At 66.4% G+C, this 55,936-nt stretch carries 53 protein-coding genes and 2 tRNA genes (2 of these 55 only partly in view); 25 read left to right on the forward strand and 30 right to left on the reverse strand.

What is annotated here, in order from left to right; all coding sequences use genetic code 11:
- A protein-coding gene (locus QX010_RS23295; RefSeq protein ID WP_315804883.1) for a protein-L-isoaspartate O-methyltransferase family protein crosses the window boundary here: on the reverse strand, positions 1-390 show its start. The gene continues 519 nt to the left of window position 1, outside the view; only the first 390 of its 909 coding nucleotides appear in the window; it begins with the start codon at positions 388-390; the stop codon falls past the left edge of the window.
- A 26-nt stretch (positions 391-416) separates the two neighbouring features.
- Here QX010_RS23295 and QX010_RS23300 point away from each other — a divergent pair, with 26 nt between their 5' ends.
- The 4 genes from QX010_RS23300 (at position 417) to QX010_RS23315 (ending at position 3,204) form a co-directional block, all read left to right on the forward strand.
- Positions 417-1,097 (forward strand): sigma-70 family RNA polymerase sigma factor, encoded by a 681-nt coding sequence (locus QX010_RS23300; RefSeq protein WP_315804884.1) that lies wholly within the window; start codon positions 417-419, stop codon positions 1,095-1,097.
- A complete protein-coding gene (locus QX010_RS23305; RefSeq protein ID WP_315804885.1) occupies positions 1,094-1,339 on the forward strand; it encodes a hypothetical protein in 246 nt (81 codons plus the stop codon). The genes QX010_RS23300 and QX010_RS23305 overlap by 4 nt, the downstream gene beginning before the upstream one ends.
- Before the next feature lie 406 nt (positions 1,340-1,745).
- The gene (locus QX010_RS23310) at positions 1,746-2,459 is read left to right on the forward strand and encodes a hypothetical protein (protein WP_315804886.1); all 714 of its coding nucleotides are present in this window, start codon (positions 1,746-1,748) and stop codon (positions 2,457-2,459) included.
- Between the two features lie 520 nt (positions 2,460-2,979).
- On the forward strand, positions 2,980-3,204 hold the full coding sequence (locus tag QX010_RS23315) for a helix-turn-helix domain-containing protein (protein ID WP_315804887.1): 225 nt from the start codon (positions 2,980-2,982) through the stop codon (positions 3,202-3,204).
- A gap of 33 nt (positions 3,205-3,237) precedes the next feature.
- Here the strand turns inward: QX010_RS23315 and QX010_RS23320 are convergent, their stop codons facing one another.
- The 3 genes from QX010_RS23320 to QX010_RS23330 form a co-directional block, all read right to left on the reverse strand.
- On the reverse strand, positions 3,238-4,464 hold the full coding sequence (locus QX010_RS23320) for a tyrosine-type recombinase/integrase (protein ID WP_315804888.1): 1,227 nt from the start codon (positions 4,462-4,464) through the stop codon (positions 3,238-3,240).
- Positions 4,465-4,691: 227 nt separating this feature from the next.
- Positions 4,692-4,768, reverse strand: a tRNA-Arg gene (locus QX010_RS23325).
- Positions 4,769-4,884: 116 nt separating this feature from the next.
- Positions 4,885-5,145: a hypothetical protein gene (locus tag QX010_RS23330; protein WP_316182112.1), complete on the reverse strand. Its 261-nt coding sequence runs from the start codon at positions 5,143-5,145 to the stop codon at positions 4,885-4,887.
- Positions 5,146-5,368: 223 nt separating this feature from the next.
- Between QX010_RS23330 and QX010_RS23335 the strand changes: the two genes are divergently transcribed.
- Positions 5,369-5,812 (forward strand): hypothetical protein, encoded by a 444-nt coding sequence (locus tag QX010_RS23335; RefSeq protein WP_315804890.1) that lies wholly within the window; start codon positions 5,369-5,371, stop codon positions 5,810-5,812.
- A 249-nt stretch (positions 5,813-6,061) separates the two neighbouring features.
- Here the strand turns inward: QX010_RS23335 and QX010_RS23340 are convergent, their stop codons facing one another.
- Positions 6,062-6,337: a histone gene (locus QX010_RS23340; protein WP_410051980.1), complete on the reverse strand. Its 276-nt coding sequence runs from the start codon at positions 6,335-6,337 to the stop codon at positions 6,062-6,064.
- 102 nt (positions 6,338-6,439) lie between these two features.
- The gene (locus tag QX010_RS23345) at positions 6,440-7,885 is read right to left on the reverse strand and encodes a deoxyribodipyrimidine photo-lyase (protein WP_316182116.1); all 1,446 of its coding nucleotides are present in this window, start codon (positions 7,883-7,885) and stop codon (positions 6,440-6,442) included.
- A 126-nt stretch (positions 7,886-8,011) separates the two neighbouring features.
- Between QX010_RS23345 and QX010_RS23350 the strand changes: the two genes are divergently transcribed.
- Positions 8,012-9,715, forward strand: a complete 1,704-nt coding sequence (locus QX010_RS23350; protein ID WP_315804893.1) for a methyl-accepting chemotaxis protein — start codon at positions 8,012-8,014, stop codon at positions 9,713-9,715.
- A 9-nt stretch (positions 9,716-9,724) separates the two neighbouring features.
- On the opposite strand, the gene QX010_RS23355 is transcribed toward QX010_RS23350, so the two are convergent.
- The 6 genes from QX010_RS23355 to QX010_RS23380 form a co-directional block, all read right to left on the reverse strand.
- Positions 9,725-11,029 carry a TRAP transporter large permease subunit gene (locus QX010_RS23355; protein ID WP_316182118.1) on the reverse strand — a complete coding sequence of 435 codons (1,305 nt, stop codon included), beginning with the start codon at positions 11,027-11,029 and terminating at the stop codon, positions 9,725-9,727.
- Positions 11,030-11,399: 370 nt separating this feature from the next.
- Complete coding sequence (locus tag QX010_RS23360) at positions 11,400-12,005, reverse strand: TRAP transporter small permease (protein ID WP_315804895.1); 606 nt, start codon at positions 12,003-12,005, stop codon at positions 11,400-11,402.
- Entirely contained in the window at positions 11,998-12,999 is a 1,002-nt protein-coding gene (locus QX010_RS23365) for a TRAP transporter substrate-binding protein (RefSeq protein WP_315804896.1), read from the reverse strand. Before QX010_RS23365 ends, QX010_RS23360 begins: the two co-directional genes overlap by 8 nt.
- A gap of 269 nt (positions 13,000-13,268) precedes the next feature.
- Positions 13,269-14,924 carry a hydantoinase B/oxoprolinase family protein gene (locus tag QX010_RS23370; RefSeq protein WP_315804897.1) on the reverse strand — a complete coding sequence of 552 codons (1,656 nt, stop codon included), beginning with the start codon at positions 14,922-14,924 and terminating at the stop codon, positions 13,269-13,271.
- Positions 14,925-14,926: 2 nt separating this feature from the next.
- Positions 14,927-17,011, reverse strand: coding sequence for a hydantoinase/oxoprolinase family protein (locus QX010_RS23375; RefSeq protein WP_316182121.1), 2,085 nt, complete (start codon positions 17,009-17,011; stop codon positions 14,927-14,929).
- A gap of 788 nt (positions 17,012-17,799) precedes the next feature.
- On the reverse strand, positions 17,800-18,309 hold the full coding sequence (locus tag QX010_RS23380) for a DUF6789 family protein (protein ID WP_316182123.1): 510 nt from the start codon (positions 18,307-18,309) through the stop codon (positions 17,800-17,802).
- Positions 18,310-18,421: 112 nt separating this feature from the next.
- Here QX010_RS23380 and QX010_RS23385 point away from each other — a divergent pair, with 112 nt between their 5' ends.
- The 3 genes from QX010_RS23385 to QX010_RS23395 all read left to right on the forward strand — a co-directional run bounded on the left by QX010_RS23385 (position 18,422) and on the right by QX010_RS23395 (position 21,486).
- A complete protein-coding gene (locus QX010_RS23385; protein WP_315804900.1) occupies positions 18,422-18,928 on the forward strand; it encodes a Spy/CpxP family protein refolding chaperone in 507 nt (168 codons plus the stop codon).
- A 109-nt stretch (positions 18,929-19,037) separates the two neighbouring features.
- Positions 19,038-21,026: a DEAD/DEAH box helicase gene (locus QX010_RS23390; RefSeq protein ID WP_316182125.1), complete on the forward strand. Its 1,989-nt coding sequence runs from the start codon at positions 19,038-19,040 to the stop codon at positions 21,024-21,026.
- A 58-nt stretch (positions 21,027-21,084) separates the two neighbouring features.
- Positions 21,085-21,486 (forward strand): DUF2177 family protein, encoded by a 402-nt coding sequence (locus QX010_RS23395; protein WP_316182126.1) that lies wholly within the window; start codon positions 21,085-21,087, stop codon positions 21,484-21,486.
- Between the two features lie 108 nt (positions 21,487-21,594).
- Here the strand turns inward: QX010_RS23395 and QX010_RS23400 are convergent, their stop codons facing one another.
- Positions 21,595-22,254: a peroxiredoxin gene (locus QX010_RS23400; protein ID WP_315804903.1), complete on the reverse strand. Its 660-nt coding sequence runs from the start codon at positions 22,252-22,254 to the stop codon at positions 21,595-21,597.
- A 365-nt stretch (positions 22,255-22,619) separates the two neighbouring features.
- Between QX010_RS23400 and QX010_RS23405 the strand changes: the two genes are divergently transcribed.
- Positions 22,620-23,189: a hypothetical protein gene (locus tag QX010_RS23405; protein ID WP_315804904.1), complete on the forward strand. Its 570-nt coding sequence runs from the start codon at positions 22,620-22,622 to the stop codon at positions 23,187-23,189.
- A gap of 172 nt (positions 23,190-23,361) precedes the next feature.
- Entirely contained in the window at positions 23,362-24,486 is a 1,125-nt protein-coding gene (locus tag QX010_RS23410) for a S1C family serine protease (protein ID WP_316182128.1), read from the forward strand.
- Positions 24,487-24,674: 188 nt separating this feature from the next.
- Here QX010_RS23410 and QX010_RS23415 read toward each other — a convergent pair whose 3' ends face one another.
- Positions 24,675-26,531, reverse strand: coding sequence for an alkaline phosphatase family protein (locus QX010_RS23415; protein ID WP_316182130.1), 1,857 nt, complete (start codon positions 26,529-26,531; stop codon positions 24,675-24,677).
- Positions 26,532-26,735: 204 nt separating this feature from the next.
- On the opposite strand from QX010_RS23415, the gene QX010_RS23420 reads away from it, so the two are divergent.
- Complete coding sequence (locus QX010_RS23420) at positions 26,736-27,230, forward strand: ferritin-like domain-containing protein (RefSeq protein WP_316182132.1); 495 nt, start codon at positions 26,736-26,738, stop codon at positions 27,228-27,230.
- A gap of 235 nt (positions 27,231-27,465) precedes the next feature.
- Here QX010_RS23420 and QX010_RS23425 read toward each other — a convergent pair whose 3' ends face one another.
- The gene (locus QX010_RS23425; protein WP_316182196.1) at positions 27,466-28,014 is read right to left on the reverse strand and encodes a cupin domain-containing protein; all 549 of its coding nucleotides are present in this window, start codon (positions 28,012-28,014) and stop codon (positions 27,466-27,468) included.
- A gap of 196 nt (positions 28,015-28,210) precedes the next feature.
- On the opposite strand from QX010_RS23425, the gene QX010_RS23430 reads away from it, so the two are divergent.
- Positions 28,211-29,494, forward strand: a complete 1,284-nt coding sequence (locus QX010_RS23430) for an aspartate aminotransferase family protein (RefSeq protein ID WP_316182198.1) — start codon at positions 28,211-28,213, stop codon at positions 29,492-29,494.
- A gap of 52 nt (positions 29,495-29,546) precedes the next feature.
- On the opposite strand, the gene QX010_RS23435 is transcribed toward QX010_RS23430, so the two are convergent.
- Entirely contained in the window at positions 29,547-30,218 is a 672-nt protein-coding gene (locus QX010_RS23435; RefSeq protein WP_316182134.1) for a TetR/AcrR family transcriptional regulator, read from the reverse strand.
- Positions 30,219-30,305: 87 nt separating this feature from the next.
- On the opposite strand from QX010_RS23435, the gene QX010_RS23440 reads away from it, so the two are divergent.
- Positions 30,306-31,445 (forward strand): NAD(P)/FAD-dependent oxidoreductase, encoded by a 1,140-nt coding sequence (locus QX010_RS23440; protein ID WP_316182200.1) that lies wholly within the window; start codon positions 30,306-30,308, stop codon positions 31,443-31,445.
- Here QX010_RS23440 and QX010_RS23445 read toward each other — a convergent pair whose 3' ends face one another.
- The 7 genes from QX010_RS23445 to QX010_RS23475 all read right to left on the reverse strand — a co-directional run bounded on the left by QX010_RS23445 (position 31,446) and on the right by QX010_RS23475 (position 40,919).
- A complete protein-coding gene (locus tag QX010_RS23445) occupies positions 31,446-32,699 on the reverse strand; it encodes an arsenic transporter (RefSeq protein ID WP_316182136.1) in 1,254 nt (417 codons plus the stop codon).
- A gap of 22 nt (positions 32,700-32,721) precedes the next feature.
- Positions 32,722-33,996 (reverse strand): MFS transporter, encoded by a 1,275-nt coding sequence (locus QX010_RS23450; RefSeq protein ID WP_316182138.1) that lies wholly within the window; start codon positions 33,994-33,996, stop codon positions 32,722-32,724.
- Positions 33,997-34,036: 40 nt separating this feature from the next.
- Positions 34,037-34,690: a hypothetical protein gene (locus QX010_RS23455; RefSeq protein ID WP_316182140.1), complete on the reverse strand. Its 654-nt coding sequence runs from the start codon at positions 34,688-34,690 to the stop codon at positions 34,037-34,039.
- Positions 34,691-34,735: 45 nt separating this feature from the next.
- A complete protein-coding gene (locus QX010_RS23460; protein WP_316182202.1) occupies positions 34,736-35,437 on the reverse strand; it encodes a hypothetical protein in 702 nt (233 codons plus the stop codon).
- Positions 35,438-35,548: 111 nt separating this feature from the next.
- A complete protein-coding gene (locus QX010_RS23465) occupies positions 35,549-36,907 on the reverse strand; it encodes a sigma-54 dependent transcriptional regulator (RefSeq protein WP_316182142.1) in 1,359 nt (452 codons plus the stop codon).
- Positions 36,892-38,337, reverse strand: coding sequence for a HAMP domain-containing sensor histidine kinase (locus QX010_RS23470; RefSeq protein ID WP_316182143.1), 1,446 nt, complete (start codon positions 38,335-38,337; stop codon positions 36,892-36,894). Before QX010_RS23470 ends, QX010_RS23465 begins: the two co-directional genes overlap by 16 nt.
- 116 nt (positions 38,338-38,453) lie before the next feature.
- Positions 38,454-40,919, reverse strand: coding sequence for a PAS domain-containing protein (locus tag QX010_RS23475; RefSeq protein ID WP_316182145.1), 2,466 nt, complete (start codon positions 40,917-40,919; stop codon positions 38,454-38,456).
- 226 nt (positions 40,920-41,145) lie between these two features.
- Between QX010_RS23475 and QX010_RS23480 the strand changes: the two genes are divergently transcribed.
- The 5 genes from QX010_RS23480 (at position 41,146) to QX010_RS23500 (ending at position 46,020) form a co-directional block, all read left to right on the forward strand.
- Positions 41,146-42,273: a putative zinc-binding peptidase gene (locus QX010_RS23480; protein WP_316182146.1), complete on the forward strand. Its 1,128-nt coding sequence runs from the start codon at positions 41,146-41,148 to the stop codon at positions 42,271-42,273.
- A gap of 68 nt (positions 42,274-42,341) precedes the next feature.
- Positions 42,342-42,569: a hypothetical protein gene (locus QX010_RS23485; protein WP_316182147.1), complete on the forward strand. Its 228-nt coding sequence runs from the start codon at positions 42,342-42,344 to the stop codon at positions 42,567-42,569.
- Positions 42,570-42,726: 157 nt separating this feature from the next.
- Positions 42,727-44,742 carry an acetyl/propionyl/methylcrotonyl-CoA carboxylase subunit alpha gene (locus tag QX010_RS23490; RefSeq protein WP_316182148.1) on the forward strand — a complete coding sequence of 672 codons (2,016 nt, stop codon included), beginning with the start codon at positions 42,727-42,729 and terminating at the stop codon, positions 44,740-44,742.
- Between the two features lie 112 nt (positions 44,743-44,854).
- Positions 44,855-45,721, forward strand: coding sequence for an isocitrate lyase/PEP mutase family protein (locus tag QX010_RS23495; RefSeq protein WP_316182149.1), 867 nt, complete (start codon positions 44,855-44,857; stop codon positions 45,719-45,721).
- Complete coding sequence (locus QX010_RS23500) at positions 45,718-46,020, forward strand: acylphosphatase (protein WP_315804918.1); 303 nt, start codon at positions 45,718-45,720, stop codon at positions 46,018-46,020. The genes QX010_RS23495 and QX010_RS23500 overlap by 4 nt, the downstream gene beginning before the upstream one ends.
- Positions 46,021-46,044: 24 nt before the next feature.
- On the opposite strand, the gene QX010_RS23505 is transcribed toward QX010_RS23500, so the two are convergent.
- Complete coding sequence (locus QX010_RS23505) at positions 46,045-46,854, reverse strand: class I SAM-dependent methyltransferase (RefSeq protein WP_316182152.1); 810 nt, start codon at positions 46,852-46,854, stop codon at positions 46,045-46,047.
- Positions 46,855-47,003: 149 nt separating this feature from the next.
- Between QX010_RS23505 and QX010_RS23510 the strand changes: the two genes are divergently transcribed.
- Genes QX010_RS23510 through QX010_RS23520 form a run of 3 tightly spaced genes read left to right on the forward strand, consistent with a single transcriptional unit; the run spans position 47,004 to position 49,683 of the window.
- Positions 47,004-47,573, forward strand: a complete 570-nt coding sequence (locus QX010_RS23510; RefSeq protein ID WP_316182153.1) for a GbsR/MarR family transcriptional regulator — start codon at positions 47,004-47,006, stop codon at positions 47,571-47,573.
- Positions 47,574-47,590: 17 nt separating this feature from the next.
- On the forward strand, positions 47,591-48,250 hold the full coding sequence (locus QX010_RS23515; RefSeq protein ID WP_316182156.1) for a DUF4166 domain-containing protein: 660 nt from the start codon (positions 47,591-47,593) through the stop codon (positions 48,248-48,250).
- Positions 48,247-49,683: a TIGR01777 family oxidoreductase gene (locus QX010_RS23520; RefSeq protein ID WP_315804922.1), complete on the forward strand. Its 1,437-nt coding sequence runs from the start codon at positions 48,247-48,249 to the stop codon at positions 49,681-49,683. Before QX010_RS23515 ends, QX010_RS23520 begins: the two co-directional genes overlap by 4 nt.
- Before the next feature lie 13 nt (positions 49,684-49,696).
- On the opposite strand, the gene QX010_RS23525 is transcribed toward QX010_RS23520, so the two are convergent.
- Together QX010_RS23525 and QX010_RS23530 are read right to left on the reverse strand one after the other, a co-directional pair.
- Positions 49,697-50,743, reverse strand: coding sequence for an AraC family transcriptional regulator (locus QX010_RS23525; protein ID WP_316182158.1), 1,047 nt, complete (start codon positions 50,741-50,743; stop codon positions 49,697-49,699).
- 59 nt (positions 50,744-50,802) lie between these two features.
- The gene (locus QX010_RS23530) at positions 50,803-51,660 is read right to left on the reverse strand and encodes a LysR family transcriptional regulator (protein ID WP_316182159.1); all 858 of its coding nucleotides are present in this window, start codon (positions 51,658-51,660) and stop codon (positions 50,803-50,805) included.
- Positions 51,661-51,768: 108 nt separating this feature from the next.
- On the opposite strand from QX010_RS23530, the gene QX010_RS23535 reads away from it, so the two are divergent.
- On the forward strand, positions 51,769-52,197 hold the full coding sequence (locus QX010_RS23535) for a 4-oxalocrotonate tautomerase family protein (protein WP_316182161.1): 429 nt from the start codon (positions 51,769-51,771) through the stop codon (positions 52,195-52,197).
- A gap of 2 nt (positions 52,198-52,199) precedes the next feature.
- On the opposite strand, the gene lipB is transcribed toward QX010_RS23535, so the two are convergent.
- Positions 52,200-52,922: a lipoyl(octanoyl) transferase LipB gene (gene lipB / locus QX010_RS23540; protein WP_316182162.1), complete on the reverse strand. Its 723-nt coding sequence runs from the start codon at positions 52,920-52,922 to the stop codon at positions 52,200-52,202.
- Positions 52,923-52,942: 20 nt separating this feature from the next.
- Between lipB and QX010_RS23545 the strand changes: the two genes are divergently transcribed.
- Entirely contained in the window at positions 52,943-53,236 is a 294-nt protein-coding gene (locus tag QX010_RS23545; protein ID WP_409997983.1) for a FliM/FliN family flagellar motor switch protein, read from the forward strand.
- A 136-nt stretch (positions 53,237-53,372) separates the two neighbouring features.
- Positions 53,373-53,457, forward strand: a tRNA-Leu gene (locus QX010_RS23550).
- Between the two features lie 793 nt (positions 53,458-54,250).
- Here QX010_RS23550 and QX010_RS23555 read toward each other — a convergent pair.
- The 3 genes in view from QX010_RS23555 to QX010_RS23565 are tightly spaced (each overlapping or abutting the next) and all read right to left on the reverse strand, a layout consistent with a single transcriptional unit that may run on beyond the window.
- A complete protein-coding gene (locus tag QX010_RS23555) occupies positions 54,251-54,748 on the reverse strand; it encodes a nuclear transport factor 2 family protein (RefSeq protein WP_316182164.1) in 498 nt (165 codons plus the stop codon).
- Complete coding sequence (locus QX010_RS23560) at positions 54,745-55,599, reverse strand: SDR family NAD(P)-dependent oxidoreductase (RefSeq protein WP_316182166.1); 855 nt, start codon at positions 55,597-55,599, stop codon at positions 54,745-54,747. The genes QX010_RS23555 and QX010_RS23560 overlap by 4 nt, the downstream gene beginning before the upstream one ends.
- A protein-coding gene (locus QX010_RS23565) for an SDR family NAD(P)-dependent oxidoreductase (RefSeq protein WP_315804938.1) crosses the window boundary here: on the reverse strand, positions 55,596-55,936 show its final stretch. Its footprint extends 448 nt past the window's final position; 341 of the gene's 789 nt are visible here — the last part of the coding sequence; its start codon lies off the right edge, out of view; its stop codon occupies positions 55,596-55,598. Before QX010_RS23565 ends, QX010_RS23560 begins: the two co-directional genes overlap by 4 nt.

Genomic DNA, 55,936 nt, shown 5'->3' on the forward strand with positions numbered 1-55,936 from the left:
GATCGCCGTCACCCGCCCGAAGGGCCCGACGATTTCGGCGAGCACGGCTGAATAATAGCCGCTGCCGGCTCCGATCTGCAGCACCCGTTCACCTCTGGCGATATCGAGGTGCTCGAAATTGCGCGCCCAGAAGCTCGGCATCCCATTGTTGAGCTTCCGGGTCGGGTCGATCGAGACCAGGACGTCGTGATAGAGCCAAGTCGGATCGTCGTCCGGGGTGATGAACGGCTCCCGGTAGGGGTAGGGTATGATCTGCCAAGGACCTGGGCCGACGAACGCCTCTCGCGGGACGGCGCCGAAGGCCTCGACGATGTGTGGGTTGCGCAGAATGGGCGTCTTGCAGCGTAGGTCTTCGGCATACCAGCGGCGTGCATTTGCGATCTGATCCACGGTTCTCTCCTCTCAGCATGGAGAGGATGCGGATCTCGGATCGGTCGCGCGGACACGGCGGAAAAGTTTTCCCGAGGCTGTCCGCAACGGATCTGCTCGGCCGCATAATAGGGGTGATGGAACGATCGATTGGCACCCCTGGAGTTGGCTCGAAGGCCGGTCGCACGGTCGCCGATGCGGGGGCGGCCATCGAGGCCTTGTCTGAGACCGATCTGGTGCGGCTGAAAGCTCTGGCGCAATTGTGGAGCCGCGGGCTGCCCGGAGGGATCGGCTGGACCGACGTGCTGCATGAGGCCATCCTCCGCGTTCTCGACGGATCGCGGGTCTGGCCGCTGGGTGTGCCGATCCTGGCTTTCCTGTCCGGCGTCATGCGCAGCCTCTGCGACGATTATTGGCGGCGCGTTAGGAGCGAGCAACGGCTACTGGTCAGCCGCGATGATCGCGGCCAGCACGGCGTCCTGAGCGATCCCGTTGACGAATTGGCCGATCCCGAACGCGTGGCCGTGGCGGTCGCAGGGCTCGCCGAGGTGTTCCGGCTGTTTGCAGGAGATCGGGTCGTGTTGCAGATCATTGATGGGCTGGCCAACGGCCTCACGGCCAGGGAGATCTGCCGCGCCTACCGCATCCCTGATATCGAATACGATACTGCGCGGCGGCGAATGCGGCGCGCGCTGCTCCGCCACCAACGGAATTGGAGCTCGCCATGACACGCTGGCACCCCCGTCTCGAACTCGCGCGCCTGCTCCAGGCGCTCAGCGATGACGTCATTGCGGCGACTGACGAGGAGCTCCGGGAGATCCAGGGACGTGCCCTGGCCGGCACGGCACGTCAGGTCAGGCGTATCGTCAAGGCGGCGCAAGCCGCCGAGGGCGGCGAGCCCCGCATTGTGAGCTCTAGTGATACAGAACGCGGCCTCGAGTCAGTCCTGTCACATCACAATCGGCACTGATCGAGTGGGAGAAGGCCTGGAAGAGTAGGGAGCCGGCCTCTTTGAGGGGCGGTCGGTTGAGGGGACTGCATGCGGTGCACGGCGAGCCTCGCACTGGGGACGCTCATCGTGGTTGACACATCTCGCGCTACCTAGACCTCCGCGACCTGTCGATCGCATGGCGGCGTAGCACAGCGAAGACTCGGCGATATGCGAGTCCGGAGTTGCTGTGGCACAATCGACCTATGTCGCCGTGCGACCATTGCCCGAGTGAGTTGCGCGCTCCGACCAATGCGAGGTCCTGCAAGCTCCTGAGCGGGGCATATACTCTCGTGAGCTTCGCACGCCGTTCCATAGGGGCAGGGTGCCGTCAGGCGGCTCGAGTTCGCGCCGATCTGCATGGGCTCACCTGGACGGTCACCCGCCGGTGACCATTGTCCGTCGCGAGCACAAGGCGCAGTTCACCATCGTTCCGAACGCGGTCTTCGCGGATCCCCGCCTCTCTGTCGAGGCCAAGGGCGTCCTCGGCTATCTCTTGTCGCGTCCCCACAAATGGCACGTCCGCCTCGATCATATCGGGCGAACCCTCCTGGTCGGCCGCAAGAAGCTCCAGCGTATTTTCCGAGAGTTGATAGCCGCCGGCTACGTCATACGCGAACCGCAACGAATTGTCGACGGACATCGGTTCGGCGAGATCGATTACGTCGTCCGTGACGTGCCGGTGCCTGTGGACAAGTCGGCGCGTCCGCGGGGTCGAAAGGGACCTGCGGCTCCGCGGGTCCAAAGGGGACCTGCGTATAAAGACTCACCGCGGGGCCCTGAGGGACCTGCCTATAAAGAACTATATAAAAACAGACCTGATCTGCTGGGAGCACGCGCTTTCGATGGTTGGCCTGACGTCGTCGGCTCGGTGCACGATGAGGTGGCCGAGCTCCAGGATGACGCCTGCCTCGATCCGAGGATTGTCGGCCTTTTCGACGACGCCACTGAAGGTTGGGAATTGATTGTCGCGCTTCCGGACCCAGCAAGGGACGAGTTGCGTCAACGCTACCGGCGGGGTGAGCTCGATCGGTTTGCGATCATGGAGCTCCGGACCCGATACCGACATTTGCCAGCTGGCGGTCGGCCGAAAGTGAGGTAAGCGATCGAGTTGTCGCGGGGCGCCCAGATTGTGCTGGGTGCAGTGACGTGACGAAGCTCCAAACCGGTGGGGAGAGCCGGCAGGGGCGGTTCAGGGGCCGAACCGGAGGCCATGCCGTGTATCGTCCTGATCTCTGCCTCCTCGTGAACATGCGCTGCAAGGCCCAGAGCGGGCGCAGGAGACTGAAGTGAATGGATCGGCTCTTTGTCCGCGCCGATCTCCTTTGAGGCACTCCAAGGACGTCCGGAAGGATTTGGAGAGCTGTGGAACCGAGGCGCAGTAATGGGGGCAACAGTCGCCACACGATGTTGACACTGCGGCTGCCTCTTAGCTGGTCTCGGCATCCGCGCTTCGCTGCAGTTCAGTCAGAATTCTCAACCATCCCAATTGTACGAAATCGCGTCCGAAACTCCGCCTAGGGGACTTCGAATGTTGCCAAGCATTCGCTTAGCCTTCATCGGTCGGATCTGCGTGCCTTCGATGTCGTCGCGGCAATCAAATAAAGCGAGAATACCCCTGGATGCCAAAGCGCGAACCGATGCTTCGAAACGCCGCGGAAAAGCTCTGCCTCACCGTTCCTGAGGCTGCGGTCCTGTCTTCGCTCGGCCAGACGTCCCTTTACAAGGCCATCAAAGAAGGGCGGCTGCGAATCCGAAAGTATGGCACGCGGACGATCATCACGCGCGCAGATCTGGCCTCCTTCCTGGAAAGCCTGCCCGATGCGGCTAAGCAGCCCGAGCGCTGACATCCTCGGCGGGGCAGGGGATAGCTTGAACTTTCAGGCGACCTTCATCGGGGTCACATTGCTCCTTGGTGGTTGCGTTGCGAAGTCTGCGAATGTCTGCATCACATGCAGTCGCTTCTTCAGGGCCTCGCCGCGCTTATAGGCCTTTTCGGCATCATCGCCCGTGATGTGGTGCAGGCAATGCTCGACGATTTCCTCCTCGAAGTGGGTCTGCTCCTGCGCCCAGGTTCGAAACGTCGTGCGGAAGCCGTGCACAGTCAGGGAGTCGTCTCCGGTGAGCTCCTTGAGATACTTGAGCATCGTCATGTTGCTCATCGGTCTCTTCAGACTGCGACCGGGAAACACGAATTCGTCATTGACGCGGCTCTCGTAAGCCTCGCGCAAATAGGTCAACGTCTGCCGGGGCAACGGCGTGCGCTTCAACCGCTCGTTCTTGGTGCTGAGAAAGCCAAGATCCCAGATTCCGTTATCGAGATCGAGTTGCGCCCAGCGCATGTTCTGAACTTCGGCGGTTCGTCCCAGCGTCAGGATGATGACCTCGAGCGCCCGCGCGCTTTGTGTCGAGATGGCGCTGAGCTTGTGCATGAACGCCGGCAGGTCCTGGTAGTCCATCGCCTTGTGGCCGCCCCGTATCGTGCCACGCCGCCGTTGCCTCGGCATGATCGGTTGCAGTCGGCTGGCCCAATCAGCCGGGTTGTCTTTCGGTCGCAGGTTGTGGGCGATCGCTGCGTCGAGAATCTTCTTGATGATCTGGCGAGCGGAGCGCGAGGTCTCAGGCTGCTGCCATATCGGCATGAGCACGTTGACGACATGGGCGGTTTCGATCTCGTGGACCCAGTGCTTGTGGAGCGGGCGGCAGACGACTTGCACGATGCGCTTCAGCTTTGCTTTGGCGGCCTTGTGCCTCATGCCGGTCTCGTAGGTTCGCCGCCATTCCTCGGCGAATTCGCCGAACTGGCGCGATCCCTGCGTGCGGCGTTTCTCGACGTCACGGTGCTCTCGCGGATCGGTCCCCTTGGCCAGCAGTCGCAGAGCGTCGATCGCCTTGTCCCTGGCCTCGGACAGCTTCAGGCCGGTTTCCTTGGCCGAACCAAAACCCATCTTCTTGACGATGCCGTTGCGCTGGTAGCGGAACGCCCAGCGGCGGCCGCCACTTGGGGTAACGATCAGATAGAGGTTGTTGCCGCACGGGTATTCACCGGGCCCGACGGAGAGATAGTTCTTGGCGGTGATCTCGGGCTTCTGAGTTAGAAGCTGCATGGGAGATTCGAACTCCTGTCCCTCGCTGAAAAATGCAGCGTTTCAGGTGAGGGGGATTCTAACTCAGATCGAGGGATGGCCAAATGGACGGTCCGGCGGAGCTCGCCGTCGGTCGCCGATGGTACGCCGCAGCCACCTAAGCTACGAAAAACAACGATCCAACAAGGTGTTATCGTGGGCTTCGGTGATGATCGGCGATGGCGGGTGAAGGGGGGCGAAGACGACCCTGGCGCGCTCGGAGAGATTCGAACTCCCGACCCTCGGAATCGAAATCCGATGCTCTATCCAGCTGAGCTACGAGCGCGCGATGCGGGCCAAATCTCCCGCGTGACCGGGATACCAGACTTGGATGGGCAAGGCCAGCCTCCGTCGGATATCAACGGTCGTTTGCCGAAGCTGGCCGGGCGTCCTTGGATGGCGTCAGAAGCAGGGATGCCGGCGTCGGTCCTGGCCGATATAGGCGGCCGAGCTCTGGTAGCAGTGGTTGGTGGAAGGACCGTCATAGAACGCAAAGGTGCCGGGCAGCGGGCCGGGGCCATAATTGTGCAGGAAGCTGACGGTGTAGGGCAGCCCGTAGTGGTGGCGGTGATGCCGATGATGGCTGCGCGCCTCGGACGTGGTGGGCACCAGGGCGGCAATCGACACGATCAAGGCGGCGGCGAGGGATGCGAGCTTGCTCATGACTTTTCTCTTCTCCGGAAAACGACGTCAAGGCCGGCCGTCCGGCTGATAGCCTAACGCGGAAGTGGCGGAAAGGGTGCGCAAAAGGTGACAATCCGTCAAATTTTTGGCCTTTTCCGCGTGCTTAAGAAGACCATGACAAGGTCCGGCAAGTGCCGTCGCGCATTGGGCCCGAGGCGTTGTCGCGACAGCGCCAGAAAAGACCGGGTTTGCCGTCCTGTCCATGAATCGCCTGATCCCAAGCGTCTTGCTCCTGCTGGTCGCCGCTAGCCCGGCGCGTGCGGATTTGCACATTACGCGCGATCACGGTGGCTACATCGAAGAGTACAAGGCCAAGTACAAGCGCGTCAGGGAAACGCGTCAGCGCGTCATCATCGACGGCATCTGCAATTCCGCCTGCACGCTCGTCTTCGGCTTTGTGCCGCTCAACAGGATCTGCGTCACGCCCAGGGCCAGCCTCGGCTTCCACCAGGCCTATTACGACAAGGCGTTCACGTTCGGCATCAAGGTCACCAGCGTGGAGGGGACGTCCGAGCTGATGTCCTATTACCCCGATTCGGTGAAGGACTGGATCCGGCGCAACGGCGGGCTCACCACCGAGATGAAGCGGATCAAGAACGGCATCGAACTCTGGAAGATCGTCGACCCCTGTCCTGACGTCTGGTGAGGGCACCGCCCGCACGGAAGCTCCGTCCAAGCAGACCTCTGCCGGCAATCCGACCGCGAGCCGGTCCGGCATCCGCGCGGCATCACCGTTGGCCGTATTGCGCCGCGGATGCGAGGTCCCGGCCCCCAACCGCACGGCGACAAACGAAACAATCCAGCGCCAGATCGTCCCCACTACCGGGCACTGGATTGTTTCGCCAGAACCATCAGCGAAGGTGACGAGTCGCCTTCGGTCCCGAGCCAGGCAGAATCAGCGCTTGGCCTTCTTCGTCTTCTTGGCCGCTTTCTTGGTGGCCTTCTTGGCCGTCTTCTTCGCAGCTTTCTTGGCCGCCTTCTTCACGGTCTTTTTCGCAGTCTTCTTGGCGGACTTCTTGGTCGCGACCTTCTTGGCCTTGGCGGCGGCCCGCTTGGGTGCAGCCGTCTTGGAGGTCTTCTTTGCGGTCTTCTTGGCCGCTCGCCGGGCCTTCGGTGCCGTCGTGATCACCGGATCCTTCGGCGGCTCGGCGGGCATGCTGGTCTCAGTCACGGTCGGATCAGAAAGTGGAGTGTCGTCCATATCGGGTCCCCCGATTTGTTGGAAACCCTGCGACGATAGCTGGATTCTCCGTGCTGTCAAAGCGCGCCCCAACTAATCACTTGTGCGCAAGCTCGCGTAGGCTGCCAGCGCGCGCTCCCGCCCGGGCTTGTGATCGACGATCGGCGCCGGGTAGGTGCGGCCGAGTGCAACCGCGGCCTCGGCGAGCTCGAGCGGCTTCGCCGCCCAGGGCTGGTGGATCAGCGTGGCCGGCAGGCGCGCCAGTTCCGGCACCCAGCGGCGGACATAGGCCCCGCGAGAGTCGAATTTTTCGCCCTGCAACACGGGATTGAAGACGCGGAAGTAGGGCGCGGCATCGGCGCCCGATCCCGCAACCCATTGCCAGCTTGCCGGATTGCTGCCCGGGTCGGCGTCGACCAGCGTGTCCCAGAACCATTGTTCGCCGCGCCGCCAGTCGATCAGCAGGTGCTTCACGAGCAGCGAGGCGACCACCATGCGGACGCGGTTGTGCATGCTCCCGGTATGCCAGAGCTCGCGCATCCCGGCATCGACGATCGGATAACCGGTTCGCCCGCGCTGCCAGGCCTGCAGCGCCGCATCATCCTGGGCCCAGGGAAAGGCATCGAAGGCCGGCTGCAGATTGCGGATTGCGAGGTCGGGATTGTTGGAGAGCAGGTGCCGGCTGAACTCGCGCCAGCCGAGCTCACTCAGGAACTTGTCGATGCCGGCGGCGGAACCCGGGCGCTCGGCGGCGGCAAATCGCGCCGCGTGCCAGACCTGGCGCGGGCTGATCTCGCCGAAGCGCAGATGCGGCGACAGCCGGGAGGTCGCCTCGATGTCGGGCCGGTCGCGATTGGCGGCATAGGTCTGCACGGCCGTTTCGAGAAAGCCGGCGAGGCGCGCCTGCGCCGCGCGCTCGCCGGCTTGCCACGTCGCACGCAGTCCGCCCGCCCAGTCGGGCTTGCTCGGCTCGAGCGCGAGCTCGTCGATCGTCAGGCTCGTGACGCCCGAGGCGTGCGACAGCCGGGCCGGCCGCGGCAGCGGCTTCGGCGGATCGCCCAGAGCCAGCACACGCTTCCAGAACGGCGTGAACACGCGCGGGCCGCGTCCATCCTTGCCGCGCAGCTCGGCTGGGTCGACCAGGAGGTCGTCGGGAAACACGCGCGAGGAGACGCCGATCTCGGCGAGTGCTGCTTCGACATCGGCAGCGACGACGCGCGGTGCGGCCTGCGCGACATCGTTCCAGTACACCGCGCTCGCGCCGGTCTGGCGCGCCAGCTCGCCGAGCGCGGTGGCCGCGGGTCCGCGCCGGATCACGAGCTCGGCGCCGAGCGCATGTAGTTCGGCCTGGAGTGCACGCAACGATTGCGCGAGCCACCAGCGCGACGCGCCGCCGAGCGGACGCAACCCGGGGCTTTCCTGATCGTGGACGTAACTACAAACGATCCGAGCGCCCGACTTCGCGGCTTCATGCAACGCGGGGTGGTCAGACAGCCGCAGGCTCTCGCGAAACCATACGATGATGGGGGAGGAGGACATGATCAGGTATCTTATTGCCGTTTTTTATAGTGAGTTCCGGTATTCTACGTTCCGGAAAATAACTGCTTTGAAACCAACTACGGGCAGTTTGAGATTCAGTTGCAGTTCCCCTGGAAGGTTTATGACGTGTCCGTCCAATTGAAGCTCGGCACCAAGGCGCTGATCGGCGCCGTTGTCGTGATCGCCCTGAATACCGCCCTGGTCGTCGGCGCAGCGTACTGGTCGCTGTCCTCCGATTTCACCGACCGCGCCAAGCGCGACATCGAAGGCAATCTGCGCACCTTTGCGCTGACGTTCACCGAGACGTTCAAGGATGCGAAAGTCAGCGTGCAGAACGGCGTCGTTACGCGCATCGAGATTCCGGCGATTCCCGAGATCAAGGATCACGCGATCGTGGATCGCGCGGTGTCCTATGTCGGCGGCAGCGCCACGCTGTTCGTGGTCGATGACAGCGGACAGTTCGTCCGCCGTTCGACCAACGTGAAGAAGGAGAATGGCGACCGCGCTGTGGGCACCCAGCTTGCCGCGGATCATCCGGCGCAGGCGCTGCTGCGCCGCGGCGAGGCTTACAAGGGCCCCGCGACGCTGTTCGGCAAGTCGTTCATGACCGCTTATTTTCCCGTCACCAATCCGGCGGACAAGGTGATCGGCATTCTCTATGTCGGCGTGCCCATGGCCGAGCTCGACGCCATGCTGTCGCAGGCGATGCGGACCATGGTCGTCGCCGCGGCGATCGCTGCGCTGCTGGTGCTCGGCCTGACCATGCTGGCGGTGCGACGTGTCACCAAGCCTCTCGCCGCCGTGACCGACGCGCTCACCGCAATCGCCGAGGGGCGCGAGGACGTTGCGATCAAGTCCGATGACCGCAGCGACGAGATCGGCGAGATCGCCCGCAGCCTGGTCGTCTTCCGCAGTGCCGCGAGCGAGCGGCGCCGGATGCGCGAGGAGCAGGCGGCCGCGGCCACTGCGGCCGTCGAGCAGCGCAAGGCCGAGCTGCAGCGTTTCGTCGATTCCTTCCAGGCCAGCATCGGCGGCATCATCGAGAACGTCTTGACGTCGTCGGGCGAGTTCGAGCGCGAGGCGCGCCAGCTCACCCAGACCGCGCGGACCACCGCCGACCTGTCCGGCCATTCGGCCGGCGCTTCGGAAAGCGCTTCCGAGCACGTCCGCACCGCGGCCGTTGCCTCGGACGAGCTGTCCGGCTCGATCGCCGAGATCATCCGTCGCGTGCAGGAGTCCAACGCCATCGCCGCCGAGGCGGTCAACCAGGCGACCGCGACCGACCAGCGCATCAAGGAGCTGTCCGACGCCGGCAACCGCATCGGCGACGTCGTCAAGCTGATCACCTCGATCGCCGAGCAGACCAACCTGCTGGCGCTCAACGCCACCATCGAGGCCGCCCGCGCGGGCGATGCCGGCCGCGGCTTCGCGGTGGTCGCCCAGGAGGTCAAGACTTTGGCCGGCCAGACCGCCAAGGCGACGGAGGAGATCTCCAGCCAGATCGCCAACATGCAGACCGTGACCCAGGAATCCGTCGACGCCATCAAGGCGATCGGCTCGACCATTGAGCGCATCAACGGGATCGCTGCCTCGATCTCGGCCGCCGTCGAACAGCAGCGCGCCGCCACGCAGAACATCACCCAGAGCGTCCGCTCGGCCGCGACCGGCACCGCCGAGGTGGTCGAGAACATCCGCAGCGCGGCGCGTGGGGCGGGCGAGACCGGCGAAAGCTCCAACCGGATGTTCGCCTCGGCCCAGGCGCTGTCCAGCGAAAGCCTGCGGCTGAAGGCCGAGGTGCAGAAGTTCCTCGACGGAATGCGCGCCGCCTGACATCGCGGCTCATCCGTAGAGCAGCCTTGGCAGGATCGTCACGATGCCCGGGAAGAGGGTGAGCAGCAGCACGAAGGCGACCATGATGGCAAGATAGGGGGCGGTCACACGGGCGATATAGCCGAGACCGTCCTCCGTCAGGCCCTGGATCACGAACAGGTTGAAACCGACCGGCGGCGTGATCTGGGCCATCTCGACCGCGAGCACCAGGAAGACCCCGAACCAGACCTCGTCGAAGCCGGCGCCCTTCACGATCGGCAGCACGATCGGCAGGGTCATCACGATCATCGAAAAGCCGTCGAGGAAGCAGCCGAGGATCAGGTAGAACACGATCAGCACGGCGATCAGCATGAACGGCGACAGGCCGAGCCCCTTCACGAAGGCGGCCACCGCCTGCGGGATGCCGAGAAAGGCCGCGGCATTGCCGAGGATCGAGGCGCCGAGCACGATCAGCGCGATCATCGAGCAGGTGATGACTGAGCCGATCATCACGTCGCGCACCACCTGCTGCGACATCGCACCTTGGAAATAGGCCACCAGCGCCGCGCCGAGCACGCCGACGGCGGCGGCCTCCGACGGCGTCGCCAGGCCGCCATACATCGAGCCGAGGACGCAGGCGATCAGGAACAGGGCAGGGGCGAGATCCTTCAGCGCGGCGAAACGCTCCGCCCAGGGCACCTGTGACAGTTGCGCCTCCGCCTCTGGCACCATCGAAGGCGTCAGCGTCGTGTGCAGCATCACCCAGCCCATGAAGGTGCCGGCCAGCAACAACCCCGGCAATACGCCGGCGGTGAACAGCTTCAGGATCGAGACGTCGCCGAGCACGCCATAGATGATCATGATGTTCGAGGGAGGGATCAGGAAGCCGAGCGTCCCCGCGCCGGCGAGCGAGCCGATCGCGATGTCGCGCGAATAGCCGCGGCGCAGCAGTTCGTTCAGCGACATGCGGCCGATCACCTGCGTGGTCGCCGCCGACGAGCCGGAGATCGCGGCGAAGATGGTGCAGCCGATGACGTTGACATGGAGCAGGCGTCCCGGCAGCAGCCCGGCCCATGGCGCCAGGCCTTGGAACAGCGAGCGCGACAGCCGGGTGCGGAACAGCAGCTCACCCATCAGGATGAACAGCGGCAGCGCCAGCAGCTCCTGGGTGGTGAGAATGTTCCAGGCATATTGCGGAAGCAGCTTGTCGAGCGGGATCGAGCGGAACATCGCCAGCAGCAGGGTCGCGGTGAAGGCGAGCGTGAGCCCGATCCACAGGCCGCCGGCCAGCAGCGCGAACAGGATGGCGAACAGGGCGACGACTTCGATGGTCATGGGGAGGGGGAGTCCGCGGTGAGGGAGGCGGGCGGGATGGGGCCTGCGAATCCCAGACTGGTGGGATCGTCGCGAATGGCATCGCCGTGATGCGCGATGGTCGTGCCGCAGGCGCGGTTCGACCTCGCCCCGCTTGCGGGGAGAGGTCGGATTGCATCGCAAGATGCAATCCGGGTGAGGGGGTACAGGTCTCTCCGCACGCACTTCCCGCGCGGCTGCCCCTCACCCCGACCCTCTCCCCGTAAGGACGGGGAGAGGGGGCGCACCGCGTGCGGGGTGAGAGTTCGCCTATCAGTTGATGGACAAGAACTGCGTAGTTCGGCGGCCGCTGCTCGCGGCGAACCGATCGTCGCGACGTGGGCACGCTCTCTCATTCGACCGGCGACGCCTTCATGCGGTGATCCTCCAGCGGCAGTCCCAGCGCGGCCTGGATGGCGCGGGCGAGGAATTGCAGGGTCAGGAGCAGCATGCCGAAGGTGACGACGGCCTGCGGAAACCACAGCGGGGTGTCGCTGGAGGTCGAGACCTGGCCGCGGACGAAGGAGCTCCAGGCGAACTTGGTCATCGCCGACGTCAGGAACGCCATGAAGGCGAAGCCGGCGGCGGCGGCCAGCACCTCCAGCGCGCGCTGCAGCGGCGCCGGCACGTTCTTGAGCAGCAGCACCACGCGGATATGGCCGCCGACGCGCAAGGTCATGGCCGCGCCGAAGGTGAACGAGGCCGCCATCAGATAGGACGAGTATTCCCAGGCGATCGAGATGGTCGGCGGGAAGAACGGCAGCACGTTCGACAGCGCCCGCGTCGTCACCTCGGCCAGCATCAGCGCCGTCAAGGTCAGCAGACAGCCGCCGCCGATCCATCCGTCGAGCCGGCCCAGCCGGTCGATGACATCGAGCAGGATGCGCAGCGGCGCGGGCGCCGCTGCATTGAGGCTCGCCCGTTCGCCCGGCGACGGCTCCACGATCGCGTCAGCCACGCTTCATCTCGGCAAGATAGGACTTCACCGGTTGATCGGCAGCGGGCACGCGCTTGAGGAAGGCCTCCATCTGTGGCGCGGTCTTGGCCCGGATCTCGGTCATCATCGCATCCGAAACCGGCACCACTTCCATGCCGCCTTCCTTGAGCCGGTTGAGGCTGTCGACATCGGCCTTGAGCGAATTCGCCCAGAAGGTCGGCTCCATCTTGGCGGCGATGTCGCTGACGGTCTTCTGCTGCTCGGGCGTCAGCGCCTTCCAGGAATCCAGGTTCACGTTGAGCATCTGCGACGACCACACATGATTGGTCGGGTAGACGTATTTGAGGAATTCCCAGAACTTGCCGTCGACCCCTGAGACCGAGGAGGTCGAGACGCCCGCCACGGCGCCGGAGGCCAGTGCCGGGATCGTCTCGCCCCAGGGGATCATGACCGCGGCCATGCCGATGGCGTTGAGCATGTCGACCGCGTTCTTGTCGGGCACGCGGATCTTGATGTTTTTCAGGCCGGCGACGTCTGATGTCTTGACCTTCAGGTGCAGATACTGCGTCGGCCACGGCACGATGTAGAGGATCTTCTGGTTATTGCGCGCGGCGATCTTCTCATATTCAGGCCGCACGTATTTGTGCAGCACCTTGAGCTCGTCCATCGAGCCGGCGAGGAACGGGATGCTCTCAACGCCCATGAAGGGCTCGTCGCCGACCTGCTGGATGTTGAGCACGTCCGCGAGCGGGACGAGACCGTCGCGCACCGCGCGCAGATGCTCCGGGCCCTTGAAGCCGAGCTGACCGCCTGCCTTCACGGTGATGTTGACGGCGCCGTTGGTCTGCTTCTTCACCTCCTCGGCGAAGGCCATCGCGTTCTGGGTGTGAAAGTTGCCCTCGGGCCAGACCGTCGACATGTCCCAGTTGGTCGTCGCCGCGCGTGCCCTTGTCGAGACCTGGCTCGCCGTGAGCAGCGCCGCTGCACCTGCCGTGAACGTCCGTCGCGTGATCATCAGTGTCTCCGCTTCGTTGCTGAGCTAAGGGAAATGGAAGAGGTTTGGCGAGCCGTGTGGTCGTGGCCATCCTTCGAGACGCCCGCCTGCGGCGGGCTCCTCAGGATGAGGGCTCGTTGCGCGGCCAGATGCTGATCCTCTCCATGAGGACGCCCCTCATGGTCAATGTGCAGCACCGATAGCGGTGCTAAACCCTCATGGTGAGGAGCGTCGCTCTTGCGACGCGTCTCGAACCATGAGGCCACCAATGTTTCGACTGGCATGAGATCTCACCGCGCCTGCCCGTAGACCTTTGCCGCGTTGTCCGCCGACACCAGCCCGCTCTCGACATCGCTCTGCACGAGCTCCGCCGCGCGTTCGCGGGGATCGCCGATGCCTGCACCGCCCGGCGTCAGCACCACCAGCCGGTCGTCCGGCGGCACGGTCTGAAAACCCTTGCCACGCAGCTTCTTGCCCGACGCGAGCCCGACATAGCCGGCTTCGCCATGGTGGCCGCCGTCGCGGCCGCGCGGCGGGTGGTCGATGCGGTCGAAGGCGGCGAGGATGTCGAACGGCGCGTCGACGCCGCTGCCGACCTCGATGATCTGGCCGAGGCCGCCGCGGGTGCGGCCGGCGCCGCCGGAATCCGGCCGCAGCTCCTTGCGCCAGAAGATCAGCGGCGTCTGCGTCTCCGCGATCTCGACCGGCGTGCCGCGCACGCCGGAGGGATAGGCGGTAGCCGACAGCCCGTCCTTGTCGAAACGGGCGCCAGTGCCGCCGTTCGACGTCACCGCCATCGAGAACCCGTAATTGCCGCCGGCGCCGGAGCGGGTCTGGCCGCGGACGTTGAGATTCCACAGACACGACGTGCCTTCGGCGGGCACGCGCTCGGGGATGATCTGGCGCAGGCAGCCGAACACCACGTCGGGCAGCATCTGGCCGATGACATGACGCGAGGCGACCGGCGCCGGCTTCGGCGCATTGAGGATCGCGCCCGATGGCGCCGACACGGTCAGCGGCGATAGCGAGCCGGCATTGTTGGGGATCGCGGAGGCCACGACGCAACCGAGCCCGAACACCGTGTAGGCCGTGGTGTAGGACAATGGCACGTTGATACCGAATTTCGAGGCGGGCGAGGTGCCGTCGAAGTCGACGTGGATGCCGTTCTCCGAGATCGTCAGCGCCGCCTTCAGGGTGACAGGCGCATCATAGCCGTCGACCACCATCTCGTTGCGCCAGGTGCCCTTGGGCAGCTTGGCGATCTCGGCCAGGACGGCGTCGCGCGAGCGGTCGCAGATGTAGTCGCCGAGCGTATCGAGCGAGGCGATGCCGAACTCGGTCATCATCTCGACCAGGCGCTGGCAGCCGACATCGTTGCAGGCGGCGAGCGAATAGGTGTCGCCTTCGGTGTCCACCGGCAGCCGGGTGTTGGCGCGGATCATGGCCATCAGTGTCTCGTTGACGACGCCCTGGTCGATCAGCTTCAGCATCGGGATGTACAGCCCCTCCATGAATACGTCGGTGCCGTCGGGGCCGAAGCCGATGCCGCCGATATCCATCAGATGGCTGGTGCAGGAGAACAAGGCGACCGGCTGGCCGTCCTTGAAGCAGGGGGTGGTGACGACGAAATCGTTGAGATGCCCGGTGCCCATCCAGGGATCGTTGGTGATGTAGGCATCGCCGGGCTTCATCGTGTGGATCGGAAAATGCGCGATGAAGTGCTTCACCGACTCCGCCATCGAGTTGACGTGGCCCGGCGTGCCGGTGACGGCCTGCGCCAGCATGCGGCCGTTCAGGTCGAACACGCCGGCGGAGAGGTCGCCACATTCGCGCACGATCGGGCTGAAGGCGGTGCGCAGCAGCACCTGGGCCTGTTCCTCGACCACGGCGATCAGCCGGTGCCACATGATCTGCAAGTCGATCAGGCTGCTCTGTGATGGACTCATTGTCAGGCCGCCTTCCGTTCCATGACGATGCTGCCGGCACCATCGATATGCGCGTCAAAACTGTTGGAGATGAAAGTCGAGGTCTCGTCCTCGGCGATCACGGCGGGGCCGGCGATGACCGCGCCCGGCGCCATCTGCTCGCGGCGATACAGCGGGATCTCGACGAAGCGTCCGGCGCGGCCGTCGAAGAACTTGCGGTGCCCCGCAGCCTTGCCCGCAGGCTTGCGTTGCACCTCGGTGACGGCGGGCGGTTGGTGCGCATCCGTCGTCGCGAGCACCGACCAGCTCAGGACCTCGATCGCCGCACCGGGGATCGGGCGCTCGAACAGCGCGGCGTAGCCGGCCTCGAAGGTCGTACGCAGGGTGGGCAGGTCGTCCGCCGTCAGCGGGCGGTTCGGCAGCTCGACATTGATCTCGTGGCCCTGGCCGACATAGCGCATGAAAGCCGAGCGGCGCTCGCGCAACGGTGCGCCGGCCGCACCAGGCTCCACCAGCGCGCGGGCCTCATCGGCCATCTCCTGCAGCAGAGTGGAGACGAGCGCCGTGTCGAAATCGTCGAGCCTCGCATGGCGGCTGCGCACCAGCTCATAGGCGATCGGTGCGGCGAGGAAGCCGACCGCCGAGCCGACACCGGCATTGGACGGCACGATCACCCTGGCGACGCCGATCTTCTCGGCGACGCGCGCGGCATGCAGTGGCGCTGCGCCGCCGAAGGCGATCAGCGTGTGCTGGCCGATGACGGCGCCGCGCTCGACGGCATGGACGCGCGCCGCGCTCGCCATGTTCTCGCAGACGACCTCGTGCACCGCGTAGGCAGCGGTCTCGGCGTCCAAGCCGAGCGGGGCGCCGACGTCGCGGAGCAGGGCCTGTTTCGACAGTTCGGGATCGAGCCTGATGGTGCCGCCGGCAAATGCGTCGGGATCGATCATGCCGAGCGCGACATCGGAATCGGTGACCGCCGGGCGCTGGCCGCCGCGGCCGTAGCAGGCCGGACCCGGCTCGGAAGAGGCGCTCTCCGGGCCCACGGTGACGCGCTTCATCGCATCGATGCGCGCGATCGAGCCGCCGCCGGCGCCGATCTCGACCATCTCGAGCACGGGGATGCGCACCGGCAGGCCCGAGCCTTTGAGGAACCGCGCGGCACGGTCGACCTCGAACACACGCGAGCTCTCCGGCTCGAAATTCTCGATCAGGCAGATCTTGGCGGTGGTGCCGCCCATGTCGAACGACAGCACCTTGCGCTCGCCGAGCGTAGCTGCGATCTGGCCGGCGAAGATCGCGCCGCCAGCGGGACCGGATTCGACGAGCCGCACCGGGAAGCGGCGCGCCGTGGCGATCGAGGTGACGCCGCCGCCCGAGGTGACGAGATAGATCGCGCCGCGGAACTGCTCGATTTGCAGCGCCCGCTCCATGCGCGCGAGATAGCTGTCCATCAACGGCTGCACATAGGCGTTGGCGACCGCGGTCGAGGTGCGTTCGTATTCCCGGATTTCGGGACAGACCGCCGAGGACAAAGTGACCGAGACATCAGGCATCGCCTCGGTCAGGATCTCGGCAGCGCGGCGCTCATGCGCGGGATTGGCGTAGGCGTGCAGGAAGGCGACGGCGATGCTGGCGACATCGAGGGCGCGCAACTGCGGCACCAGCGCGCGCACCGCCGCTTCGTCGAGCGGCAGTCTGACGTCTCCGTGGGCATCAACGCGCTCGGGCACGGTGAAGCGCAGGGAGCGCGGCACCAGCGGCTTCGGTTTGTCGATCGAGAGATCGTACTGGTCGTAGCGGCTCTCGGTTCCAATATCCAGAACATCGCGGAAGCCGGACGTTGCGATCAGTGCGGTCCTGGCGCCGCGGCGCTCGATGATGGCATTGGTCGCGAGCGTGGTGCCGTGAATGAAGACATCGATGTCGCAGATGCGCGCCTTCGCGTCGGCGAGAATGAGACGGGTGCCGTCCAGCACGGCTTGCTCCGGCTGCGTCGGCGTGGTCAGCAGCTTGCGCGTCCGGCGCTGCGTACCGATGTCGAGAACGATATCGGTGAACGTGCCCCCGATATCGACGGCCAGCCGGACTTCGGCTCCTTCAAGCATTCCATGTCTCCGCAAGCGACGAACTGATGTGCGATTTGAGCAAGTCCCATGCCATTGCGCCAGCGGGGATGCAGTTTGCTGCTCTGCGTTTGCTGCGGTGCGGACTTGAAGTCGCGGTGCGATGGGCGATCAACTTGGCCGATCGGCTTGCTGTTGTTTGCGACACCGTCATGTCGCCACGCGCGACGATTGGCGTGAGACCGACGACCATCTCCACAACGTCATTCCGGGGCTCGCCGTGCGGGCGTCCCGGAATGACACCGTGTGTTGATCGAACGCGCCAAACATGACTTCGCATTCCCGCGGCACGATGGGCCCGAGTTTCTGCTGCTTGCTCACCCTCCGCAAACGAGAGGGTGCAGGGAATGCCGGGTGAAGGCCTCACCCATGGCCCGCCTGCGAAAAAAATGCAGGCGGCAGGTACCACAGGCAAAGCCGAACACTCCGGCATTCCCTGCGCGGTGGTCTTCACGCTTATACGCAGTCTCCCTGGTGCGCCGGCTTGTTGGCCACCATTGTCCGCGCGATGCGCAAGCATCGTCACGAGCGTGATACCAGCTTCGGGGTATCGGGACGCTGCGACTTCACGCCCGCAATCATGCCGGTCGTCTGCGCGAAATGCGCGTCCGGCATGAATCGCGGCCACCGCATCCCGCACCGACGTTCGTGACGACGCGTACGTCCCTCTGCATGGGCAGGACGACGCGGATCATACATGAGTTACGAGAAAACGAAAGAGAAAAATTCGGTCTTTTCGAAATGACGCCAGGGGTCCCTCCCGGCGGCGCTCAGACGTGACCGCCGTCTCCGCGGCCGACCTCGATCTTCTGATCCGGTCCCTGCAGAGCCGCATACACGGCGCCCAGCACGACGCTATACGCCTCGACCATCGCCAGCGAGAACAGCGCCGGGCCGGCGCCCAGCCCGAGCGAGGTTGCGAACGGTCCGAGGCCGATAGCCGGAAACAATCCGATGCCGAGCAGCAGCCAGCCGGCGAGCCCGAGCAGGAAGCCTTTGGCGACACCGCTGCCGCCGGGCAGGCGGTGGAAGAAGCGCCCGAACAGCAGGCCGATCAGGAAGGCTCCGTTGAGCTGCGAGAGCAGCCACAGCGGCGCCCCGTCCTGCATCGCTCGGGTGAACAGGGGCTTGAGCGTATCGAGCAGCGCCGAGGCGGGATCGAACTGCGGCAACAGGTGAAGCCCGCTCTTGAGCTCCATCAGGCCTATATGAGCCAACGTCCCGCAGCCCGATGCGACCGCCGACGTCCATATCCAGCGATAGCTGCGTATCGTTGTCATCTCCTCAATTTGGCCGTCGTCCATCATTGGTCCGTTGATCTTGCTCAAAAGGCAAGTTCGCCGTGCGCTTAGTTTGCGCGAACTCATTGGTGCCACGTCGAGGAGTTCTGCCATGCGATTAGATCCACGCGCGCTGGTGTTCGCAGCCGCAATCGTGACAGTCACCGCCGCCCCGGGCCTTGCCCAGCCGGGCGCAGGCGGACCGGGTTGGGGGCCGGGCATGATGATGGGGCCGGGGATGATGGGCGGCCGGGGGTTCGGCTTCCTCTGCAATCCCCGCATGGCCGGATTTGCCGAATGGCGGATGTCGCAGATCGAGGCGGCCATCAAGCCGAACGACACGCAGCGGGCGCGGCTCGATGATCTCAAGGCGGCATCGGCCAAAGCTGCGGAGCTGATCACGAAGGACTGCCCGGCGACGCCGCCGGCCAAGGCGACCGACCGCCTCGCGCTGGCGGAGCAGCGCCTCGACACGATGCAGCAGGCGATCAAGATCGTCCGGCCAGCGTTCCAGGCGCTCTACGACTCGCTCGACGACAAGCAGAAGGCGGCGATGGACAGCAGCGGGCCCCGCAACTGGGGCTGGCGTCACTGGCACTGGCCGTGGAGCGACGAGTAGCGGCGTAGCGGGGGGCCGGGGAGCGCCGCGTTGATTGGGTGCGGGCGGGCATGGCGATTTCGCTCCGCATGGCGTAAAGCCATCGGAATCAAACGAGGTTTTCCGTCAATTGCCCTTTCCCGCGACCCATCCGCCGCTCGCCCGCGCCCTGGCCGAGCGCAACTATGAGACTCCCACGCCCGTCCAGCTCGCGGTGCTCGCGGACGACGCCGTCGATCGCGACCTCCTGGTGTCGGCCCAAACGGGGTCTGGCAAGACCGTCGCCTATGGGCTGGCGATGGCGGCGAATCTGTTGGGTGACGCCGAACGGTTCGCGCCGGCGGCGGCGCCGCTGGCGCTGATCGTGGCGCCGACGCGCGAGCTGGCGCTGCAGGTCCAGCGCGAGCTCGGCTGGCTCTATCAGCACGCCGGTGCGCGCGTCGTCTCCTGCGTCGGCGGCATGGATCCACGCCGCGAGCAGCGCGAGCTCGAGGCGGGCGCCCATATCGTGGTCGGCACGCCCGGGCGGCTGTGCGACCATCTGCGGCGCGGGCGTCTCGACATCTCGGAATTGAAGGCCGTGGTGCTCGACGAGGCCGACGAGATGCTCAATCTCGGCTTTCGCGAGGACATGGAGTTCATTCTCGAGACCACGCCGGAGACGCGCCGGACCTTGCTGTTCTCGGCGACCTTTCCGCGCGGCATCGTGGCGCTGGCGAAGCAGTATCAGGACGACGCGTTCCGGATCGAGGTCGAGGGCGATGAAGGCGGGCATGCCGACATCGAGTACCGCGCCATCCGCATCGCCGCCGACGATGTCGAGCATGCGGTCGTCAACGTGCTGCGCTTCTACGAGTCGCCGAGCGCAATCGTGTTCTGCAACACGCGCGAGGCGGTGCGGCATCTGCAGGCGGCGCTGCTGGAGCGCGGCTTTTCCGTCGTCGCGCTGTCGGGTGAGCTGACGCAGAACGAGCGCACGATGGCGCTGCAGTCGCTTCGCGACGGCCGCTCGCGGGTGTGCGTGGCGACCGACGTCGCGGCGCGCGGCATCGATCTCGCCAATCTCGATCTCGTCATCCATGCCGAGCTGCCGAACGATCCCGAGGTGATGCAGCATCGCTCGGGTCGCACCGGCCGCGCCGGCCGCAAGGGCGTCAGCGTGCTGCTGGTGCCGCCGGCGCGGCGGCGGCGGGCGGAAACGCTGCTGAACCTCGCCGGCATCGAGGCCGCGTGGGGCGCAGCGCCGCAAGCTGATGAGATCCGCAAGCTCGATCAGGAGCGCATGCTGCACGACCAGGTGTTCACCGAGGAGACGACGGCGGAGGATCTGGCGCTCGCGCAAGCGCTGCTGGCGGAGCGGTCGGCCGAGGACATCGCCGCCGCATTGGCGCGGCTCTATCGCGCGCGGCTGCCGTCGCCGGAGGACATTCTGGATCCGGGCCAGGACCGCGGCCGCCCGCGCCAGGATCGTGGTCGCGACACCGCCCGGCCGGCGCGCGGCGAGGAGCGGCCACCGTCGCCCCGAACGAAGACCGGGAAGCCGTCGGCGCGCCACGGCATGGGCGAGCCGAGCGTCTGGTTCCGGGCGGCGATCGGGCGCAGGAAGAATGCGGAAGCGCGCTGGCTGCTGCCGATGATCTGCCGTCGCGGCGGCATCGACAAGAACGACATCGGCACCATCAAGATCTCCGACACCACGACGGAGTTCGAGATCGCCGCGCGCGTGGCCGACGCCTTCGCCGCCAACATCCGCCGTCCCGACAAGGAGGATACGATACGCATCGAGCCGCTGGCGGCTGCTCCGTCGCGGCAGGGGGCCGTCGACAAACCGCGTCCGGAGAAGCGGGCGGCGCGGCGCGAGGCCGAGCCACGGCGCCAGGCAGAGGAAAGCGCCTACCATCCGCTGCATCGCGATCAGCCTCGCCGGGACAAGGAAACTCCGCCGCGGAGCAGGGCGCATCACGACGCTCCGCCGTCGAAGTCCGGCCATGCCCAGGCGTTCACGAAGAAAAAGAAGCACGGCGACAAGTCCAGCCGTGGCGGACCGGCGTTTCCGTCTCATAGCCCACGGTCGAAGGCGCCTGGTGGAAAGAAGCCCAAGACCAAGCGTCGCGGCTGACGGCACCGGCCGATCCCGCGCCGACGGCAGTGCGTGAAACGTGAAGGAGGAGCCGTCCTTGAGCCGCTACGCCGTCCTGTATTTTGCAACCCTGGCCGTGCTGCTCGGCTTCGACATCCCGTTCCTGAGCATCGTCGCCAAGGGCTTCTTCCAGTCGCAGGTCGGCGAGATGCTCGGCGAGATTCGTCCCGTGCCGGCGGTGCTGTTCTATCTGCTCTATGTCGTGGGCGTTCTGATCTTCGTCAGCGGCACGCTTGATGCGACCTGGCGCTCGACCTTGCTCTATGGCGCGCTGTTCGGGCTGTTCTGCTACGCGACCTTCGAGCTGACCTCGCTCGCGATGCTCAAGCAGTGGACCTGGACGGTGGTGGCGGTCGACATCAGCTGGGGCGCGTTCGTCACGGCGGTATCGGCGACGGTGGGGTTGCTGATCGCCGACTGGGCGACGCCGCGGGGCTGAAAGGGCATCGGCCCGAAGCGCTCCGAGTCGAGGCCGGGTCAATCGAAATCCCGGGTCCGCCTCTGCGAGGCGTCCCGGGATGACGTCGTCAAACGTCGGTTGCCGGCCTCACTTCGGCTGCGGCACCACGCGCAGATAGGGCTTCGGCGCCTTCCAGCCGTTCGGATAGATCGTCTTGGCCTCGTCGTCGGACACCGAGCCGGCGATGATGACGTCCTCGCCCTGCTTCCAGTCGGCGGGGGTGGCGACGCGGTGCTTCGACGTGAGCTGCAGCGAATCGATGACGCGGAGAATTTCCTGGAAGTTGCGCCCGGTGGTCATCGGGTAGACCAGGATCAGCTTGATCTTCTTGTCCGGGCCGATGATGAAGACGTTGCGGACGGTCTGGTTGTCGGCCGCGCTGCGCTTGGACGGGTCCCCGGAGATCGCCGCCGGCAGCATGTCGTAGAGCTTCGAGACGTTGTAGTCGGTGTCGCCGATCATCGGATAGTTCGGCGCCGCGCCCTGCGTCTCGCGGATGTCCTCCGACCATTTGGCGTGGTTGTCGACCGGGTCGACCGACAGGCCCATCAGCTTGACGCCGCGCTTGTCGAACTCCGGCTTCAGCCGGGCGAGCGCGCCGAGCTCGGTGGTGCACACCGGGGTGAAATCCTTCGGATGCGAGAACAGGAGCGCCCAGCTGTCGCCGATCCAGTCGTGGAATTTGATCTTGCCTTCGGTGGTGTCTGCCTCGAAGTCGGGGGCAGTGGAGCCGATCTGGAGAGCCATGGCAGTCCTCAATTCATTGCACGTGGTGGGAATAAATCTTCCAAATAGTATAGGAAATACCGCCGCGAAAGGGAACCGGCTGACGGAAAAGAGAAGATAATTGCCCCATAGCTCACGAGGCCAACAACTTCTTTTGAGTTCCCGGGCTGCGGCGAAACATCCGTCAGACGACCGCTTGCCCAGATTTCGCCATCTGCTGGTCGCAACACGCCGCCCCCTGACGCCCCACGGCTTTGAACCGTGATCGAGGTCACTGCGGCAAATCGGCAACCGATACAAAAACCCACAGCACCGTTTCGAACCGTTAACCACTCGTTCAGACGGGCGCCGACAAGGTGGGTCAACACAGCAACTGAGAAGAGAACATGGCTACCTCTGCACCAAAAACCATCGGCATCGATGGTCTCGAACCGTCCTCCTGTGAGACCGCTGCTCTCGCGCTCGGCATCGTGCGCGACGGCGTGATCACCGGCGAGGGGCCGACCACCGCGGGACGCGTGCATTTCTCCCGCGTGCTCGATGCCGATGACGCGGCCTGGTGCGCGCGCATTCTGAGCGCCGCCGCGATCAACGACGCGCCGGTCAGCCGCGCCGAGGCCGAGGCGCTGTTCGCGATCGATGCCGCCGCAACCGAGCGCAAGGACGACGGCCGTTTCGAGGATCTGCTCGCCAAGGCGGTGGCGCATCACACCGCGGCCGCCTCCGGCCTGCCGGTGCCGCCGCGCAGCGTGGCGCTGTCGCCGGAGACCGCGATCGAGAGCTGGGCTCCGATCAATGCGCGGGGCATTCGCACCGATGCGCTGGAATGGGTCGCCAAGCAGATGCGCGGCAAGCGCCAGGGCAACCGCGCGCTGATGGCGATGGTCGCGACCCTGGTCGGCGTCACCGTGCTGCCGCTGGCGCAACTGCCCTCGATGATCGACATCGGGATGTAGGCGCGTCGCGTTCATCCAGCCGCATGAGTTCGACGAGCGCGATGATCTCATCGCGCTCTTTTCGTTTTGACCGGTCTTTTTGACCGGCGGCGATCGCATCACGGCTCTTGATGGCGCCGCCCGGCCGGTGAATCAATCGGCGGTGATGCGACCGAACACGGAGAATGTCGAGATGAGCCGATGGAGCTTCGCCGCGCGTCTGTTCGCGGTGGCGGCGACGGCGCTGCTGCTCATGATGGCCTGGCAGACCTTTCCGCTGATCCAGGCCGAGCTGCTCGGGATGCGCGCCAAGCCCCGCGAGATCACGCCGCGCGGCGATCTCGCCGCCGACGAGAAGAGCACGATCGCGCTGTTCGAGAGCCGCAGCGGCTCGGTCGTCTTCATCACGACCGTTCAACAATCGGTCAACCCGTGGACCGGCAATTCGCAGCAGGAGCGCTCCGGCACCGGCTCGGGCTTCGTGTGGGACGACCTCGGCCACGTCGTCACCAACTATCACGTCATCGAAGGAGCGACCGAGGCGCTGGTCAGCCTGACCGACGGACGCTCGTTCCGCGCCGCGCTGGTCGGCGCCAGTCCGGAGAACGATCTGGCGGTGCTCGTGATCGGCGTCGGCGTCGACCGGCCGAAGCCGCTGCCGCTCGGCACCAGCGCCGACCTCAAGGTCGGGCAGAAGGTGTTCGCGATCGGCAATCCGTTCGGTCTCAGCAGCACGCTCACCACCGGCATCGTCTCGGCGCTCAACCGCAACCTTCAGGTCACGCAGGACCGCACCCTGAACGGACTGATCCAGACCGATGCCGCGATCAATCCGGGCAATTCCGGCGGGCCGCTGCTCGACAGCGCAGGTCGGCTGATCGGCGTCAACACGGCGATCTACAGTCCCTCGGGCGCCTCGGCCGGCATCGGCTTCGCCGTGCCCGTCGACAGGGTCAACCGGGTCGTGCCGCGCCTGATCGTGAGCGGCCGCTACGTCACCCCGAGCCTTGGCATCCGCACCGATCCCAAGGCCAACGAGGCGCTGTCGGCGCGGCTCGGCCTGTCCGGCGTGTTCGTGCTCGATGTCGAGCAGGATTCGGCGGCCGAGAAGGCGGGGCTCGTTCCGGCGAGGCTGACGCGAGACGGCGGCTTCGCGCTCGGCGATGTCGTGCTGGCGGTCGACGGGCAGGCGGTGGAGTCGCCCGAGGACATGACGCGCGCGCTGGAGAACAAGTCCCCCGGTGATCGGGTCGTGCTGCGCGTGCTCCGCGGCGGCAAGACCGTCGAGGTCCGTGTGACGCTCGACGTCGCGCGGTGAGTAAGTGGACCACACTCCGTCGGCGAGGAGATAGCCGTAGCCCGCATGAGCGAAGCGACATGCGGGAAAAGTGTCCCCGGGTATCGCTGCGCTCACCCGGGCTACGGCATCGCGTTTGATCGAAACAGGAGTGTCCCGCTTTCGCGGGGCACTCCGGTGATCGCATGGAAGTACTGGCGATCGACTGACTACTTCGCCGCGGCCTTCTGCTTCGGCGCCTCGTCATCCAGCCCCACGGTGCGGCCGGGGAAGCCGGCGGCGTCGAAATAGCGCTGGGTGCCGACGCGCTGCAGCTTCAGCACGGTGCGCAGGCCGCCGGCTCCCGGGTCCGATTTGACGACGTCCGACACAGCCTTTGGCGTCGCGCCGTTCGGCATCGCCTCGGTCATGGCGCGGCCGATCAGCCTGCCCTTCGGAGCGACCTTGAGGTCGAGCAGCCTGGCGGCGGTGGCGCCGACATCGGCGTTGCTGACGGGCAGCGGATCGACGAAGCCCGCCTTGAAGTCCGGACCGATGGCCGCCATGAAGTTGTAGGTATCGCCGCGGCCGAACGAGCCGTGCATGCCCTGGCCCTGGCGCAGCACGGTGTCGGCGACCTCGACCTGGCAGTTGGACGGCTGGTCGCAACCCGGCGCGACATAGGTGCGGAAGTTGACCACGATCGCCGGATGCGGCGTCACCGCCTTGCCCTGCAGGTTGATCTGCGACAGCGGCAAGGTGCCCGGGATCTCGCCGAGCTTGTCGTCGACGAAGATGCCGGAGACGTAGTCCTGCGCCAGCAGCGCCTTGACGGTGCGGCGGGCGAGCTTCCTGTCGTTGTTGGGCAAATAGATCAAGTCGGAGCCGCCGTTGGTGGCGACGACGAGATCGGGCTTGGCCGGGTCCTTGCCGAGCACGCCATTGCCGGCCTTGGGGTGCTTGCCTTCGGGCACCGCCGCGTTCTTGTCGTTCGGGTCGAACAGCGGCAGGTCGAGCGCCTTGGCGAGGTCGATCGCCAGGAAGCCCATTGGCAGGAACTCCTTCGGCGTGTCGTCATAGCTGACCTTGGCGGAGGGACTCGTTTTGCTCTCCTTGGAGATGGTCGAGAAGCCGTGGTCAGCCTGGACCATGATGTTGGTCGAGGCCGCCAGGCCGAGATCATCGAGCGCCTTGCGCAGCGCTGCCAGATTGTCGTCGGCGTTCTTGATGCCGGCCATCGAGGTCGGGCCATTGATGCCCGGCGTGATGGTGTTCAAGCTGTCGCCGTGATTGTGCTGGCTGCCGTCCGGGTCGCGCGACCAGAACACCAGCACGAACGGCTTGTTGCGCGCCTTGAACATCGGCAGCACCGCCTTGGTGGCGACGTCGACCATGTAGGCCTGTTGCGCGACGTTGGCCGAGGTCGTGCCCGGCGTCTTGGCGTCGCCCGCCTTGCCGTTATCGCCGCGCGACGGCGTTGCCAGCGCCAGGCCGGCCTTGGTCAGGGCGTCCTTGACCTCGTCGGTCAGCGGCACGCCATTCTTGTTGCCGGTGGAGTCGTCGATTACGATCGAGGAGGTGGCGCCGGGCTTGCAAGGGCAGCCGGTGTGGTCGAACAGATAGGTCGGGCCGAGCTTGCCGATCGCGGCGGTCGAATAACCGGCCTTGCGGGCGAGCTTCAGGATGGTGTCCTCGTTGAGGTAGTCACCGTTGAAATGCTCGTCGATGTCGCCGAGCACGGCGTCGTTCTCGATGAAGGGCACGACAGTGTTGCCGGCCGGCGCCGAGGTGTAGCCGGTGAAGATCGTGTTCGAGAACGTGCCGGTGTCGCCGAGATAATGGCCGGTCGCCATGGCCGAGCCATTCGCCATGGTGAAGGTCGGAAACAGCGAGTGCGAGTTCTTGAAGTTGACGCCCTTGTCGCGAACAGCGGCCATGGCCGGCGCCGTCTCCGGCGTCACCTTCAGCGCGCGCAGGCCGTCGGGAATGAACAGGATCAGGTTATGGGGCGTGGCGTTCTGCGCAAAAGCGGCACTGGACGACAGCAGGGTCAGTCCGGCGCACAGCAGCACGAGCGGGCGGCGCATTGAAAACTCCTGAAAAGCAATCGGCGGAATCGCGGCGTCTCGCCGCAGGGAAGAGCTTTAGTTTTGCCGGGTGACAGTTTTGTTACAAGGGGCTCGCGCCCGATCGGCACCGCTCCGGACAGGATTTTCGTCGAGCGGTAGTCCGCGGCAGGAACCAGGGTGTGGCTTCCCGGTTGTCGGCTCACACAATTCAGGGAGCATACCATGCCTGCCGACAAAGACCTCAACGAGCTCTTCCTCGATACCCTCAAGGACATCTACTACGCCGAGAAGCAGATCCTGAAGACGTTGCCGAAAATGGCCAAGGCGGCGCAGTCGGAGAAGCTGGCGGCGGCGTTCGAGAAGCACCAGGAGGAGACCGAAGGCCAGATCGAGCGGCTCGAGCAGATTTTCGAGCTGATCGGCAAGCCTGCCCGCGGCAAGAAGTGCGATGCGATCGAGGGCATCATCGACGAGGGCAAGGAGATCATGGACGAGTACAAGGGGACGCAGGCGCTCGACGCCGGCCTTCTTGCTGCAGCGCAGGCGGTCGAGCACTACGAGATGTCGCGCTATGGCACCCTGAAGGCCTGGGCGCTCAAGCTCAACCTGCCAAAGGCCGCCAAGCTGCTCGACCAGACGCTGAATGAAGAGCGCAATACGGACGAAAGCCTGACCAAGATCGCGGAGACCGCGGTCAACTACGAGGCTGCGGCATAACGCGTCTCAACAACACTGCAACTGCCGCGGGCGCTGTGAGCAGCGCCGGCGGCACGAATGCTGGCAGCGGTTGCCGCTTTGCCGAAGAGATTGGCCACCGGTCGAGACATTTCGGACGCACGGCTTTGGAAAAGATGAAACGGGTTCGTTGCCATCTTTGGCAGATCGCCTGAAGATGCCCAGGCCGGTGGTCCACGCACGAAAGGCATTGTGGCCGGGAGGGGCCTGCCGGCGTTCAGAACGTCGGCGGCGTGCAGGCGCTGATGACTTCGCACGGCGTGGCGCCGACGCAGCGAAATCGATGCGGGCGGCGGCTTTCGAAGTAATAGGCGTCGCCAGGATCGAGGATGCGGCGTTCGTCTTCGACAGTCACCTCCAGCCGGCCGCTGATCACGATCCCGCCTTCCTCGCCGTCGTGCACGAGCAGCACCCGTCCGGTGTCGCTGCCCGGCTCGTACCGCTCCCTCAGGATCTGCAGGCTGCGGCCAAGCAGATTGTCGCCGACCTGGAGGTAGGAGATCGGTTTCTTGCCGATCTCGGTCAATTCATCGGAGCGATAGAACGCCTTGCGTGGCCGCTTCGGTTCGATGGCGAAGAATTCGGCCAGTCCCATCGGAATGCCGTCGAGAATGCGTTTGAGCGCGCCGACCGACGGATTCATCTGGTTGGACTCGATCAGCGAAATCGTCGAGTTGGTCACGCCGGCGCGCTTGGCCAGTTCGCGCTGCGACAGCTTGTGGCGCGCTCGAACGTACCGCAGCCGCTCGCCTAGATCGATGCTCACCCCAAATCCCTGTTGCTGATGTTGCGGATCGCGCAAATATGACCCGTCGATGTTCGATAAATCAACAGGTTACGAGACACAAGAAAAGGACTTGTTGTATTTTTGCGAACGTGGTCCGGCTAACCTGCCGCAGCAGAGGAGCCCCGCCGTGACCACTCGCCAGATTCCGAACTCCGTCCAACTCGAATCGTTCTGGATGCCGTTCACGGCCAACCGGCAGTTCAAGGCGGCGCCGCGCCTGTTCAGTGGCGCGGAAGGCATGCATTACACGACCGTCGACGGCCGCAAGGTGATCGATGGATCGGCGGGCCTGTGGTGCGTCAATGCCGGTCACGGCCGTCGGCAGATCGCCGCCGCCGTCGAGCGGCAGCTGATGAACCTCGACTTCGCGCCCTCGTTCCAGATGGGCCATCCGCTCGCGTTCGATTTCGCCGAGCGCCTCGCGGAGATCGCGCCCGCCGGTCTCGACCGCGTCTTCTTCACCAATTCCGGCTCGGAGTCGGCGGATACCGCGCTGAAGATCGCGCTGGCCTATCAGCGCGCGATCGGCCAGCCGACGCGCACCCGCCTGATCGGCCGCGAGCGCGGCTATCACGGCGTCAACTTCGGCGGCACGTCGGTCGGCGGCATGGTCAACAACCGCCGCGTCTTCAATCCCGTTCTGCTCCCCGGCGTCGACCACATCAGCCATACCTATGATCTCGCCCGCAATGCCTTCTCCAAAGGCCAGCCGGAGCATGGCGCCGACAAGGCCGACGACATCGAGCGGCTGGTCGCGCTGCATGGCGCGGAGACCATCGCGGCTGTGATCGTTGAGCCGGTGCCGGGCTCCACCGGCGTGTTGCCGCCGCCGAAGGGCTATCTGCAGCGGCTGCGTCAATTGTGCGACAAGCACGGCATCCTCCTGGTCTATGACGAGGTCATCACCGGTTTTGGCCGTCTTGGCGCGCCGTTCGCGGGGCAACATTTCGGCGTGGTGCCGGATCTGATGACGACAGCGAAGGGCATCACCAACGGCGCCGTGCCCTGCGGCGCGGTGTTCGCCAGCCGCAAGGTCCACGATGGACTGATGACGGGGCCGGAGAGCCAGATTGAGCTGTTCCACGGCTATACCTATTCAGCGCATCCGATCGCCTGCGCCGCCGGCATCGCGACGCTCGACATCTACAAGGATGAAGGTCTGCTCACGCGCGGCGCCACGATGGCCGAGTATTGGCAGGACGTGCTCCACCAGCTCAAGGGCCTGCCCAACGTGATCGACATCCGCAACTGCGGCCTGATGGGCGCGGTCGAGCTGGCGCCGCGCGAAGGCGCGCCGGGTGCACGCGGCTATGAGGTCATGGTCGATTGCTTCGAGCACGGCCTTTATCTGCGGCAGGCCGGTGATGCCTTCGCGATGTCGCCGCCCCTGATCGTCGAGCGCAGCCATATCGACGAGATGGTTTCGATCCTGGGCGATGCCATCAAGCGCGTGAGCTGAGGCTTACGCCGCACCGGCACGCCTATGCCAGGTGTGCCGGCGCGGCGGCGGCCTATCTGACGGTTGCGATGCCGGCCAGGATCAAGTCGATGCCGGCGAGAAACTGCTCGCGGTCGTCGTGTCCGCGCAGCTGTGCCGCGACCTTTCGCACGAACGGATATTTTTCCGGATCGAGCTGCGCCCAGCGCGCGGCGACGGCGTCGAGGAACGCCGCGCGATCCGTCTCGGGTGGGGCGAGGCGTGCGTTCGCGGCGTTCTGCACGGCGACGCCCAGAATGTAGTTCGCCAGCGCGGACCAGCAGTCGAACAGCGCGCGTTCGGGGACGCCGAGCGCCAGGAGGCGCCCGCCGATGCCCTCGGATATCTGCAGCGTCGCGGGTTGCCACGGCTCGCGATAGAGCTGAGCGCCCACCCAGGGATGGGTGTCGATCGCATCGAATATCCCAAGTGCAATGGCACGGATCGCCTCACGCGGCGTCCCGCCGGCGACCACACCGGTCATGACACGAGCGACGACATCGTCGGCGGCTGCCGCCAGCAGCTCGTTCTTGTCGGCGACGTGCCAGTAGATCGCACCGCTGCCCGTTGAAAGCCGCGCCGCGAGCGCGCGGAAGGTCAGGGCGCTCTCGCCATCGCTGTCGAGAATCGCAATCGCAGCCGCGACGATCCGCTCTTTCGAGAGCGCGTCCGTCCGCCGTTCGGTCGGTTTTGTCCTGGATGTCATGCACATCATCTTGACATGGATGGAACGATGTTCCAAGGCTTGAGACCTAATGGAACAATGTTCCATTCATGCCAAGGGAGAGCTTCAATGACGCCACCAGTCACGATCGTCGGTGCGGGCCTCGGCGGCCTCGTCCTCGCCCGCGTCCTCCACGTCCATGGCATTGCCGTGACCGTCTATGAAGCGGAGTCCTCGGCCGGTGCTCGCACGCAGGGCGGCCAGCTCGACATTCACGAACATGATGGACAGCGCGCGCTTGAAGTCGCCGGCCTCACCGATGCGTTCCGCGCCATCATCCATGAAGGTGGCCAGGCGACGCGCGTGCTCGACCGGCACGGCACGGTGCTGTTCGAGGCGCCCGACGACGGCACGGGCGGACGGCCTGAGGTGCTGCGGGGCGATCTCAGGCAGATCCTGATCGACTCGCTTCCGGCGGACACGGTCCAATGGGGCAGGAAGCTCTCCGGTGTCGCGCCGCTCGGCGACGGCCGGCACGAACTGACTTTCGAGGATGGATCGACCGTACGCAGCGAACTGCTCGTCGGTGCCGATGGCGCCTGGTCGAAGGTCCGGCCGCTGCTGTCGGACGCCAGGCCCGACTATGTCGGCACGATCTTCATCGAGACCTATCTGTACGACGCCGATACGCGGCACGCCGCGGCAGCCGAAGCGGTCGGAGGCGGTGCGCTGTTCGCGCTCGCCCCGGGGAAGGGGATCTGCGCGCATCGCGAGGCGGGGAGCGTTCTGCATGCCTACGTCGCGCTGAAGCGTGACGCAGCGTGGATTGCTGATATCGACTTCGGCGATGCCGGTGCCGCGACCGCGCGCGTAGCGGCTGAATTCAACGGATGGGCACCGGCGCTCACCGCGCTGATTGCCGACGCCGATACACCGCCAGTGCCGCGCATGATCCATGCGCTCCCGCACGACCACCGATGGGACCGCGTCCCCGGCGTGACGTTGCTCGGAGATGCCGCGCATCTGGCGCCACCGGCCGGCGAGGGCGCGAACCTGGCGATGTTTGACGGCGCTGAGCTGGCGCAAGCGATCGCCGCACATCCCGGCGACATCGAAGCGGCGCTCGTCACCTATGAGGACGCGCTGTTTCCGCGCAGCCAGTCGGCCGCGGTGGACGCACACCGGATCCTGGAACTTTGCCTCAGCGACAACGCACCCTTCGGACTGATCGACTTCTTCACCGCCGCCCATGAGGGCAAGGAGGGCTGACTACCACATTGCCGCCGCCAGCGCTGCGATGAGTGCAGGCGGCGTCGCGATCAGGCCGACCTTCAGAAACTGCCAGGCGGTCACCTCGATCTTCTCGCGCCGCAATGCCGTCAGCCAGAGGATGGTGGCGAGCGAGCCGGTGACCGAGATGTTCGGGCCGAGATCAACCCCGATCAGGATCGCCCGGATGACTCCATGCGGCAGGTGATCGCTGCTGGCGACGGAGCCCGCGACCAAGCCGACCGGCAGGTTGTTGGCGATGTTGTCGGCGATCGCGGTGATCAGGCCCGCGGCCCACGCCGTGCCGTGCGGCGACGACGTCACGCCCTGGTGCAGCCAGGCGCTGAGCTGGCCGATCGCGCCGGCGCGGCTCAGACCTTCCACCATCACGAACAGGCCGCCGACCAGCGGCAGCACGCCCCATGAGATGCCCTTGATCACCGGCCATGGCGACTGCCGGCCGACGAGCAGGATCGCAGCCGCTGTGACCACGCCGCAGACGAAGGTCGGCAGGCCCAGTTGAACGTCGAACGCCGAGGCGGTCAGCAGCACCGCTGCGATGGCGAATATCCCCAGGGCGGCAAGCCGGCCTTCGCGGCTGAGATGCGGCTTCTCGACATCGGTGCGCAGCGTCTCCTCGCGCAACGCGCGGCGCTGGGTCAGCCACAGCGCGACGTAGGTCAGCGCGATCGCGGCCATCGAGGGCAGGGTGAACTGGCGCAGCCATTCGGTGAGATGCGGCATGCGTTCGCCAAACACGACGAGATTGGCCGGGTTGGAGATCGGCAGCACGAAGCTCGCGGCATTGGCGATGAAGGCACAGACGTACAGATAGGGCAGAGGCGAGGCGCCGGCGGCGCGCGTCGCGGCATAGACCGCCGGCGTCAGCACGATCGCCGTGGCGTCATTGGAGAGCAGCACGGTGACCAGGGTGCCGACTGCATAGACCAGCAGAAACAGCAGTTGCGGCGAGCCGCGCGCATGCTCCACCGCATAGGCCGCGAGATAGTCGAACAGGCCCTCGCGGCGCGCCAGCTCGGCGATCAGCATCATGCCGATCAGGAACAGATAGACGTCGACGCCCTTGCGGATGCCGGTGAGCGCATCGGCTGGTGGCAGCAGGCCGAGCGCGACCAGCAGGATCGCGCCGGCGGCGGCCCATGCGGCCTCGGGCAGCCGAAAGGGGCGGATGATGACGCCGGCGATGGCGGGAATGATGATGGCGTAGGCGAGCCAGGTATCGTGCAGGGACATGATTGGGGATCGATAGAGCAAATCATTCGGCGGGGATAGCGGGCGGGGGCGCCGCGTTCGGGTGGGCGGCCTCTGCTCCACCGGTCTCGGGGAGCAGCAGCCAGCACACGATCACGGCGAGGGCGGCAGCCGCGCCGAGCGCCAGGAATGCGGCGCTGTAGCCGCCATGGACCACGACCAGGCCGGCGAGCGCGGTCGACAGCGCTCCGCCAATGCTCTGCGCAGTGATGACCGCGCCCTGGGCGACGTTGAAGCGGCCGGTGCCGCGCATCAGGTCGGCGACGATGACCGGCATGATCGCGCCGAAGATGCCGGCGCCGACGCCGTCCAGCAACTGCACGCCGACCAGCCAGGCCTTGTCGTCGGACAGCGTGTAGAGCACCGCGCGCAGCGGCAGGATGAGCAACGCCGCCAGGAAGAAGCGCTTGTGGCCCCAGCGGTCGGCGCGGGCGCCGACCAGCAGCGCCATCGGCACCATCACGAGCTGGGCGGCGGCAATGCAGGCCGACATCAGGCTGGTGCCGAGATTCTTGTCCTGCAGCGCCAGCTTCTGGCCGACGAGCGGCAGCATGGCGGCGTTGGCGAGGTGAAACAGCGCGACACAGACCGCGAAGATCAGCAGCGGACGGCAGGTCAGGAGAATGTCCAGGCCCGACGGCTGCTCGCCTTGGCCCGCTCGGTTGCCCTCCGCCTGATGCGCCAGCCCGCGCGCGACGTCATGGTCGATGGCGCGCTCGGGGATGGCGAGCACGCTGATGAGGCTGCCGGCCGACGTGACCGCCATCAGGTAGAACACCGCCGATGGTCCGAGCGCATAGGCGGCGGCCCCGGCGATCACCGCGCCGACGGCATTGCCGGCATGGTTGAAGGTCTCGTTGCGGCCGACGCGCGCCGTGAAGGCCTTGGCGCCGACGATCCCGAGCGACACAGCCGCAATCGCCGGGGCGAAGATCACGCCGGCGGCATTGGCGATGCTCTGCGAGATCGCGACCGGCCAGAAGCTCGTCATCAGCGGCAGCAGCAGGGACGCCGCCGTGACGATGATCGCGGCAACGATCATGACCAGCGGTTTCGCCCTGGTCGCGTCGACCAGCGCGCCGGCCGGCGTCTGCGCGGCGATGCCGGCGATCGTCGCCAGCGACATCACCACGCCGATCGAGGCCTCGTCCCATTTCTGCTCGGTCAGGAGATAGATCGCAAGATAGGGCCCGAGGCCATCGCGCACGTCGGCCAGGAAGAAATTGGCGGCGTCGAGCGCGCGGCGCGCCCGGCGCGTGGTAGTCTCATCCTGTGACATGCTCTCAGGCCTCGGTCCCTCGTTGCGTCAGTGCAGGCGATCACGCGTGCGCGTGATCGTGCTTGGGCCCATGCTTGTGCTTCGGTCCGTGCTTCGGTCCGTTCTTGGGACCATGCTCAGGGCCCTTCTTGGGGCCATGCTTGAGCGGCTTGAGGCTCTTCAGGTCCGGGCCCGCCTCGCGGGCGTGGATGACCCGGCCAAAGCGCGTGTCGATGCCGTCGCCACGAACCGCCAGCGTCGCTTTCGGCGCGAGCAGCTCGGCAATCTCCTTGGCTTCCTTCGGCCCGATGCGCACGACGGTGCCGTCGGTCAGCAGCGCGCCGCGCAGCTCGCCCTTGGGGCCGAACAGCGACAGCCGCACCTTGCCTTCGACGTCCATCCGGTGATGGTCGTGCTTGGGGTGCTCGCGCTCCTCGTCCGGGCCGTGGTCGATGATCTGCCGGCCATCTTCAGCCGACACGGCGACCGCCGCGAGCAGTTGCGCCCCGCGCGGCTTGACGCCCCGCGCGCCGACCGTATCGCCCGCCTTGATGTGGTGCGTCAGCTCCGCCGCCATATGCGGCGGCGTATGGACGAGGATGTCCTTGTCGCTTGCCCGCATGACGAAGCCGTCGACCTCGCCATGCGGATTGAGCACGAAGCGTTCGAGCACGCCGTTCACGAGCGGCAGGCTTTCGGGATCGATCCAATGCATGTTCGTCTCCTGTGGTGCGTTCGTTCGTGATCGAAAGGAAAGAGATCAGCCGCGCGGCGGAGGCGGCGGCGGGCCGAGCCGGTCGGGGCCGCCCCTCGGGCCGCGTGGCGGGCGCGGACCGTCGATCTCCGTCATCTGATCCGGCGAGGTGCCGATGGCCTTGACGTCGACGAGCTTGCCGAGGGCGGTCTCGAGCAGGTCGCCGCGCACCGAGATCGTCTGTCCGGGATGCAGCCAGTCGGCCAGCCGTTCGGCTTCGGGCGGCGGCAGGCGGAGCGACGTGCCGTCATCGAGCACCGCGCCGTTGACCTCGCCGCGCTTGCCGTGCAGCACCGTGGCGATCCGTCCGCTGACCGTCTGGTCGGCGCCGTGCCGGCCGGGGCGGTCGGGCGGACCGTCGTCCACGACGGTCTTGCCGGTCGCGATGTTGGTGATCGAGGCCGCGTCGACCAGCGGCAGCGCGCGGGCGCGCAGGCCGCGGATCGAGACGCCGTCGCCCGGCCGGATCGTGAACACGACCTGAGCCGTCAGATGCGGCGGCAGCTTCACCTCGGTGCCGTCGTTGAGGATCAGTCCGTCGACATCGCCGCGCGGCGTCAGCGTGTATTGCTTGACGATCCCGCGTGTCTCCGGAAGCTGCGATGCATCCCACGTCGCATCCGGCGGGGACAGTGGTGCCTGGGCGCTGGCCGCAGTCATGCCGCAGCCCGCTGCGGCGAGCATCAGCGCGGCCATGATCGGCGTCATCTTTCGCGTCATCCTGGAACTCCTTTGGCAGGGGTGACGCAAGATGGTTCGCAACGGCCGTGCCAAGTGCCGGACGACGACAAATCAATGGGTTGCATGAAGGCTGGGGCGCTAGGCGTCGTCTTTCCCGACGGCGCGCGTCGGATTTCCTGACGCCTGCTCGTCACCCAGACCGTAGCGCTGCATCTTGGTGTAGAGCAGTTGCCGGTTGATCTTGAGCTGTCGCGCCGCTTCGGTGCGGTTGCCGCCGCACGCCGCCAGCGCGCGGCGGATCAGGCGCTCTTCCAGCCGCGCCACCGCCGCCGGCAGGTCCGTCGAAGTCTCCGTCTCCTCGTCATGCGGCGCGTCGGTGATGTCGAGATCGTCGGCGTCGATCAGGGCTCCTTGCGTCAGCACGCAGGCGCGTTCGATCACGTTGCGCAACTCGCGGACATTGCCGGGCCAGGGCGCATGAGCGAGCTTGTCGATGGCCGCGTCGGTCAGTTGTGGGCGCGGCCGTCCCTCCGATGCCAGCGCCAGAAAATGGCTCGCCAGCGGCAGGATGTCCTGGGCGCGCTCGCGCAGTGGCGGCAGCTCGATCGGGATCACGTTGAGGCGGTAGTACAGATCCTCGCGGAAGGCGCCGCTCACGACCAGCCTGGCGAGATCGCGATGCGTCGCCGCGACGACGCGGGCCGACACCTTCACCGGCTTGCCGCCGACCGGCGTGATGACGCGCTCCTGCAGGGCGCGGAGGATCTTGGCCTGCATCGGCAGCGGCATGTCGCCGATCTCGTCGAGAAAGAGGGTGCCCGACCCGGCATCGCGGAAGGCGCCGACGCGGTCGGAGCTCGCGCCGGTAAATGATCCCTTCACGTGGCCGAACAATTCGCTCTCGAGCAGATCCCGCGGGATCGCGGCGCAGTTGACGGCAATGAAGGGAAACGCGCTGCGCCGGCTGTGGACATGAAGCGCGCGCGCGACCAGCTCCTTGCCGGTGCCGGTCTCGCCCCGGATCAGCACCGTGGCGTCGGCATCGGCGGCGCGGCCGATCGTCTTCTGCACCCGGCGCATCGCCTCGCTGGTGCCGATCAGCCCGCTGTCGTCGACGCAGGCCGTGTCCTGCTGCTGAGACCGGCGCGGCGGCAGCCGCGCGATCAGCTCGCGCAGGGCATCGCGGCCGATCGGCTTCACCAGGTGATCGAATGCGCCGAGTCGCATCGCCTCGATCGTGTTCTCAGGGCTGGCATAGGCCGTCAGCACGATCACCGGAGGCGCATCGCCGTCGGCGCGGATGCGGCGCAGGGTCTCGATGCCGTCGAGCCCCGGCATGCGCAGGTCGAGCAGCACGGCGTCGGTCGCGGGAGACACCATGCCGATCGCTTCGCGGCCGGAGGCGGCCGTGGTCGCCTCGTGGCCGAGATCGGTCAGCGTCTCCGCGAGCCCGTCGCGTAGCGCCGCATCGTCGTCGACGATCAGGATGGTTGCCATGGCAGGGAGATCTCGAAGCTGGTGCCGGTGCTGACAGGGGCGAGCTGCGCATCGCCATGATGGGCGCGTGCGATCTCGCGCACGATGGCAAGTCCAAGCCCGGTGCCGTCGGCGCGGGTGCTGACGAACGGCTCGAACAGGCGATCCCTGATGCCGGGGGCGATGCCCGGGCCGCTGTCGGTGACGCGAAACAGCAGGCGTCCATCGGCGATCTCGGCTGCGACGACGATCTCGCCGCCCTCGGGCGTGTTCTGGATCGCATTGAGGATCAGATTGTCGAGCGCGCGCTGAAGCTGCGCGGGATCGAAGCAGCACCGCGCGGAGGAGGGCGCGACGGCGCGGAGCGACTGGCCGTGGCGCGCGGCAACATCGCGGTGCGCTTCGATCGTGGCCTGCAGGAAGTCGTCGAGCTCGACGGGACGGGTCTTCGGCTGGCTCGCCTGGGTCATCGCCAGGAGATCGCGCAGCAGCGCGTCGAGCCGCGCCACCTGCTGCAGGATCGCTTCGAGCGCGCCGGCCTTGCGCGCAGGGTCGGGAGAGGCGAGCGCGTTCTCCGCCTTCAGGCGCATCGCCGCGATCGGATTGCGGATCTCGTGGGCGAGCGTGGCCGACAGCCGGCCGACGGCTGCGAGGCGCTCGGCGGCGGTTGCGCGCATGCGCTCCGCCGAGAGGCGATGGCCGGCATCGTTGACGGCGTCGACGAGGCGGTCGAGCTCGCGGGCGCCGGTGTGCGGCAGTTGCGGCAGGTCGGCATTGTCCGTCGGCTCGCCCAGCGCCGTCTCGATCATGCCGATGCGGCGTGACCACGACACCAGGATCCAGGCCAGCCAGATCGCCGAGCCGAGCAGCGTCGCCGCCAGCACGATCAGCCCGATCAGCAGATGCGTGTAGGCCGGACCTTCGGCCGCGGCGGCGCGGGTCATGGTCCAGGCGGTGACGTTCTGGAGCGGACCGCGCAATGGGCAGGCATGAACGATCAGGGTCTGCGACCGTCCGGCATTCTTTGTCGTGAAGGGGCGGCCGCTGCGCTGCGCGTCGCTGTTGATCTGCTTGATCACGCTGAGTTCGGCTGCCGGCAGGTCGGTCTTGGGTCCGGTGCCTTCGTAGGTCGGATAGGCGTAGGCCAGCGACCCGGTCTCCGTCTGCCAGATGCCGCCTTCGACGCCGGGCGTCGCGGCCAAGGCGGACTGCACCAGCGGGATGAGGTCCTGCTTCAGGTTGTCGTCGACCGGCGCGCCGCGCCAGCCCGAGACGAAGAACTGATAGCGGTCGGCGATGTCGCGGCAGCCGCGCGTGACCAGGTCCTGCGCGCGCGCCACGCGGGCGTCGTTCGACTGCTGGAACGACTCGACAAGAAGATACGCCGTCGCCGCGCCGGAAACTGCCAGCATGAGCCAGAGCGCCGACAGCCGCGAGCGAAGGGAGCGCATCAAATGGTCCGCAATGACATCGGATGACCGAGTGCGGCGCGACGCGCGGACGCGGCTCACGGCACCTCATTGCGGAACAGAACGTCCGATCGGCAATGTTGGTTCCCGATGCCGGCTCAGCGCGGCAGCGGCGCCTTCTCGGCCATCGCCTTGCGCAGGATGCGCGACAGCGATTCCACCGAATAGGGCTTCTTGATCAGCTCGAAGCCGTGATGGGCATTTTCCGCCAGCACGTGGCTGTAGCCGGATGTCAGCACCACCGGCAGGCCGGGATAGCGGTCGCGGATGATGCCGGCAAGCTCGAGGCCGTTGATGCCGGGCATGATGACGTCGGAGAACACGAGATCGACGGCGAACTCATCGTTGGCAAGGATCGCCAGCGCATCGGCGCCGTTGGCGACGCGGCGCGTCACATAGCCGAGATCCTCGAGCAGCTCGGTCGAGAACTGCCCCACCTCGTCATTGTCCTCGACCACGAGCACGCGGTAGCCGCGCCCGATGGTCGCCGGCTCGATGCGCGCGGCGCCCGCTTCCGTGCCGGATTCCGTTGCCGTGGCTTGTGGCAGATAGATCGTGAAGGTCGCGCCGTGGCCGATGCGGCTGTCGACCGCGATGTCGCCTTCGGACTGCTTGGCGAAGCCGAACGCCTGGCTGAGGCCGAGACCCGTGCCCTTGCCGACCTCCTTGGTGGTGAAGAACGGTTCGAAGATCGCGTTGAGATGTTGAGGTGCGATGCCGCCGCCAGTGTCGGTGACCGAGATCGCGATGAAGGCCCCGGGGCGGGGGCTCTGGCCGCGCAAGGCCGGAATGCTCTCGGTTCGCTGCACGCCGATCTGCAGATGACCTTCACCGTTCATGGCGTCGCGCGCATTGACGGCGAGATTGATCAGCGCAGTCTGGAATTGCGCGACGTCGGCGAGGGTGAACAGCCCGCTGTCCGTGACCGCGAGCTCGATCTGGATGCGGCTGCCGACGAGAGGACGGATCAGTTGCACGACGTTCTCGACCTGCTCGCCAACATTGAACACCTGCGGCGTCAAGGGTTGCCGCCGGGCGAAGGCCAGGAGCTGTGCGGTCAGCTTCGAGGCGCGCTCCACCGTCTCCGAGATCGCGTCGACATAGCGCCGGCGCCGCTCCTCGGGAAGATCGCGGCGGCGCAGGAAGTCGGTGGCCGAGCGGATGATCGTGAGCAGGTTGTTGAAGTCGTGGGCGACGCCGCCGGTGAGCTGGCCGACCGCCTCCATCTTCTGCGACTGCCGCAGCAGCTCCTCGCCCTGGATGCGCTCGGTGACGTCGACGGCCTCGGCGACCGCGCCGGTGACCACGTCATGCTGGTCGAACAGCGGCCGCATTGACAGCTCGAAATGTCGCTGGCCGCTGGCGAAGTCGAGCCGCATCTCGGTCCGGAAGCTTTCGCCGGCGAGAACGCGGGCGAACGCCTTGCGCAGCATCTCGGTCACGCCCGGCGTATGGGTGAACCAGGGCGCATCCCAGAGCGGCTGGCCGATGACGTTCACTTCACCGGCGCGCATGCCGGCGACCGCGATGCGGTTGGCATGCATCACGCGGCCCTCGACGTCGAGGATGGCCTGATACTGATTGCTGGTGTCGAAGATCGCGCGCATGCGCGCTTCATTGGCCTCGAGTTGGGCGGTGCGCTCCCTGATACGCTCTTCGAGGGTCTCGTTGACGCGGCGCAGCTCGATCTCGGCCTGCTTGGCGGCCGTGACGTCGTGAGCGACGCCGATGAAGCCGACATGTTTGCCGTTCGCATCCCAGCGTGGCTGCGATTCCGATCGCAGCCAGCGCCATTCCCCGTCGGCGCGCCGGTAGCGCGCCTCGAGGAAGAACGGCTTCAGCGAGCACTCTCCCGACTGCTGCTGCGCGAGGATGCGCGGAAGGTCCTCGGGATGCAGCACCTTGCGCCAGTCGAAGGCCAGCGCCTCGTCAGGGGGCAGGCCGAGGAAATCGATATAGGCGCGATTGACGAAGGAGCGGGTGCGGTCGAGCTTCGTCACCCAGATCGGCACCGGCGCGCTGTCGGCGATCAGCCGGAAGCGTTCCTCGCTCTCGCGCAGCTTGGCCTGCGCCAGCATCTGGTCGGTGACATCGATATGCGCGCCGACCAGACGGATCGCACGGCCGTTCCAGTCACGCTCGATGCGGGCGATGACGCGGACCCAGCGGATCTCGCCGTCGCTGGGACGGATGATGCGGTATTCGGTGGTGTAGTCCTCCTGATCGCTCTTCACCGCGGCGATGAAGTCCCGCTCGGCCTTGACGCGGTCGTCGGGATGGACGCGCCTGACCCAGTCTTCATGAGTCTCGTGGACGGCCTCCGGCGGCAGGCCGTGAATGATCAGGTATTCGGGGGAGCGGCGGTTGCGGTAGCCCTCGCGCAAATCGACCTCAACGCCGCCGACCCGGGCGATGCGCTGAATGCGCGCGAGCTCCGCCTCGCGCTCCTGCAGCGCCCGGTAGGCCTGATCGCGATCGCGGGCGATCTCCTCAATATGCTGGCGCAGCGCGTCGGCGGCAGCCTCCGGCCTCACGTCGTCTCTGGGCGCATCCGCGCTGTTCATGCTGACCTGTACTGGTGTGGCGAGCAGTCGTCCGAGAATTCCACCGCGGGTGTTCGGAAGCGTGGCGACATTGGGTTCAAGGAAAGCAAACTGGGCAGAGATTAAGGCGGGCAAACGACCGCATGACGTGAACGTCGGGGCAGATAAAAAGTTCCGCGCTCCCGGAACGGACTGTTACTGTCGTGCGTCGTCAGGCCCTGAACTCCGCAACACGTAGGTCCATACCGTGAAGCTCTTCGTCTGTCAGGCCTGCAAGAACATCCTGTATTTCGAGAATCGCAGCTGCGGTCGCTGCGGCCATCAGCTCGCCTTCATGCCGGAGCGCCAGACCCTGTCGGCGATCGAGCCGGCGGAGGAGGGGGTTCGGACGCTCGCCGACCACGGGTCGGGGCGCTTCTTCTGCGCCAATGCCGAGCACGACGCCTGCAACTGGCTGCTCGAGATCGGGGAGACCGCAGGCTTCTGCCGCGCCTGCCGGCATAACGGCACGATTCCCAATCTGTCTGATCCCGCGCAACTCGCCGGATGGCGAGAGCTGGAGGTGGCCAAGCACCGGCTGTTCTACTCGCTGATCCGCTGGAAACTCCCTGTGAAGACACGCATCGAGGATCCCGAGCACGGGCTGATCTTCAACTTCCTCGCCGACGACCCCGCCGGCCAGCAGAAGGTCATGACCGGCCACGACAACGGCCTTATCACCATCGCGCTGGCCGAGGCCGACGATTTCGAGCGCGAGCGGCGCCGGCTGGAAATGGGCGAGCCGTACCGGACCTTGCTCGGTCATTTCCGCCACGAGGTCGGGCACTATTTCTGGGACGTGCTGGTGCGCGATGCCGGCCGGCTCGACGAATGCCGGGCGGTGTTCGGCGACGATACCCAGGACTACGGCGAGGCACTGAAGCGGCACTACGAGCAGGGGCCGCCGGTGAACTGGCAGGACAATTTCGTCTCCGCCTACGCCACCACGCATCCGTGGGAGGATTTTGCCGAGACCTGGGCGCACTACCTCCACATCGTCGATACGCTGGAGATGGCCTCCGAGTTCGGTATCGAGATCGATCCGCCCGCCGACCAGATCGGCGGACTGACAGCGCGCGTCACCTTCGATCCGTATGTCGCGGAGGACTTCGACACCATCGTCAACGCCTGGCTGCCGTTCACCTTCGCCATGAACAGTGTCGCCCGGGCGATGGGCGCGCGCGATCTCTATCCCTTCATCCTGACGCCGCCGGTCATCGGCAAGCTGGGCTTCATCCACCGCCTGGTGCGGCAGGGCGGCCGGGAGACGTCCGTCACCTTGGCGCCCGAAAAGCCGCAGGCCGAGCCGCAGCATCAAGAGATCGGGGCGGCGTGATCCGCCTTGACTCCAGAGAACATAAAGTGAACATGGCGGCGTGACCGGAGCGAGGACCGTCATCGCGCATGCAGCCCAGATCGCAATCCAACACCGATGCTCAAGCCGCGGACGCTGAATACCTCGCGCTGGAGGCCGCCGTGGATCAGGCCATTGCTGCCTGCGGGGGCGATCTGCGCGCGGCCATTCGGGCCCTGATTGTTGCGAACGATTTTCTCGAGACCGAGGTCGGCGAGCTCATGAAGGCGGTGTCCCACGCCTATGCCCGCGGACGTTTCCACAGCTATTCCGGGTAACGGCAATGCCCGCGGCTGGCATGCCTCGCCGGACGGCACGGTCGGAACGAGAGGCGGGTTGCGCGCGGGCGATTTTGGTATAGACGAACCGATCAAGCTCGCGGTGTGACGCCTGTGCCACGAGCGGGGAGCCCGCCCAAAGGTATCAAGCAAGAACATGTTCAAAACCATTCTGATTGCGAACCGCGGCGAGATCGCCTGCCGGGTCATCAAGACTGCCCGCCGCATGGGAATCCGAACCGTTGCGGTCTATTCGGAAGCCGACCGCGATGCGCTGCATGTCGAGATGGCAGATGATGCCGTGCTGATCGGCCCGCCCGCCGCCGCCGAGAGCTATCTCCTCATCGACCGCATCGTCGAGGCCTGCAAGAAGACCGGCGCCGAGGCGGTGCATCCGGGCTACGGCTTCCTGTCCGAGCGCGAGGCTTTCCCGCGGGCATTGGCCGAGGCCGGCATCGTCTTCATCGGCCCGAACCCAGGCGCGATCGCCGCGATGGGCGACAAGATCGAATCGAAGAAGGCGGCCGCCAAGGCCAAGGTCTCGACCGTGCCCGGCTTCCTCGGCGTCATCGAGGACGACAAGCACGCGGTGCGCATCGCCGACGAGATCGGCTACCCCGTGATGATCAAGGCCTCCGCCGGCGGCGGCGGCAAGGGCATGCGCATCGCGCATTCGACCGTCGAGGTCGCCGAGGGCTTCAATCTCGCCAAGGCCGAGGCCAAGGCCTCGTTCGGCGACGATCGCGTCTTCATCGAGAAGTTCATCACAGATCCGCGCCACATCGAGATCCAGGTGCTCGGCGACAAGCATGGCAACGTGATCTATCTCGGCGAGCGCGAATGCTCGATCCAGCGCCGCAACCAGAAGGTCATCGAGGAGGCGCCGTCGCCGCTGCTCGACGAGGAGACGCGGCGCAAGATGGGCGAGCAGGCCGTGGCGCTCGCCAAGGCCGTGAACTACGACTCCGCCGGCACCGTCGAGTTCGTCGCCGGCCAGGACAAGAGCTTCTACTTCCTTGAGATGAACACGCGCCTGCAGGTCGAGCATCCCGTGACCGAGCTCGTCACCGGCATCGACCTCGTCGAGCAGATGATCCGCGTCGCCGCCGGCGAGAAGCTTTCGCTTGCGCAGAAGGACGTGACGATGACCGGCTGGGCGGTGGAATCCCGCGTCTATGCGGAAGATCCGTTCCGCAGCTTCCTGCCGTCGATCGGCCGCCTCGTGAAGTATCGCCCGCCGGCGGAGAGCAAGGCTGACGGCATCACCGTGCGCAACGACACCGGCGTGCAGGAGGGCGGCGAGATCTCGATCTATTACGATCCGATGATCGCCAAGCTCGTCACCCATGCGGAGTCGCGGGCTGCCGCGATCGAGGCGCAGTCGACCGCGCTTGATGCGTTCTATGTCGACGGCATCCGCCACAACATCCCGTTCCTGTCGGCGCTGATGAACCATCCGCGCTGGCGCGAGGGCCGGCTGTCGACCGGCTTCATCGCCGAGGAGTTTCCCAAGGGCTTTGCCGCGCGCGCGCCGGAAGGCGAGATCGCGCGCCGGCTGGCGGCGGTGGGTGCTGCGATCGACCACGTGCTCGGCGAGCGCAAGCGGCAGATCTCGCAGCAGATGATCGGCCGGCCTGTGAAGCGGCAGGGCCGCCGCGCGGTGTGGCTCGGGCGTGACGAGATCCTGCTCGACATCACCAGGGAGAACGGCGCGATCACGGTCCGCTTCGTCGGGGGCGACGGCAAGGTCGGCCCGGCGCATCAGCTGGTGTCGGACTGGAAACCGGGCGATGCCGTGTGGCACGGCACCATCGATGGTGCGGCCATCGCAGTGCAGACGCGTCTCATTGCGAACGGCGTGCGGCTCGCGCATCAGGGCGTCGAAGCGCCGGTCTACGTCTACACGGAGGCCGAGGCGACCGCGGCGCGGCTGATGCCGGTCGTCACCGCCGGCGACAGCGGCAAGAAGCTGCTGTGCCCGATGCCCGGCCTCGTGGTCTCGATCGCCGTGACCGAAGGGCAGGAGGTCAAGGCGGGCGAGACGCTGGCCGTGATCGAAGCCATGAAGATGCAGAACGTGCTGCGCGCCGAGCAGGACGGCACGGTAAAGAAGATCCACGCGACAGCAGGGGCCACGCTCGCGGTCGATGCGCTGATCCTGGAGTTTGCGTAGTAAGTCTAACCGCCGTCATTGCGAGCGAAGCGAAGCAATCCAGGGCCGAGCAAGAGACTCTGGATTGCTTCGTCGCTTCGCTCCTCGCAATGACGGAGAGAGGTAGGGCGTGATGACGTTCCGTACTCGCCGAGAAGCGTTGCGCACAATCCTCGCCAGCGATCGCTGCGTCCATCCCGGCTCCGTTTACGACGCGATTTCGATCCGCGTTGCCGAGGACCTCGGCTTCGAACTCGGCATGTTCGGCGGCTCGGCGGCTTCGCTCGCCGTCCTCGGCGATCCCGACATTGCCTTGATCACCTTGACCGAGCTCGCCGAGCAGATGCGGCGGATGTCGCGCGCGGCAGCGCTGCCGGTGCTGGTCGATGCCGATCACGGCTACGGCAATGCGATGAACGTGCGCCGCACGGTGCAGGAGCTGGAAGCGGCCGGTGCCGCGGGTCTCACCATCGAGGATACGCTGCTGCCGCAGGCTTTCGGCGAAGCGAAGCCGCAGCTGATCCCGTTAGCCGAGGGTGTCGGCAAGGTGAAGGCCGCGCTCGACGGCCGCGGCGATCCCGCGCTGGTCATCCTGGGGCGGACGGGCGCCGTTTCCATCACCTCGCTCGACGACGCGATCGCGCGGGCCAGGGCGTATGAGGCCTGCGGCGTCGACGGGCTGTTCTTCACCGGCATCACCTCGCGCGATCAGCTCGACGCGATCGCGGCCGCCACCACGCTGCCGATCGTGCTCGGCGGTGCGCCGGAGGAGATGTCCGATCTCGGCTATCTCGCCTCGCGCCGTGTCCGCGTCGCGCTGCAGGGCCATGCGCCGATCGCCGCCGCGACGCAGGCGGTGTATGAGACGCTGAAGGCGCTGCGTGACGGCGTCTCGCCGAAGCAGCTCAAGGGGCTGCCGTCGGCCGAGCTGACGGCACGCGTGATGCGCGACGCCGATGTGAAGAAGCGCCTGCGCGATTTTCTGGGGCTCGGATCATGACCGATCGCGCCATCGTCCACGTCATGGTTCGCGGCCGCGTCCAGGGCGTCGGCTACCGCGCATGGGTCGAGGACCAGGCCATCCTCAACGGCCTCGAAGGCTGGGTGCGCAATCGCAGCGATGGCAGTGTCGAGGCGTTGTTCGCGGGTCCCTCGGACGACGTCGCCGCCGTGTTGGCAGCCTGCCGCGAGGGACCGCCAGCAGCGCGTGTCGATGCCGTGATGGAAAACCCGGCGACGGCCGATCAGCTCAAACCGCGCCGGCCGGGCGAGGCGTTCTCCGTGTTGCCGACGCTCTAACGACACGGCGCGCGAGTCCGTCGCTCACCCCGCTGAGATCACCAGCGCCTGTATCCGGCCTTCGATGGCACCCTCGCCAAAGCGGCGCGCCAGCGCTTCCGCGGTCGCCTGCGTCACGGCGGCGAGGCCGGGCGTGCCGCGCGCTTCGATCTCGCCGCGCATCGGCGTGCCCTGGCAAAATGCCATGGCCGGGTCCTGAGGCGAAGCCGCGCGGCTGCGATGCGTCACCGTCTCGATCGCGATGTCCGTGAAGCCCGCTGCGGTCAGATCGGCCTCGATCCGCCCGGCATCGAAATAGCCGTGCGGAGTCCGGGTGAAGAACTGCGGCGGGCTTTCGGGGAAGACCTGTTGCAACGTCTCGTGAACGACGTGAGGAATTTCATTCTCCTCGATCCGGTCCCAGACGTTGAAGACGAAACGTCCGCCGGGCCGGAGCACGCGGCGGGCCTCCGCATAGCCCTTGACGCGATCGGGGAAGAACATCGCGCCGAACTGACAGGCGACGGCATCGAAGCTCGCATCGGCAAAGGGCAGGGCCAGCGCATCGGCTTGATGAAATGCGATGCGGTCCGCAGCGGCGAGATGGGTCTTCGCCTGCGCGAGCATCGGCTCGTTGAGGTCGGTGGCGGTGATCCGGACCTCCGGCGGCAGTTGAGCATGCAGGGCCCGCGTCACCACGCCGGTGCCCGCCGCCGTCTCCAGTACGTCGCGCGGCATGTGCGCCGCGATGCGCCGCGCGAGGTCCAGCGCATAGGGCGCGAAGATCAAGGGAACCATCAGTTGATCGTAGATCTGCGGGATCGATCCAGTGAACGCCTTGTCGGATGCCGTCATGGCTTGCTCCTGTTGCAGAGGGGGGCAGGCGGGGAACCGGGCGGTCGGCAGGCGCAAAATGTGCGCCGTAACATCCGTCTGGCCGGCCGCCAGTCCGGTTCAAAGCCGCGCCTCTTGACATTCACTCTCTTCAGTTAGATATTTCTGTCATGACAGAAATTACAGGTCATCGAAAACTTCCTCCCGCCGTCGAGCGCTTCATCCTCAACTGGGGCGACATGGGTGACCAGTGGGGCGTGAACCGCTCGGTGAGCCAGATACACGGGCTGCTGTACCTCGCCGAGAAGCCGATGACGGCGGAGGACATCGCCGACACGCTCGGCATGGCCCGCTCCAACGTCTCGAACTCGCTGAAGGAGCTGCTCGCCTGGGGCTTGATCCGGCGCGTGCCGATCCTCGGCGACCGCCGCGATCATTTCGAGGCCGAGACCGACATCTGGGAGGTGGCGCAGCGGATCGCGGCCGGCCGCAAGGAACGCGAGATCGATCCCGCCATCGCGGCGCTGCGCGCCTGCGTCGCGGAGGCGACCGGCGATCCCGCGATCAGCGCGGTCGCAGCCAAGCGGCTGAAGGACATGCTGGCGTTCACCGAGCTGGTCGACCGTTGGTACGTGCAGATGCTGAAGGTGCCGCGGCCGCGTCTCGTCGCGCTGATCAAGCTCGGCGAGAAGATCGCAAATCTGCTGCCCACGGGAAGGTCCAGGTCGGGCAGCGCTTGAGAAGAGTGGAGGGCGTCATGGTGACCATGCGACATCCCGGACTTTCAACGCCCTCCAGCGCCAGGCTTCATGATGATTACAGGTTTCGTGCGCTGCTGTCCGCCGAGGATTGGGGACGGCTGCCGGTGTCGATCTGGCGCCGCTTCTCCAAGCGCCTCGCCGATGGCGCCACCGTCGTCTATGTCGGCGAGGTCGATCAGGCCGAGATCAGCCGTGCCGGCTTCTGGTTCGCGCATCTGGCGCGGCTGATCGGCGGGCCGCTGCCGACGCGCGCGAACATCGGCGTGCCGATGATCGTCGCGGTGACCGAGGACGCGGCGAGTGGCGGCCAGATCTGGACGCGCATCTGCGGACGTCCGCATGGCTTCCCGCAGGTGATCCATTCCGCCAAGCGCTTCGCCGGTCCGACGGGGCTCGAGGAATATCTCGGCTGGGGCCTCAGCATGAGCCTGCGCGTCGGCGTCGCCGATGGCGCGCTTCATTTCCATAGCGCCGGCTACACGTTCGACTTCGCCGGCCGGCGCTGGGTGCTGCCGGCATGGCTCACGCCCGGCGACCTCACCGTCACCCATTCCGATCTCGGCAGCGGTGTCTTTCGCTTCTCGCTCGAGATCGTCCATCCGCGCTTCGGGCGCATCATGCGCCAGAGCGCCGTGTTCCGGGAGTCCGCACCATGACGCCGCTGCTCTGGTCCCTGATCGCGCTTCAGATCGTGATGGGCGTGTTCGACACCTTCTATCACCATGAGTTCACCGAGCGCCTGGCCTGGCGCCCGTCACAGCGGGGCGAGCTCAAGCTGCACGGCGTCCGCAATGGGCTCTATGCGCTGCTGTTCGCCGTCCTCGGCTGGTGCGAGGTGCATGGATTGTTCGCGATCCTCGTGCTCGCGGTGCTTCTGGCCGAGATCGCTATCACCCTCACCGATTTCGTCGAGGAGGATCTGACGCGCAAGCTGCCGCCGAGCGAACGCGTCAATCACACACTGCTCGCCATCAACTACGGCGCGATCCTCATGCTGCTGGTGCCGCTGCTGATCGGCTGGGCGATGCGGCCTTCGGTGATCGTGCCGGCCTATGCCGGCGTGCTGAGCTGGATTGCGGCTGCTGCCGCGGTTGGCGCCGCGCTGTGCGGCCTGCGCGACTTCGCCGCGGCCCGGCGCCTTGCGCGGATGTCGCAGCCGGATGCGGCCGGGCTGGTCGCGGCGCTGCCGCCAGCGCAGACCATCCTGATCACGGGTGCGACCGGTTTCATCGGCGCGCGGCTGGCGGCCGGTCTCGCCGCGGCCGGCCATCACGTCGTCGCCCTGGTCCGCGACCCGGCCAAGGCCGCCATGCTGCCGGCGCCGCTGACCTTGATCACACGTCTCGATCAGCTCGCCTCCGGCACCCGTATCGACGCGATCGTCAACCTGGCCGGCGAGCCGATCGGCAACGCGCCGTGGACCGCGGCCAGGCGCGCGACGATCCTGCAGTCCCGGCTTGCTACGACGGAAGCGGTCGTATCCCTGATCGCGCGGCTCGACCGCAAGCCGAAGGTGTTGGTCAACGGTTCGGCGATCGGCTGGTACGGCCTGTGGCAGGACCAGCCGCTGACCGAATCGGCCAAGTCGCATGCCTGCTTCAGCCATGACCTCTGCGACGCCTGGGAACAGGCGGCGCGCGGTGCCGAAGCGCACGGTGTCCGCGTCGCACTGCTGCGGATCGGGCTCGTCGTCGGCCGCGACGGCGGCTTCCTGGCGCGGATGCTGACGCCGTTCGAGTTCGGCCTGGGCGGGCCGTTCGGCTCCGGCCTGCAATGGATGTCCTGGATCGAGCGCGACGATCTCGTTCGGCTGATCGCCCATGTGATCGCGACCGATGCCATCACCGGGCCGGTCAATGCGACGGCGCCGCTGCCGGTGCGGAATCTCGCCTTCACCGCCGAGCTCGCGCGCTGCCTGCGGCGTCCGGCGCTGCTGCGTGTTCCCGCCGGCCTCTTGCGCCGGATCGGCGGCGACTTCGCCGAGGAGCTCTTGCTCGGCGGCCAGCGCGTGGTGCCGAACAAGGCGCTGTCGAGCGGCTTCGTGTTCCGGCATCAGAGCCTGCGCAGCGCGCTCGAATCCATCCTGTGAGCGGCCGAGCGCGTCATGACCGCTCGCCCCGGGCCATCGTTGCCGATGGCAGCTCGCCGAACGTGGCGCGGTAGTAGCGGGCGAAGTGTCCGGCATTGGCAAAGTTGCAGGCGGCGGCTGCCGCCGCCACCGTGACGGCGGGATCGCCCGAGCGCAGCATCTCGTGGGCGCGCCGCAGGCGCACCGATTTGGCAAAGGCCATCGGCGAATAGCCGCGCACACGCTCGAACAAGCGGAAGATCGACCGGACGCTGACGCCGGCCTCGCGCGCCAAGCGCTCGATCGTGATCGGCTCGCGCCAGTTGGCCTCGATGTAGTCCTCGAGCCGCTTGACCAGACCGAAGTCCGGCATCGGAGAGGGATCCAGGAGCGTGTCGCGGAAACGATGACGGCTGGCGCAGAGGAAGGCGACATGTACCGCATCCTCCAGCTCGCGATAGACTGCGGCGGGGAACGCCGTATCCTGCTCGTTGAGCTGGGTTGTCAGGAAGTCCAGCAGTCGCATCAGGCTGCGGGCCTGCGGATCGGCGGCCGGAATGGCAGGGTCGATCGCAAAGTCGGCGCGCGGCTGCACGCCGACCAGCGCCGTGAGGCGCCGTCGCAGCGCCTGCGGATCGAGCCGCAGGGTCAGTCGCCGATGGCCGCCCTGGCACGCCATCTGCCATGGCGCGCCGGCCGGCGCGACCGCGAACTGATGCTCATTGACGTCGGTCGCCTCGCCGGGAGTGCAACTGACCGCGCGTCCCTTCAGGGCGATCTGCACTCTGATGAAGTCGGCGGCGCGATGGTCGCAGACCATGTCGCAGGTCGTGGTGCCGAAGGCGAGACCGATGGTCTCGAGTTCGATCAGGTTGACGATCGCCTCGAAGCGCTCGGCGTTCCTGAAGTCGACGCGCTCGGCGCCGAGCCGGCGCCCCGCGAGGTCGCGCAGCACGTCGGCGTTCGAGGTCCGGATCAGCGCGTGGCGATGCAATGGTTCGAGGCCGGTCGCGCCGGTCGAGGCCGGGCTCGGCTTTGCTGGGGCGCTGACGATGTCAGCTGCGGTCAAGAGACGGTTCAAGCCGCTGCTCCTGAACTCCGATTATTAACCCATGCTACATCAGGTCCTGTCGGCGTCAATTACTTCGACATCGCGGCGCTTCGGAATGCCGCGGCCAGCGTGCGCAAGGCCGCGCGCTTGGCCGCATCTCCCGCCTTTGCATGCAGCATCACCTTGGAGCGGCCGAGCTTGGGCAGGCCGAGATCCGTTCCGATATCGATCAGTCCGCTGGGTGCGATCCGGCGGGCCAGCGGCGCAATCGCAAGACCGGCGCGCGCGGCGGCCGCAACGGCCGTCACCCCGCCGCCGACGAACGTCTCGCTGAAGCTGATTCGCGCGCGCTCGAGCGCGCGGACCGCGATGCTGCGCACGCCACAGGGCGGTGCGAGCGTGGCGAGCGGCAGCGTGCCGCCGGCCGGCAGACGAAATCTGGGCGCTGCGAACCAGCCGAACTCGTCCGTGATCAACGCCTCGCCACCGCGGCGGCTCGCCTCCTGGCGGACGATCACGGCGTCGAGCTTGCCGGCATCGTAGCGGTCGAGCAGGTCGCGCGAGAAGCCGATGCTGACCGACAGCACGAGGTCCGCCATGGCAGCATGCAACTGCTCGAGCATCGGCACCAGCTCGGGGCCGGCGACGTGATCGCTGATCCCCAGCGACAGCAGCGGCCGGATGCGGGGGGGCCCGGTGAGCGCGAGGTCATGCGCGGCAACCAGCGCGCGGGCGTTCTCGGCGAAGGCCGCGCCGTCGGCGGTGAGCCGGACCGCGCGCGGCGAACGCTCGACCAGCCGCTTTCCGAGCAGCGCTTCGAGCCGCTGCAGCTTGAGACTGACCGCGGCCTGGGTGGTGCCGAGCGTCTCGGCCGCCCGGGTGAAGCTGTGCAGGTCGCTCACCAGCAGAAAGGCGCGGACGGTCGCGATGTCGAGCGTGGCGGTCATATGAACTCGTTATCATTGATATCCATATCGATAAGATACCAAAATGAGCGGCGCGCGGCTAGCTTTGCTCCCGAAGCGCAGTCACGCGCTGGATACCGGGAGCCGACCATGCCGTTGATCAACATCGTCTATGCCAGCCAGCGCCGCTCGCCGTCGCTGAAGAAGGCCATCGCGGACGCCATCACCGAATTGACCGCGCACATCCTGCGCAAGGATCCCAAGGTCACCGCCGTCATCGTCTCGGAAGCGGATGCCGCGGACTGGTTCGCCGGCGGCGCCTCGCTGGCGGAGCAGGGGCTTGCCAGCTACTGGATCGACGTTCACGTCAGCGAGGGCACCAACACCAAGGACGAGAAGGCCGCCTATCTCGCCGCGGTGTTCGCGCGTATGGCCGAGCTGATCGGCCCGCTGCATCACGAGACCTATCTGCATGTCGACGAGGTCAAGGCGGATGCCTACGGCTTCGGCGGCCTGAGCCAGGAGCGCCGCTATGTTGCGGCGAAGCTCGACGTCCCGCCGCAGCAGGGCGCCGCGTGAGCTCATGCCGTCTCCGGCTGCGCGACGCTGACGGCGCCGAACACGCTCTCGAACGCCTGTCGGAACGCGACGTCGACATCGGCGAGCGTCACCGGCAGGCCGAGATCGACCAGGCTGGTGACGCCGTAGCGCGGATCGGTCACGCCGCAGGGCACGATAGCCTGGAAGTGCGACAGGTCCGGCTCGACATTGATGGCGATGCCGTGGAAGGTCACCCAGCGCTTCAGCCGCACGCCGATGGCGGCGATCTTGTCCTCGTGGCCCTCGCCCTTGTCGGGCCGCTTGACCCAGACGCCGACGCGATCCTCGCGCCGCTCGCCGCGCACGTTGAAGGCGTCGAGGGTGCGGATGATGGTCTCCTCGAGCGCGGCGACATAGGCGCGCACGTCGGGGCGCCGCCGCTTGAGGTCGAGCATGACATAGGCCACGCGCTGGCCGGGGCCATGATAGGTGACCTGGCCGCCGCGGCCGGTCGGCACCAGCGGAAAGCGCGGATCGCGCAGGTCTTCGGCCTTGCCCGACGTGCCGGCGGTGTAGACCGGCGGATGCTCCAGCAGCCAGACCATCTCCGCGGCCTCATGGGCGGCGATCGCGGCCGCCCGCGCCTCCATGAATTCGGTCGCCCGGGCGTAGTCGGCCGGCGAATCGGAGATGCGCCAATCCACGGCGTTGCCGGGAGGGCCCGCAAAGGTGGTCAGGTCGAGTGTTTCGCGGCTGTTAACCATTGGCTAACCACAACATGGTGATGTCTGGGCAATCAAAATCCAGTCGTGACTTCGGTGGTCCTGCAGTGTCAACCCTCGATAAAGTGACAGTCGACCTGATGGTCGTTCTCGGCACCTGCTCCATGCCCATCCACCAGGTTCTGCGCCTGTCCCGCGGCGCCATCATCGAGCTGGATGCCACCGAGGCCGACGACGTCAAGGTGCTCGCCAACAATCTGCCGATCGCAAATGGGGTGGTGCTGGTCGACCGCAACCGCATCGCGGTCGAGGTCAAGCAGATGCTGCCGCGCTCGCCGACGCCGACGTCGCGATAGCGCGCCACGGCCCACGCCAAAACCGTCCACAATCCGGTATTTTAGGGCAGGGCGGGCCTTGTCCCCCTGACATCGATTTGATACACGGGCGCCACTGATCCGGTGCCGCCCTTCCTCTGGCTCCGGCTTCTTCTTCGCGCTCGTGGCGGAATTGGTAGACGCGCTGCCTTGAGGTGGCAGTGGGTAACACCGTGGGGGTTCGAGTCCCTCCGAGCGCACCATCTCTCTCTCCTCACTCCTCAAATTCAAATCTGTTTGCGGTTTGTTCCAGCCTCGCGCCTTTCGTTCGGGCGAGGGACTGCGGTCCCGCGGCGCGATGGCGTCCGAGTTCTGCCGGTCGTTCCGCCCTCGAGAATGAGAGGGCGCGGGGAATGCCGGGCGCTGGCCGCACCCATGGCCCGCCTGCGAAAAAAAGCAGGCGGCAGGAACCACAGGTTCAGCCGAGACATCCCGGCATTCCCCGCGCGATGGTTTTCACGCTTATGTCGCGATCTCCCCGGTGTCCGGCTTCTTAGCCACCGTCGCCCTCGGGATCATCGCCCGACGACTTGGCGCCAGCATCGGGGCGCCAGGACCACGCGTCTTCACGTCCGCAAGCCTGCCGTTCGTCGGCGAGCCCGTAAGCCCGCTGCAGCACGCCTGCGGCCACCGCATCCCCAGACCCCACGTCTCGTGACGATCGCGAAGCGCCCCTCTCGGCGGGTCCAAGATGGCGATACATAAACATGGTTTCTGAAAAAAAGCAACAGAATTAATTTATTCAGAAGTTGTGGACAGGGCCAAATCAGCTTGATTCCGTCTGATGGAACCCGTCGCGCCGGGCGCCCCGACTCCGCCGCAGTGACGTTGCTAGGGTAAGTGACCCCGCAGCGACGCGTGCCCAGCGTTGGCGCCAGTCGGGGCGGGCCGGGGCACGGCCGGTGAAAGATCGTGCATGACGCCGTCCTTGTCGGCGCCGCTATCCACGTCTGACGGAGCTCGGCCGTCAAATCAGCAGGCCTGAGTTCGTGCAGCTCAGGTCTGGGCCGGCCTGGTCGCTGCCGCGGCTTCCCAGCCGGGCTCGACCGGGACCATGTACCAGGTCGTCAACACGACTTTCGAAAACAGCCAACGGCCGTTTTCCCTGACATATTCATCATCGAACCGGCCGCCGACCATGAGGCTCTTGCCGTTGAGAACGGGGCGCCCGTCGAGATGGCTGTAGCCTCTGCCGTGGTCGCCATCGATTTCGACGACGTGCGCGTGGATGAATTGACGCGCCCATTTGATCGGGAAGTTGAGGAAGAAGTCGCGGATGGCCTCGCGGCCGGTCACCGACGGCCGACCGCCATAGGAGACGGTGGCGTTCTCCGCAAAGAGATCGGCCAGTTCGGCGACGCGCTCCTGGTTGACGTATTCGTGGTACGTGCAGCGCAGTGTCCGGATCGCCTCGCGATCATCATGCTCGGCAACGCGTTTCTCGAGCGCCTCGATCCTGGCTCTGAGGTCGGCGGTCTCGTTTGAATTGCTCATGGTTCATCCGTCGACCCAAGGAGGCCGTCTGGCTGGTGGTGATGTTGATCACCGATGATGTTGCGAAGCCGCTCCTCGACCCGGAGCCGCACCGCGGGATGCGGAAGGATGTAGAATTCGTCGTCGTGGATGGCCTGGATCGTCATGCTGGCCACATCGGCGGCGCTGACCTCGGATTCCTCCATTCCCGCTCTGACGCGCTGATCATATGCTGCAGTGTCGGGGTTTGTCGAAGCCAGATGTGCGGGCCGATGTCGGCCTGAGTCGGCGATGGCGGTCTTGACCAGCGAGGGGCACAGCACGTTGACCTTGAGAGGAGAGCCGGCGAGCTGAAGGTCCTTCAAGAGGCACTCGGACAAGGCTACGACCGCGTGCTTGCTGGCGCAGTAGGCGCCGGAGCCCGCAACGGCGGTCAACCCCGCGGCTGACGCCGTGTTGACGATGTGGCCCTCGTCGCCTGCAGCCATCATGCGCGGCACGAAGCTGCGAATGCCGTTGACGACGCCCAGGAGGTTGACTCCGAGCACCCACGTCCAGTCCTCGGGAGTTGCGGACCAGACCGGGCCGAGCGCCGCGACACCGGCGTTGTTGAAGAGCAGGTGAACGTTGCCGAACTCTTCAAAGGCAAGGTCGGCGAGGCGTTGAACCGCTTCGACGCTGGAAACGTCGCACTGCGCCGTGTGCACGGCAATCCCGCCCGGCATCGGGTCTTTCGTGGCTGATAGTCCGTCGCGATCGACGTCGGCGAGAACGAGCTTCATTCCTTGCGCAGCGCAGGCAGCGGCCAGCTCGCGCCCGATGCCGCTGGCAGCTCCCGTGATCACCGCGACCTTGCCTTCGAGGTGCTTCATGCCGCGCTGATTCCGCCGTCCACGGTGAACACCGATCCGGTGATATAGCTCGCGGCCGGCGATGCCAGCAGCAGGCTGACGCCGGCAATCTCGTCGGGGATCCCAAGCCGGTTCATCGGCACCATGGCGTGGAGCGGCGCTGTCGCGGCCTCGTCCAGCAGGCGGCCTCCGCCGAGCCCCGTCCGGAAGAAGCCGGGCGCGATGGCATTGACCTGGACGTCGAACGTGGCGAGCTCGAGCGCGGCCTGCCTGACCAGGTTCACCACCGCGGCCTTGGCGGCCGCATACGCATAGGCGGTCGCTGCCGAGCCTCTTAATCCTCCGACCGACGCCGTGA

The sequence above is a fragment of the Bradyrhizobium sp. SZCCHNRI1009 genome, from assembly GCF_032487575.1.
Lineage (GTDB): Bacteria > Pseudomonadota > Alphaproteobacteria > Rhizobiales > Xanthobacteraceae > Bradyrhizobium.

Bases quoted from the DNA above. Each gene is read 5' to 3' on its own strand.
- QX010_RS23405 (WP_315804904.1), top strand. From the start codon at position 22,620: ATGGCTACCTCTGCACCAAAAACCATCGGCATCGATGGTCTCGAACCG.
- QX010_RS23300 (WP_315804884.1), top strand. From the start codon at position 417: ATGCGGATCTCGGATCGGTCGCGCGGACACGGCGGAAAAGTTTTCCCG.
- QX010_RS23415 (WP_316182130.1), bottom strand. From the start codon at position 26,531: ATGCGCCGCCCGCTCGTGCTGCTGTGCGCCGGACTGACCCTGCTGTCG.
- QX010_RS23530 (WP_316182159.1), bottom strand. From the start codon at position 51,660: ATGACCGCCACGCTCGACATCGCGACCGTCCGCGCCTTTCTGCTGGTG.
- QX010_RS23450 (WP_316182138.1), bottom strand. From the start codon at position 33,996: ATGTCACAGGATGAGACTACCACGCGCCGGGCGCGCCGCGCGCTCGAC.
- QX010_RS23485 (WP_316182147.1), top strand. From the start codon at position 42,342: ATGCAGCCCAGATCGCAATCCAACACCGATGCTCAAGCCGCGGACGCT.
- QX010_RS23330 (WP_316182112.1), bottom strand. From the start codon at position 5,145: ATGAGCAAGCTCGCATCCCTCGCCGCCGCCTTGATCGTGTCGATTGCC.
- QX010_RS23380 (WP_316182123.1), bottom strand. From the start codon at position 18,309: ATGACAACGATACGCAGCTATCGCTGGATATGGACGTCGGCGGTCGCA.
- QX010_RS23495 (WP_316182149.1), top strand. From the start codon at position 44,855: ATGACGTTCCGTACTCGCCGAGAAGCGTTGCGCACAATCCTCGCCAGC.
- QX010_RS23345 (WP_316182116.1), bottom strand. From the start codon at position 7,885: ATGTCCTCCTCCCCCATCATCGTATGGTTTCGCGAGAGCCTGCGGCTG.
- lipB (WP_316182162.1), bottom strand. From the start codon at position 52,922: ATGGTTAACAGCCGCGAAACACTCGACCTGACCACCTTTGCGGGCCCT.
- QX010_RS23475 (WP_316182145.1), bottom strand. From the start codon at position 40,919: ATGAACAGCGCGGATGCGCCCAGAGACGACGTGAGGCCGGAGGCTGCC.
- QX010_RS23500 (WP_315804918.1), top strand. From the start codon at position 45,718: ATGACCGATCGCGCCATCGTCCACGTCATGGTTCGCGGCCGCGTCCAG.
- QX010_RS23365 (WP_315804896.1), bottom strand. From the start codon at position 12,999: ATGATCACGCGACGGACGTTCACGGCAGGTGCAGCGGCGCTGCTCACG.
- QX010_RS23510 (WP_316182153.1), top strand. From the start codon at position 47,004: ATGACAGAAATTACAGGTCATCGAAAACTTCCTCCCGCCGTCGAGCGC.
- QX010_RS23535 (WP_316182161.1), top strand. From the start codon at position 51,769: ATGCCGTTGATCAACATCGTCTATGCCAGCCAGCGCCGCTCGCCGTCG.
- QX010_RS23400 (WP_315804903.1), bottom strand. From the start codon at position 22,254: ATGGCTCTCCAGATCGGCTCCACTGCCCCCGACTTCGAGGCAGACACC.
- QX010_RS23305 (WP_315804885.1), top strand. From the start codon at position 1,094: ATGACACGCTGGCACCCCCGTCTCGAACTCGCGCGCCTGCTCCAGGCG.
- QX010_RS23370 (WP_315804897.1), bottom strand. From the start codon at position 14,924: ATGAGTCCATCACAGAGCAGCCTGATCGACTTGCAGATCATGTGGCAC.
- QX010_RS23470 (WP_316182143.1), bottom strand. From the start codon at position 38,337: ATGCGCTCCCTTCGCTCGCGGCTGTCGGCGCTCTGGCTCATGCTGGCA.
- QX010_RS23335 (WP_315804890.1), top strand. From the start codon at position 5,369: ATGAATCGCCTGATCCCAAGCGTCTTGCTCCTGCTGGTCGCCGCTAGC.
- QX010_RS23545 (WP_409997983.1), top strand. From the start codon at position 52,943: ATGTCTGGGCAATCAAAATCCAGTCGTGACTTCGGTGGTCCTGCAGTG.
- QX010_RS23455 (WP_316182140.1), bottom strand. From the start codon at position 34,690: ATGCATTGGATCGATCCCGAAAGCCTGCCGCTCGTGAACGGCGTGCTC.
- QX010_RS23440 (WP_316182200.1), top strand. From the start codon at position 30,306: ATGACGCCACCAGTCACGATCGTCGGTGCGGGCCTCGGCGGCCTCGTC.
- QX010_RS23555 (WP_316182164.1), bottom strand. From the start codon at position 54,748: ATGAGCAATTCAAACGAGACCGCCGACCTCAGAGCCAGGATCGAGGCG.
- QX010_RS23375 (WP_316182121.1), bottom strand. From the start codon at position 17,011: ATGCTTGAAGGAGCCGAAGTCCGGCTGGCCGTCGATATCGGGGGCACG.
- QX010_RS23465 (WP_316182142.1), bottom strand. From the start codon at position 36,907: ATGGCAACCATCCTGATCGTCGACGACGATGCGGCGCTACGCGACGGG.
- QX010_RS23520 (WP_315804922.1), top strand. From the start codon at position 48,247: ATGACGCCGCTGCTCTGGTCCCTGATCGCGCTTCAGATCGTGATGGGC.
- QX010_RS23385 (WP_315804900.1), top strand. From the start codon at position 18,422: ATGCGATTAGATCCACGCGCGCTGGTGTTCGCAGCCGCAATCGTGACA.
- QX010_RS23505 (WP_316182152.1), bottom strand. From the start codon at position 46,854: ATGACGGCATCCGACAAGGCGTTCACTGGATCGATCCCGCAGATCTAC.
- QX010_RS23445 (WP_316182136.1), bottom strand. From the start codon at position 32,699: ATGTCCCTGCACGATACCTGGCTCGCCTACGCCATCATCATTCCCGCC.
- QX010_RS23435 (WP_316182134.1), bottom strand. From the start codon at position 30,218: ATGACATCCAGGACAAAACCGACCGAACGGCGGACGGACGCGCTCTCG.
- QX010_RS23420 (WP_316182132.1), top strand. From the start codon at position 26,736: ATGCCTGCCGACAAAGACCTCAACGAGCTCTTCCTCGATACCCTCAAG.
- QX010_RS23315 (WP_315804887.1), top strand. From the start codon at position 2,980: ATGCCAAAGCGCGAACCGATGCTTCGAAACGCCGCGGAAAAGCTCTGC.
- QX010_RS23515 (WP_316182156.1), top strand. From the start codon at position 47,591: ATGGTGACCATGCGACATCCCGGACTTTCAACGCCCTCCAGCGCCAGG.
- QX010_RS23460 (WP_316182202.1), bottom strand. From the start codon at position 35,437: ATGACGCCGATCATGGCCGCGCTGATGCTCGCCGCAGCGGGCTGCGGC.
- QX010_RS23430 (WP_316182198.1), top strand. From the start codon at position 28,211: ATGCCGTTCACGGCCAACCGGCAGTTCAAGGCGGCGCCGCGCCTGTTC.
- QX010_RS23355 (WP_316182118.1), bottom strand. From the start codon at position 11,029: ATGACCATCGAAGTCGTCGCCCTGTTCGCCATCCTGTTCGCGCTGCTG.
- QX010_RS23560 (WP_316182166.1), bottom strand. From the start codon at position 55,599: ATGAAGCACCTCGAAGGCAAGGTCGCGGTGATCACGGGAGCTGCCAGC.
- QX010_RS23410 (WP_316182128.1), top strand. From the start codon at position 23,362: ATGAGCCGATGGAGCTTCGCCGCGCGTCTGTTCGCGGTGGCGGCGACG.
- QX010_RS23490 (WP_316182148.1), top strand. From the start codon at position 42,727: ATGTTCAAAACCATTCTGATTGCGAACCGCGGCGAGATCGCCTGCCGG.
- QX010_RS23320 (WP_315804888.1), bottom strand. From the start codon at position 4,464: ATGCAGCTTCTAACTCAGAAGCCCGAGATCACCGCCAAGAACTATCTC.